Consider the following 57,080-nt stretch of genomic DNA (forward strand, 5'->3'; position numbering starts at 1 on the left):
CCCACTTCCCGCCCGCGATCGCGCCGCTCGACGACGCGCTGCGCAAGCGCCTGCAGCATGTAATCGACCACAAGACCAAGCCGCCCGGCAGCCTCGGCCAGCTCGAGGCGCTCGCGTTGCAGATCGGCCTGATCCAGCATTCCGAGCGTCCGACCGTGCAGCGCCCGGTGACGATCGTATTTGCCGGCGACCACGGGATCGCGGCCGAAGGCGTGAGCCCCTATCCGCAAGCGGTGACCGCGCAGATGGTAGCGAACTTCCTGGCCGGCGGCGCAGCGATCAACGCGTTCTCGGGTGTCGCGCAGAGCACGCTCGAGATCGTCGATGCGGGCGTCGCGTCGCCGCTGCCGCTGTCCGACCGGCTGGTGTCGCTGCCGGTCGCGCGCGGCACGCGCAACTTCGCGACGGAGCCGGCGATGACGCGCGACGAGGCGATGACGGCGCTCGCGGCCGGCGCGGCGCGCGTGCGCCTGCATGCTTCGCTCGGCACGAACGTGATCGGCTTCGGCGAGATGGGGATCGCGAACACGTCGTCGGCCGCGTGCCTGATGAGCCGCCTGCTCGACGTGCCGATCGACGCGTGCGTCGGCCGCGGCACGGGCCTCGACGACCAGGGTCTCGCGCACAAGCGCGCGGTGCTCGGCCGCGCGCTCGTCAAGCACTCGCACGCGATCGCGCCGCTCGACGTGCTCGCGACGTTCGGCGGCTTCGAGATCGCGATGATGACGGGCGCGTATCTCGCGGCAGCGAGCGAGCGGATGACGATCCTCGTCGACGGCTTCATCGCGACGGCCGCGCTGCTCGTCGCCGAGCGCATCGCGCCCGGCGTGCGCGACTACTGCGTGTTCTCGCATACGTCGCACGAGGCCGGGCACCGGCGCATGCTCGAGCATTTCGGCGCGAAGCCGCTGCTCGCGCTCGACCTGCGGCTCGGCGAAGGCACGGGCGCCGCGCTCGCGCTGCCGCTCGTGCGCGCGGCGGCCGCGTTCCTGAGCGAGATGGCGAGCTTCGAGTCCGCCGGCGTCGACAATCGTGACGCCTGATCGCGCGCCCGGCGTGCGTGCCGAACTGCGCTACTTCTTCGTCGCGCTCGGCTATTTCACGCGCGTGCCCGTGCCGCGCGCGATCGGCTATGCGGCCGGTGATCTCGACCAGGCCGCGCGCTATTTTCCGCTCGTCGGCGCATGCGTCGGCGCGTGGGGTGCGCTCGTCTACCTCGCCGCGCTGCGCGTGCTGCCCGCGTCGATCGCGGTCGGGCTGTCGATGGCCGCGACGCTGCTCGCGACCGGCGCTTTCCACGAGGACGGCCTCGCCGACAGTTGCGATGCATTCGGCGGCGGCTACGCGCGCGACGACGTGCTGCGCATCATGCACGACTCGCGGATCGGCACGTTCGGCGCGGTCGCGCTCGTGATCGCGCTCGGCCTGAAATGGCAGGCGCTCGCGGCCATGCCGCCGCTGCGCGCCGCTTGGACGATGATCGCCGCGCATGCGGCGAGCCGTGCGGCGGCCGTCAGCCTGCTGATGTCGCTCGACTATGTGCGGCCCGAAGGCAAGGCGAAGCCGGTCGCGCAACGGATGGGCGCACGCGCGGCGTGCGTCGCGGCGGTATTCGGGTTGCCGTGGCTGTTCTGGCCGGACTGGCGCATCGGCGTCGCCGCGGGCGGCGCGCTCGTGCTCGTGCGCGCGTGGGCGGCACGCTATTTTGTGAAACGGATCGGCGGTTATACGGGCGACTGCCTCGGCTTCGCGCAGCAATTGAGCGAACTGGCGATCTATCTCGTGGTGCTCGGATGGACATCGTCCTGATCCGTCATCCGGCCGTCGGCGTCGAGCCGGGCATGTGCTACGGACGCAGCGACGTGCCGCTCGCCGCGCCGGCCGACGTCGGCGCGCATGCCGTGCACGCGCATCTGTCGGTTCTCGGCGCGCCGCCGCCCGAACAGATATGGACGAGCCCGCTGGAACGATGCGCGTCGATCGCCGAACGGCTCGCGCAGACATTCGATGTGCCGCTGCTGCGCGATGCCGGCTGGCAGGAGATGGATTTCGGCGCGTGGGAAATGCAGCGCTGGGACGATATCGACCGTGCGGCGCTCGATGCGTGGGCGGCCGACCTGATGCATGCATGCGCGCATGGCGGCGAAAGCGTCGCGCGGTTCGCCGCACGGGTTGCAGGGCGGGCCGACGCGGTTGTGCAGGTCGATCGGCCGCAATGGGCGGTTACGCACGCGGGCGTGATCCGCGCGTTCGCATCGCATGTGTTGCGTGTGCCGCTCGACACGCTGCTGTCGCGGCCGGTGCCGACGGGCGGTGTCGTCTGGCTGCGTGCGGACGATGCGGCGCGAACATGGGAAGTCGTGCACTGGGATGAATAGGCTCGCACGCGTCTGCATGGGAACGACACGACGCGCGGTCAAACCATCTCAAGCACCGGACGCATCAGGGATCGGTGCGCGGCAAACGCGCAAGTCAGCGGAAATCAGCGCGCCGGCCGCCGCGCACGGGCGGCATCGAGATCCTCGCACAGCGCGGCCGCGCCTTGCGCGATCCGCGGCGACGGCCGCGTCAGCAGATCGCCGTCGATCGCGAACAGGTTGTTGCGCGCCACGGCCGTCAGTGCAGGCCACGCGCGCCAGCGTGCAAGGCTCGGCAGCGGTTCGTCCGAGCGCGTCGCACCGGCGCTCGTCGTCACGATCGCTTCCGGATTCGCGGCGAGCACGGCCTCGTCGGTGACGCTTGGCGCGAGCGGCTTGAGCGACGCGAACACGTTGCGGCCGCCGCACAGTGCGATCACGTCGTTGATCAGGTGCGCGCCGTTGAGCGTCGTCAGCGGGCGGTCCCAGACCTGGAAGAACATCGTGACGGGCGGCCGCGCGGCGTAGCGTGCGCGCAGCGCCGCGATGTCGCGCGCATAGGACGCCGCGGCCGCATCGGCCGCCGGCTGCGTGCCGAGCAGCGTGCCGAGCCGGCGCAGCGACGACGATACGTCGTCGAGATGTTTCGGTTCACTGAAGAACAGCGGGATATGCAGCGCGCGCAGCGCGTCGGTCTGCCGTTCGGCATTGCCATGCCGCCAGACGACGATCAGGTCCGGCTTCAGCGCTGCGATTCGTTCGAGGTCGAGCGCCTTGTTGTCGCCGACGCGCGGCACCGCTTGCGCGGCGGGCGGATAGTCGCTGTATGTGACGGTGCCGACGAGCTTCGCGCCGCCGCCGGCAGCGTAGACCAGCTCGGTCGCGTGCGGCGCGAGGCTGATCACGCGCTGCGCGGGCGCGGGCAGCGTAACCGTATTGCCGGCGTCGTCGCGCGTCGTGACATCGGCGTGGACGAACGGCGCATGAGCGAGCGCAGCCAGCGTCGCGGCCGGCGCCAGCCGGCGGAACATGCGCGGGTTCATGCGGATTCCTGTTGCAGCGTCGGCACGCAGTGCGCGAGTGCATCATCGAGGCGCTGCCACTCGGCTTTGCTAGCCGGCAGGCCGATGCGCACGCTCGACGGCTTCGCGAAGTGCCGCGTCCAGATCCCGCGTGCCGCGAGCGCCGCATGCAGCGCAGCGGCGCGCGGGTCGTCGGTCCAGCTGAAGAGCGGTGTCGCACGAACCGCGAAGCCGTGCATGCGCAACAGTGCGGCCAGTCGCTCGCCGTCTGCCGCGAGCCGTTCACGCGCGGCGGCCTGCCATGCGCGATCGGCAAATGCCGCGGCGACCGCGTGACGCGCGGGGCCGCCGACCGTCCATGCGCCGAGCATGTCGCGCAGTGCGGCGATCTGTTCGGGGCATGCGAGCACGAAGCCCGCGCGGATACCGGCCAGACCGAAGAACTTGCCGACCGAGCGCAGCACGACGAGCCCAGGGCGATTAACCTGCGGCGCGAGCGATTGCGTTGCGCCAGTGTCGGCGAACGCCTCGTCGACGATCAGCGTGCCGCCGCGCGCCGACAACTGCGCATGCCAGCGGAGCAGGCGCTCGGCCGGCACGAATTCGGCGGTCGGGTTGTTCGGATTCCCGACGATGACGTGACGCAGTGTCGCCGGCAGCGTTTCCGTGCCGATGTCGAGCGGAACGACGCGATGGCCGTGACGCACGAACGCGGGCGCGTATTCGCCGTACGCGAGCGACGCGACGCCGGCGTCGCCGGTCGGCAGCAACGCAGGCAATGCACGGATCGCGGCCTGGCTGCCGGCGACCGGCAGCACGTGCGCGGGATCGGGCGCGCGGTAGTACTGCGCGGCGCAGGCCGCGAGGCCGTCGCCGTCGTCGGGCAGCCGGCGCCACGCGTCGGCCGGGACGGGCGGCACCGGATAGCCGACCGGATTGATGCCGGTCGACAGGTCGAGCCACGCGTCGTACGGAATGCCGTGGCGGCGTGCGGCTTCATGCAGGTTGCCGCCGTGCGCGATGCGAGTGTCAGACATGATGAGTGGCCATGACGAGTGCGCCGCTCGCGACCAGCAGCGCGAGCCACAGCGCGAGCGTACGTGTGACGAGCGACAGCGCGGCGACGACGTGGACGGCCGTCGCCGGTGCGCCGGTGCCCAGCGCCGGACGATCCTCGATTTCGCCGTGATAGACGGCCGGGCCGCCGAGCTGCACGTTCAGGCTGCCGGCGCCCGCGGCCATCACCGGGCCAGCGTTCGGGCTGTCCCAGTGGCGTGCCTGCGTGCGCCAGCAGCGCCATGCGGCGGCCGTGTCGCCGAGCAGCGCGTAGCTCGCGGCCGTGAGGCGCGCGGGAATCCAGTTCAGTGTGTCGTCGAGGCGCGCGGCGGCCCAGCCGAAGGTCAGGAAGCGCGGCGTGCGGTAGCCCCACATCGCGTCGAGCGTGTTCGCGAGCCGGAACAGCAGCGCGCCGGGACCGCCCGCGACGACGAACCAGAAGAGTGCGCCGAAGATCGCGTCGTTGCCGTTCTCGAGCGCCGATTCGACGGCCGCGCGCGACAACGCGCCTTCGTCGGCGTCGCTCGTGTCGCGCGACACGATGCGCGCGGTCAGCTTACGCGCGGCGTCGAGGTCGCGCCGCAGCAGCGCCGCGGCGATCGGCGCGACATGGTCGGCGAGGCTCTTCGCGCCGAGCGCGAACCACAGCAGCGCGACGTGCAGCGTGGCCGCGAGCGGCCACGGCAGCACGGCCACGAGCCATGCGGCGACGGCCACCGGCGGCACGACGGCCGCGGCCCACGCGGCGACGCCGACCGCGCGGCCGCGCCGGCCCGTGTTCAGAGCGCCTTCGATGCGCGCGGCGAGCTGGCCGAACGCGACGAGCGGATGCCAGCCGGCGGGTTCGCCGATCGCACGGTCGACGATCGCGGCCGCGACCGCAAGCATCGCGACAACGGGCAGCGACAGCATCAGCATGACGGCGCTCCCGTCTTGAGGTCGAGCGGCAGCCCGGCGACGAGCAGCGTCACGCGCGTCGCGAGCGCGGCGACGCGTTGGTTCAGGCGCCCGAGTTCGTCGACGTAGCGGCGCGTGACCGACCCGAGCGGCACGACGCCGAGCCCGATCTCGTTGCTGACGACGATCACCTTCGCGCGTGCGCCGCGCAATGCGTGTTCGAGCCGCTCGACCTGCGCTGCGTACTGCGCGTCGTCGAGCGGTTCACCGTCGGCCGGACACAGCAGGTTCGTGAGCCACAGCGTCAGGCAGTCGACCAGCAGGCACGCGTGCGGATCGTCGAGCCGCGCGAGCGTGCCGGCGAGGTCGACGCTCGCATCGGCGAACCCCCATTCGGCCGGGCGGCGCGCGCGATGATGCGCGATGCGCTGCGCGAATTCGGCATCGGCGGCGGTTGCGGTCGCGATGTAGGTGACGGGGCGGCCGCTGTCGGCGGCGAGCCGCTCGGCATGCGCGCTCTTGCCCGAGCGCGCGCCGCCGAGGACGAAGGTGAGGTCGTGCGGAATCATCGCGTGATTGTAACGGCGCGAGCGTACCGGCGCGGGCGATAATGCGGCCTTTGCTTCGCGACGACCTTTACACGATGAATGCACCCGAGCCGCGGCCGCGCGGTACGCTGATGATCCAGGGCACGACGTCCGACGCGGGCAAGAGCACGCTCGTCGCGGGCCTGTGCCGCCTGGCGCGCCGTGCCGGCGCGCGCGTTGCGCCGTTCAAGCCGCAGAATATGGCGCTCAATAGCGCGGTGACGGCCGACGGCGGCGAGATCGGCCGCGCGCAGGCGCTGCAGGCGCTGGCTGCGGGCGTCGCGCCGCATACGGATTTCAACCCCGTGCTGCTGAAGCCGACGAGCGATCGCGGCGCGCAGGTGATCATTCATGGCAAGGCGCGCACGAACCTCGACGCGCGGGCGTATCACGACTACAAGCCGGTCGCGTTCGACGCGGTGCTCGAGTCGTACGCGCGCCTGCGCGCCGGTTACGACACGGTGATCGTCGAGGGCGCCGGCAGCCCGGCCGAGATCAACCTGCGCGACGGCGACATCGCGAACATGGGTTTTGCCGAACGCGTCGACTGCCCGGTCGTGCTCGTCGCCGACATCGACCGCGGCGGCGTGTTCGCGCACCTGGTCGGCACGCTCGCGTGCCTGTCGGACAGCGAGCGCGCACGCGTGCGAGGCTTCGTGATCAACCGCTTCCGCGGCGATTTCAAGCTGCTCGAACCGGGGCTCGACTGGCTGCGCGCGCAGACTGGCAAGCCGGTGTTCGGCGTGCTGCCGTACCTGCACGGGCTGCAGCTCGATGCGGAGGACATGCTGCCCGCGCAGGCGCGCAGCGCCGCCGCACGGGGCGACGCCGGCGTGCTGCGCGTCGTCGTGCCCGCGCTGCCGCGCATCAGCAACCACACCGATTTCGATCCGCTGCGCGCGCATCCGCAGGTCGAGTTCGCGTACTGGAAGAGCGGCCCGGTGCCGGATGCCGATCTGCTGATCCTGCCCGGTTCGAAGAGCGTGCAGCGCGATCTCGGATGGCTGCGCGACGCGGGCTGGGACGCGGTGATCCGTCGTCACCTGCGTTACGGCGGCAAGGTGATCGGCATCTGCGGCGGGATGCAGATGCTCGGCCGTACGCTGGACGATCCGCTCGGCCTCGAAGGCGCGCCCGGCAGCGTGCCGGGGCTCGGGCTGCTCGATTTCGACACGACGCTGCAGCCCGACAAGACGCTGAAGAACGTAACCGGACATCTCGCGCTGCCGGGCGGGGCCGCCGTGCGCGGCTACGAGATCCACATGGGCGACACGCGCGGGCCCGCGCTCGCGGCGCCCGCGCTGGCGCTGGCAGCCGACGCCGCGCAGGACGGCGCGCGCCCGGACGGCGCGGTTTCGGCCGACAACCAGATCCTCGCGACCTACGTGCACGGGCTGTTCGACGCGCCCGACGCGTGCGCGGCGCTGCTCGCGTGGGCCGGGCTCGACGGCGCGGAGCGCATCGACTATCCGGCGCTGCGCGAGGCATCGCTGGAGCGGCTGGCCGATACGTTCGCCGAACATCTCGACCTGGACGCGCTGTACGCCGAATTTCGGTGAAGCGGCGCCGGGCCGCCCTCGCTTTTTCCGCCGGATCGCGTACAACACAAGGAAGGCGGAGGTCCGCCTGGAGGAGTGCGACGATGAAGGTTCGATGGTGGTGGAGCGTGCTGCTCGCGGCGCTGCTGGGCGCATCGGCGGTTGCGCACGCGTGCGATTCGTACACACCGGGCGGCAGCCAGTCCGGTTCCGGCGACGCCACACAAGGCAAAAGCGGGTACTGAAGTGGGTATCGGGCACGATTCGGGGCATGATCGGTCATGCCCTTTTTTACGGCCTTATTCGTTCCTGTTGGGAATCAGTTAAAGCAAATTGGCGTGTTTATCGGCTGAATCGATTCGAATAGAGTGCGATCCATTCTCATCCACTCACGAAGGAATCCGCCATGAACCCCAATCGCCTGAACGATTTTGCCGCCACGCTGCTGCGCGTCGCGCTCGGCGTGCTGTACCTCGCGCACGTCGCGCAGAAGGTGTTCGTCTTCACGCTGCCCGGCACCGCGCAGTTCTTCGCGTCGATCGGCCTGCCGGGCTGGCTCGCATACCTGACGACGTTTGTCGAACTGGTCGGCGGCCTGGCGCTGCTCGCGGGTTTCCGCGTGCGTGTCGCCGCGCTCGCGCTGCTGCCGTTCATGCTCGGCGCGACGGCCGCGCATCTGCCGAACGGCTGGAGCTTCTCGTCGCCGAACGGCGGCTGGGAATATCCGGCGTTCTGGGCCGTCACGCTTGCCGTGCAGGCACTGCTGGGCGGCGGCGCGTTCGCGATCGGCGCCCGGGAGGCCGCGGTTCAGCGCGCGTAACGGAGTAACGGGGGCGCGGTTCGATGCAACCCGTTCCGGTGATCCCCCGTTTGCCGATATCATCGCTCCCTGTATCCGCAATCGAGCGGCGCCAGCCATGCGGCCGGCGCCGCGTGGCTTTTTCGGGGGAATTCATGACGGTGATCGTGGTGGCGAATCCGAAGGGCGGCGTGGGGAAGAGCACGTTGTCCACCAATCTTGCCGGCTATTTCGCGGCGCAGGGCGCGTGGGTCGCGCTCGCCGACCTGGACCGGCAGCAGTCCGCGCATGCGTGGCTCGACCTGCGGCCGGCCGGCTTGCCGGCGATCGAGTCGTGGGATCTCGATCCGGACGCGCCGTCGAAGCCGCCGCGCGGCCTCGAATATGCGGTGATCGATACGCCGGCCGGCCTGCACGGCAATCGGCTCAGCGTCGCGCTGCAACTGGCCGACAAGGTGATCGTGCCGCTGCAGCCGTCGATGTTCGATATTCTCGCGACCCAGCAGTTTCTGGAGCGCCTCGCCGGCGAGAAGGCCGTGCGCAAGGGGGGCGTCGAGGTCGGGATCGTCGGGATGCGGGTCGATGCGCGCACGCGCTCGTCGGACCAGCTGCACCGCTTCGTCGAAGGGCTCGGCCTGCCGGTGCTCGGCTACGTGCGCGACACGCAGAACTACGTGCAGATCGCCGCGCACGGCCTCACGCTGTGGGACGTCGCGAAGAGCCGGGTCGAAAAGGATCTCGAACAGTGGCGGCCGATCGTCGAATGGGCCGAGCGCGGTGCGCCGAAGGCGGAGAAGGCCGCCAAGGCGTCCTGATCCGATCGCGCGGCCACGAGGCCGGCTCGCGCCGAAATGGGAAAGGGCCGGATCCCATGTCGCACGGGATCCGGCCCTTCGACCGCAAGCGGTGCAGCCGCTCCCGCGCGCGACGGCACGCGGGGGCGGCCGGTCAGGTTAGGTCCAGTTCTGCGTCGGCACGTGATCGCGGTGGCCCTTGATCTTGTTGCCGTCGTCGATGAACACGAGCTTCGGCTTCCAGCCGGCCTGCAGTTCGGCTTCGTCGACCATCGCGAACGCCGCGATGATCACGAGGTCGCCGAGCTGCGCACGGCGCGCGGCTGAGCCGTTCAGCGAGATCATCCCGCTGCCGCGCTCGCCCTTGATCGCGTACGTCGAGAAGCGCTCGCCGTTGTTGATGTTCCAGATGTCGATCCGTTCGTTTTCGACGATGTTCGACGCTTCGAGCAGGTCTTCGTCGATCGCGCACGAGCCTTCGTAGTGCAGCTCGCAGTGCGTGACTGCCGCGCGGTGGATCTTCGATTTGAGCATGTGGCGCTGCATGGTGTCTCCGTGATGCGTCGTGAGAGGCGCGGGCGGGCGGCCCGTCAGATTTCCAGGTTGTCGATGAGGCGCGTCGCGCCGAGCTTCGCGGCCGCGAGCACGACGAGCGGCTCGCCGGCTTCGAGTTCGGCGGCGCTCGGCGCGATCAGGTTCGCGCGGCGGCGGATCGACAGGTAGTCGGGCGCCCAGCCGCGCTCGGCCAGGTGCGTGCGCGCCTGCTGCTCGACCTTGCCGAGGTCGCGCTCGCCGCCGAGCACGCTTTCACGCATGCGCTGCAGCGTCTTCGCGAGCTCGGGCGCTTCCCGGCGCTCGTCGGCCGACAGGTAGCGGTTGCGCGACGACAGTGCGAGGCCGTCCTCGTCGCGCACGGTTTCGGCCGCGATGATGTCGACCGGCAGTGCGAGCTGCTGGCACATGCGGCGCACGATCATCAACTGCTGGTAGTCCTTCTTGCCGAACACGGCGACGCGCGGCTGCACGCAGGCCATCAGCTTCGACACGACCGTGCACACGCCGGTGAAGAAGCCGGGCCGGAATTCCCCTTCGAGGATCCCGCCGAGATCGTCCGGCGGCAGCACGCGATATTCCTGCGGTTCCGGGTACATGTCGCGCTCGGTCGGCGCGAACAGCACGTAGACGTTTTCCTTCTGCAGCTTCTCGATATCGTCCTGCAGCGTGCGCGGGTATTTGTCGAAATCCTCGTTCGGGCCGAACTGCAGCCGGTTGACGAAGATGCTCGCCACGACCGGGTCGCCGTGCTGGCGCGCGAGGCGCATCAGCGACAGGTGCCCTTCGTGCAGGTTGCCCATCGTCGGCACGAACGCCGTGCGGTTCTGTCCGCGCAGCTGGTCGCGCAGTTCCTGGATCGAGCTGATGACTTTCATGATCGGGTAGCGGGTTCCTCGCGCATGCGCGCGTTGGCGCCGCGGCAGCGGCGTCGGGGTCGAAGCGGAGAACGCCGGCGCGCGGGCGGCGCATCGGGCGTCGGCGGATTGTAGAGGATTTGGCCGCCAAACGCATCGAAAAGAGAACGATCGTTCACTTTTTAATCGGACGTGCCGGAAACGAGCCGCGGCTTGGGCTGCGGTCCCCCGCCGCGGCGAAGCGGCGAGCGTCGGGGTGAATCGGGAGAACCGGGCGGGCGCGGGCCTTAAGCGGGCAGGTACGCGAGGCGCACGTAGATCGGCGCGAACGGCTCCGGCTGCGTGATTTCGACGAGCGATTCGCGCGCGAGTTCGAGCATCGCGATGAAGTTCACGACGACGACCGGCACGCCGCGCGACGTGTCGAACAGGTCGGCGAACTCCATGAAGCGCGCGTTCTGCAGCCGGCGCAGGATCAGGCTCATGTGTTCGCGCACCGACAGCTCCTCGCGGGAGATCTTGTGGTGCTGGACGAGCTTCGCGCGCTTGAGCACGTCGGCCCATGCGGCGCGCAGGTCGTCGGAGTTCACGTCGGGGAAGCGCGGCGTAATGCTTTGCTCGATGTAGACCTCGGCGCGCAGGAAGTCGCGGCCGAGCTGCGGCAACTGGTCGAGGCGCTGCGCGGCGAGCTTCATCTGCTCGTATTCGAGCAGGCGGCGCACGAGCTCGGCACGCGGATCTTCCGCTTCGTCGCCGGTGTCGGCCTTCTTGACCGGCAGCAGCATCCGAGACTTGATCTCGATCAGCATCGCGGCCATCAGCAGGTATTCGGCTGCCAGCTCGAGGTTCGACGTGCGGATCTGGTCGACATAGCCCAGGTATTGCGCGGTGACCTGCGCCATCGGGATGTCGAGCACGTTGAAGTTCTGCTTGCGGATCAGGTACAGCAGCAGGTCGAGCGGGCCTTCGAACGTCTCGAGGAAGATCTCGAGCGCGTCGGGCGGGATGTAGAGATCCTGCGGCAGCTTGAAGAGCGGCTCGCCGTACAGGCGAGCGAACGCCGCGACACCGTCGACCGTGTCGGGCGTCGAGTCGGCGCCCGCGGGCGCGGCGATCGCGTCGTCCTGGCGGGCGGCGCTGGCCTCGTCGGCGGCGCTCACGTCGTCAGAAGTTCTGGTAGTAGACGTACGACGTTTGCTTCACGCGCGATTCCTGCTGCTCGGCGCGCTCTTCGAGGTCGATCGGCTGCTTGTCCCACAGCAGCGAACGGCCCTTGCGCTGCTCTTCCTCGAGCGTCGGCTTCTGCTGCTTGAGCTGGTTCAGGAACTGCGTGACGTCGGACTGGTACGGCATGGCTGGATTTTCCGTTTCGGGCGGCGCACGATGCGCCGGATTCGCGTTGGCGGGATTTTACCGCATCGCGGGAACGGCCGGCGCCAATCGCGCGTCGAACCCGCGGGCCCGCACCTGCGGCGAAGCGGCCCGGGCCCGTGCGCGCGCCGTTGCGCGCAAGCGTCAAAGCCTCGCGCGTGCGGGCATGGCCGCTGCCCTGTGGTCAAATACAGGGTTTCCACGAAACCGTGACAACCGAGGGCGAGGTCATATTTGGCGGGGCAGTCGAACCAGCAAGCACACATGGCGCATGACCCGGGCCCGCGCGTGGCACGCAATCGCGCCGGCGCCGCGGCCCGCGCCGCACGGGCGGCCCTCGCGGGGTGCGTCGCCGCGTTGTTCGCGTTGCCGGCCCACGCGAAGTACGACGTCGACATCGACGCACCGCGCTCGGTCCGCAAGCTGCTCAAGTCGCATCTCGATATCGCGCGCTTCGCGAAGCGCGACGACATCAGCGACGACCAGTTCGACTACCTGGTGACCGCCACGCCGCAGCAGGTGCGCGACCTGACCGCGACGGCCGGTTATTTCTCGCCGGTCGTGCGCACCGACGTGCGGATGCGTGACGGCAAGCGCGACGTGCGCATCGCGGTCGATCCGGGGCCGCAGACCGTCGTGTCGACGGTCGACCTGACGTTCAAGGGCCCCGTCGACACCGAGGATCCGAAGCAGGAGGCCGCGACCCGCTTCGCGTTCTCGCTGAAGCCGGGCGACCCGTTCACGCAGTCCGACTGGGACGGCGCGAAGGGCGCGGCGCTCAAGCAGCTGCAGTCGCGCCGCTATCTCGGCGCGAAGATCGCGTCGTCCGAGGCACGCGTCGACCCGCGCACGCAGCGCGCGACGCTCGCGGTCACGTTCGACAGCGGCCCGACGTTTACGATCGGCAAGGTCGATGTCGACGGCGTGCGCCGCTATCCGGAGAAGATCGTCACGAACGTCAATCCGCTGTCGGAAGGCGAGATCTACGACGCGCAGCGGATCACCGAATTGCAGCGGCAGTTGCAGAACACGCCGTACTACGCGAGCGTCGCGATCGACGTGGGCGACGATACGACGAAGCCCGAGCGCACGCCCGTGCACGTGAAGGTCAGCGAGTTCCCGTACAACAACATCCGCGGCGGGGTCGGCTATGCCACCGACACGGGCCCGCATGTGCAGGGCTCCTATACGTATCTCGACACGTTCGGCGCCGCGTGGCCGCTGACCGTGTCGGGCCGGCTCGACCAGATCCAGCAGTACGGGCAGGTCCAGCTGTCGATGCCGCCGGGCGAGAAAGGGTGGACCAACAGCGTGCTCGCGTCGTATACGAACACCAACGTGTCGGACACGCGCATCTACAGCGCGCGGGTCGGCGTGCAGCGCACGCGCACCGGGCAGTTCATCGACTATGCGTATTCGCTGATGTTCTACCAGGACCGGCTCGACCAGAACGGCGCGGGGCCGACCACGAGCCGCGCGCTGGTGCCGCAATGGGCCTGGACGCGCCGCAACGTCGACGATCCGCTGTTTCCGCGCTCGGGCAACCTGATCCACGCGGAGGCCGGCTTCGCGATCAAGGGCGTGGCGACCGACCAGACCTTCATCCGCGGCTACGCGCGCGGCCAGCAGTACCTGCCGATCGGCAAGCGCGACCTGTTCGTGTTCCGCGCGGAGCTCGGCGGCGTGTTCACGAGCGGCAGTTCGACCGGCGTGCCGGCGTCGCTGCTGTTCCGCGCGGGCGGCTCGAACTCGGTGCGCGGTTACGGTTACCAGAGCATCGGCAACAGCGTCGACGGCTCCGTGTTGCCGACCAAGTACCTGATGACGGGCACCGCCGAATACCAGCACTGGTTCAATCGCGACTGGGGCGCCGCCACGTTCTTCGACATCGGCACCGCGACCGATGCGTGGGGCGAGAAGGTGTTTTATCCGGGCGTCGGCATCGGCGCGCGCTGGCGCAGCCCCGTCGGCCCGATCAACGTCGACGTCGCGTACGGGTTGCGCAACCACAGCGTGCGCCCGTACCTGACGCTCGGCATCGCTTTCTGAACGTACCGCTTCATCCACGACGAACCGCATGACGAAGGACCCGAACGACACGCCGCCGCCTCACGATCCGGACTCGCCCGACGGCACGCCCGACGCGCCACCGCGCGCGGCGCGCCGCGCACGCGCGGTGCGCGTCGTCGCGTGGACGCTCGCGACGGCCGTGCTGCTCGTCGTGCTGGCCGCCGGGCTCGTGCTGGCCGCGGCGACGACCGAGCGCGGCACGCGGCTCGCATGGCAGGTGGCCGGGCGCGTGCTCGGCGCACGGCTCGCGGGCACGCTCGAAGGCGGCTCGCTTGCGACCGGCGTGCGGTTGCGCGGTTTCGCGTGGACCAGCCCCGACGGCACCGGCACCGAGGTCCGCATCGACCGGCTCGACGGCCGCTGGGCATTGACCCGCGCGCCGTGGCGGCTGTCCGTCGCCTATCTTCGCGCGGGCACGATCGACGTGCGGATCGCGCCGGGGCCGTCGACGCCGAGCACGACGCCGCAGGACCTGAGCCTGCCGCTGCAGTTGCGGATCGACGAACTGCGCGTCGATCACCTCGCGATTCACGAAGGCGGTTCGACGACGCAGCTCGACCATCTCGCGCTGAACGGCCGCAGCGACGGCCGTCATCATGAACTCGTGCTCGGCGGCGTCGAGACGCCGTACGGCGCGCTGACCGCGCGCGCGAAGCTCGACGGCGTGAAGCCGTTCGCGCTGACGGGCGAAGCCACCTACGCGGGCAAGCTGTCCGACGAGCCGGTCGACGCGCGGGCCCGTGTGTCGGGCTCGCTCGAGGCGCTCGTCGCGGACGTCGATGCGAGCGGGATGAAGCTGAGCGGGCGCGCGCACGTCGAGGCCGCGCCGTTCGGCGCGGTGCCGCTCACGCGCGCGTCGCTCGCATTCGATCACGTGAACCCGCAGGCGCTCGCACCCGGGGCGCCGGCCGCCGATCTCGCGGTGCGCGCGGAACTCGCGCCCGTGACCGCGCCGGCCGGCGCCGCACCCGCGAAGGGGTTCGCGGTGACGGGCCCCGTGTCGATCGTCAACGCGAAGCCCGGCACGCTCGGCGATCACCTGCTGCCGGTGATCGACGCGCACGCGAACGTGCATCTCGACGCGCACGCGCAGCGGATCGACGATCTCGCGCTGAAGCTGATCCGCGACGGCAGCGTGACGGGCAACGGCACGCTGACGGGCGGCAAGGGCCGCTTCGACCTGAAGGTCGCGAACCTCGACCTGAACGCATTCGTCGCCGAGCTGCGGCCGATGCGCCTGGGCGGCCCGCTCGGCGTGACGCTCGCGGGCGACGTGACGACCGTCGATTTCGACCTGAACGACCCGAAGCTCGCACTCGGCGCGCGCGCGAAGGTTGCGCTGACGCCGCAGCAGACCGTGCTGACCGACGCGCGCGTGACGGCGGCCAAGGGCCGTATCGACCTGACGGGCGTGTTCCGCCACGACGCGCATTCGAGCTACGACGCGAAGGCGACGCTGACGGCGTTCGATCCGCTGCTGCTCGCCGCGATGAGGGCGCCGAAGGCCGGCGGCGGCAACGCGGCCGCCAAGGCAAAGGCGCCGGCCAGGCGCGGCGAGACGCGCGTGTCGGGCACGCTGAGCGCGTCGGGCGCGTTTGCGCCGCAGGTGTCGACGAAGGCGACCTTCAAGCTCGGCGAGAGCCTGTACGACGGCGTGCCGCTGACCGGTGCCGGCGTCGTGCAGCTCGCCGGCTCGCGGATCCTGCCGAGCAACGCGAACCTGTCGATCGCGGGCAACCACGTCGATTTGCGCGGCAGCTTCGGCGCGCCCGGCGACCGGCTGCGCTTCGTCGTCGACGCGCCGCAGCTCGAGCGGCTCGGCTTCGGCGTGGAAGGGCTCGTGCAGGCGCAGGGCGACCTGACCGGCAGCTTCGCGCACCCGAACGTGACGGCCACCTACAAGGCCGAGCGCGTCGTCGTCGGATCGAACCGGATCGGCGCCGCGCAGGGCCGCGCGGACATCCGCGACGGCGCGCACGGCGCACTCGTGTTCACGGCCGACGCGACCGACATCGCGCTCGGCTCGCTGAAGCTGAAATCGCTGCGCGCGAATCTGAACGGCACGCGCGCGAAGCATACGCTCGACGCATCGGCGGTCGGGACGACCGGCGGCCGCGTGATCGACGCGACGCTCGCGGCGAACGGCGGCGTGGTCGAGAACCGCGACGGGATGCGCTGGGACGGCACCGTCACGCGCCTCGCGAACCGCGGCACGCCGGCCGTCGCGCTGCAGGCGCCGCTCACCGTGTCGGCCGGCGCCGGCCGCGTGACGCTCGGCGCGACGCGGCTCACGCTCGAAGGCGCGGCGATCGACCTGAAGTCGTTCGTGTTCGATCACGGCCAGATGCGCTCGGCAGGCTCGGTGAGAGGCGCATCGGTCGCACGCTTCTTCGAGGTCCGCCAGGAGCTGACGGGCCAGCGGCCGCCGGTGCGCACCGACGTCGTGCTCGATGCCGACTGGGATTTCTCGCTCGGCGCGAACGCGACGGGCTACGTGCAGGTGAAGCGCCGCGGCGGAGACGTGACGATCGAGAGCGGGCGCGGCATCGCGTCGCTCGGGCTGACCGACCTGTCCGCGCGCGCGAGCTTCGCGCCTGGCAACCGGCTCAACGTGACGGCGCTCGCGAAGGCGAACCGGATCGGCACGCTCGATGCGAACGTCACGGTGCCGTTCGCGCTGCGCGACGGCATGTTCGGGGTCGTCGACGACGGCCCGCTGTCGGGCCGCATCGACGCCGACATCCCGTCGCTGAAAGCGACCGGCAACCTGTTCGGGCCGAGCTACCTGCTCGGCGGGCGCGCGGCGCTGAAGCTGACGGTCGCCGGCACGCCGGTGAAGCCGAACCTGTCGGGGATGCTGACGGGCGACGACCTGTCCGCGACGCTCGTCGACCAGGGCGTGCAGTTGAAGGACGGCATCGTGCGCGTGAAGCTCTCGGAAAACCTCGTCGAATTCCAGCAGGTCGAGTTCCACGGGGGCGACGGCACGCTGCGCGCGCTCGGCCGCGTGCGCCTCGACGGCGAGGCGCCCGACCTGACCGCGAGCATCGTCGCGGACAAGCTCGAACTGTTCGCGGCGCCGGACCGCAAGCTGTCGCTGTCGGGCAAGGCGACGGTCGCGAACGACGGTCCGCGCGGCGCGCTGTCGATCGACGGCAAGTTCGTCGTCGACCGCGCGCTGTTCGACCTGCCCGAGGAATCGGCGCCGCACCTGTCCGACGATGTCGTGATCGTGCAGCCGGACGGCACGGTGCGCGGCGAGACGCCGACCGGCACCGCGGTGGCGAAGCCGCCGCCGGCCGCGGACAAGCCGGCGCCGTCGCTCGCGCCGCGCGCGAACATCGACATCGGCCTCGGCAACAACTTCCGCTTCAAGGGCCACGGCGCGGATCTCGGGCTGCGCGGCACGATCACCGTGATGAGCGCGCAGGGCGTGCCGCTGCGTGCGGTCGGCAACGTGCGCGTGACCGAAGGGTCGACGTACACGTCGTTCGGCCGCAAGCTCGCGGTCGAGAACGGCTTCTTCACGTTCAACGGGCCCGTGTCGAACCCGGGGGTCAACATCCTGGCGATGCGGCGCAACCAGGAGGTCGAGGCCGGCGTGCAGGTGACGGGCACGATCCAGTCGCCGACGGTCAAGCTCGTGTCGGAGCCGAACGTTACCGACAACGAGAAGCTGTCGTGGCTGCTGTTCGGGCACGGCACCGACCAGGGCAACAACGTCGGCCAGCAGGGCGCGATGACGGCCGCGCTCGCGCTGCTCGGCAGCGCGACCGGCAAGCGCGTCGCGCAGACCATCGGCCTCGACGAGTTCTCGATCGGCCGCAGCGACGTCGGCCTGACCGATCCGCAGGTCGTGCAGGTGTCGAAGGCGATCAACGAGCGCTTCGTGCTCGGCTACGAGCAGGGGCTGCAGTCGGCCAGCAACGCGTTCAAGGCGACGATCAACCTGACGCGCTTCTGGTCGGTGTCCGCGTACGGCGGCACGTTCCAGGGCGTCGACCTGAACTACACGCGGCGCTTCGATCGCTGGTTCTGGCAGCGCTGACGGCGGGCGCGCGTCGCACCGCGCACATGTAAAAAAGGCCCCGCACGGATCGTGCGGGGCCTTTTTCGTGCAAGCGGCAGCGCGCTCGGTTCGGCTTACTTCACGCGCATGCCGGGCTTCGCGCCGCTGTGCGGCTCGAGGATGTAGAGGCCCGGCTCGGCCTTCTCGTCGGTTGCCGACGCCGCGAGCACCATCCCTTCGGACAGGCCGAACTTCATCTTGCGCGGCGCGAGGTTCGCGACCATCACCGTCAGCTTGCCGACGAGCTGCTCCGGCTGGTACGCGGACTTGATGCCCGAGAACACGTTGCGGGTCTTTTCCTCGCCGATGTCGAGCGTGAGCTGCAGCAGCTTGTCCGAGCCTTCGACGGCCTGGCACGCGACGATCTTCGCGATGCGCAGGTCGATCTTCGCGAAATCGTCGATCGAGATGGGGGCGTCGTCGGCGCCGTTCACGACGGCCGGCTTCGCGTTCGCTTTGGCGTTCTTCGCATCCTTCGAGTCCTTCGCCGCGTTCGCGGTCGCAGGGGCCGTGTCGGCCTGCAGCGAATCGCGGTTCGCGGCGAGCAGCGCGTCGATCTGCTTCGCGTCGACGCGCGTCATCAGGTGCTGGTAAGCCTTGACCGGCTGTTCCGACGACAGCGGCTTCGCGGCATCGGCCCACGTGAGCGGCGCGATCCCGAAGAACGACTCGACGGATTCGGCGACGCGCGGCATCACCGGCTTCAGCGCGAGCGACAGCAGGCGGAACGCCTCGAGGCTCACGCTGCAGGTTTCGTGCAGCGCGACCGCGTTGGCCGGATCCTTCGCGAGCTCCCACGGCTTCGCGCCGTCGACGTACGCGTTCACGTCGTCCGCGAGCTCCATCGTGTGACGCAGTGCGCGGCTGTATTCGCGTGCTTCGTAGTTCGCGGCGATCGCGGGAATCGCATCGCGCAGCTTCGCGACGAGCGGATGGTTCATCGCGCTGTCCTGCACGCGGCCGTCGAAGCGCTTGAGCAGGAAGCCGGCAGCACGGCTCGCGATGTTCACGTACTTGCCGACGAGGTCGCTGTTCACGCGTGCCTGGAAGTCGTCGAGGTTCAGGTCGATGTCTTCCATCGTCGCGTTCAGCTTCGCGGCGAAGTAGTAGCGCAGCCATTCCGGGTTCAGGCCCGTGTCGATGTAGCTCTGCGCGGTGATGAACGTGCCGCGCGACTTCGACATCTTCGCGCCGTCGACCGTCAGGAAGCCGTGCGCGAACACGTTGGTCGGCGTGCGGTGGCCCGAGAACTCGAGCATCGCGGGCCAGAACAGCGTGTGGAAGTACAGGATGTCCTTGCCGATGAAGTGGTACTGCTCGGCCTTCGAGCCCGCGCGGATCCACGCGTCGAAATCGATGCCGTTGCGGTCGCACAGGTTCTTGAAGCTCGCGTAGTAGCCGACCGGCGCGTCGAGCCACACGTAGAAATACTTGCCGGGCGCGCCCGGGATCTCGAAGCCGAAGTACGGCGCGTCACGCGAGATGTCCCAGTCGGCGAGCTTGGCCTCGCCGGCGTCGCCGAGCCATTCGCGCATCTTGTTGGTGGCTTCGGGCTGCGCGAGGCCGCTCACCCATTCGCGCAGGAACGTCTCGCAGCGCGGGTCGGACAGGCGGAAGAAGTAGTGCTTCGACGTCTTGCGCACCGGCGTTGCGCCCGACACGACCGAATACGGGTTCAGCAGTTCGGTCGGCAGGTAGGTCGAGCCGCACACCTCGCAGTTGTCGCCGTACTGGTCCTTCGCGTGGCACTTCGGGCACTCGCCCTTGATGAAGCGGTCCGGCAGGAACATTTCCTTCACGGGGTCGTACGCCTGCTCGATCTCGCGCTCGGCGATCAGGCCGGCTTCCCGCAGCGCGAGGTAGATCTGCTCGCTCAGCACGCGGTTCTCGTCCGAGTCGGTCGAGTAGAAGTTGTCGAACGACACGCCGAAGCTGTCGAAGTCGCGCTTGTGCTCGGTCCAGACGCGGTCGATCAACTGCTTCGGGCTCAGGCCTTCCTTCTCCGCGCGCAGCATGATCGGCGTGCCGTGCGTGTCGTCGGCGCCGATGTAGTAGACCTCGTGACCGTGCATTCGCAGCGTCCGCACCCAGATGTCGGTCTGGATGTACTCGACCAGGTGGCCGATGTGGATCTGCCCGTTGGCATAGGGCAGTGCGGACGTAACCAGGATCTGGCGCGCGCCTTGCGGCGCCGCAGCCTGCACGGAAGTGAGGTCGGTTGCGGACATAGGGTCTGTAGAGGAACGGCGGAAATACGACGGGAAACTGCGATTCTAGCAGGGGCGCGGGCCGGGGAGGCGGCCCGGCGCCGCGTGGCGGGCGCCGGAACGCGCAGAGTCGCGCAAACGGCGTGCCCGGCGGTGCTGTTGCGCTGCAGCACGAATTCTGCAGGCAAAAAAAACCGGGGCGGATACGGCCCCGGAGCAACAACGACAAGAGGAGAATGGTGACGCGCCGGCAACTACCAGCCGCGTACCGTAAATACTGACCACGGCCCGCGACGGAAGTTCGAAATTTTTTTCGATTTGTTACCGGCCCCGACGGACGCCTTGTCCGGCGGCGCTGCGCGGGCGGCGTGCCCGCGCCTTCTCCTCGTCGTGCGCTTACTGCGCCTGCGCTGCGCGCAGGTAGATTTCGACGCGGCGGTTCTGTGCGCGGCCGGCTTCGGTCGCGTTGTCCGCGATCGGGTTCGACGGGCCCATGCCCTGCGCCGACAGGCGGCCGGCGTTGACGCCGCGCTGCGCGAGCGCGTTCACGACGCTTTGCGCGCGGTTCTGCGACAGCGTCTGGTTCAGCTGCGCCGAGCCCGTGCTGTCCGTGTAGCCGACGACCGATGCCGTCACTTGCGGGTTCTGGTTCAGCGTCGTCGCCAGGTCGTTCAGCAGCGGCGTGAATGCCGGCGTGATCGCGTACTGGTTTGTCGCGAACGTCACCGAGCTCGGCACGTTCAGCTTCAGCGAGCCGTCCGGCTGCTCGGTCACCTGCGTGCCCGTCTTCGCTGCCGACGGCGCGAGCTTGTTCCTGATCGCCTGCCAGTTGTAACCCGTCACGCCGCCGACCAGCGCGCCGACGCCCGCGCCGATCGCCGCGCCCTTGCCGCCGCCAGCCAGAGCGCCGATGCCTGCGCCCAGCGCCGCACCCGTGCCGGTACCGACGGCCGTGTTGGTGCCTTGCGGCGATGCGCAGCCGGCCAGCACTGCACCGGCCAGGGCGAAGACGGACAGGCGAGTCGCGATTTTCATGTTCATCTTGGATTCCTCTCTTGGTTGAACGAGTCGACAACGACAACTACAGTTACGGCTCCCCGCACAGGCCGCCCGAAAAAAGGAGGGCGGGCCTGGCGCTCGCGGCAGCCGCCGAGGCGGTTGCATGCCCTGTCCGTCAACATGGCTGTTCGGACAGCGCGACGCGTCAGCCTCTACAATATAGGCGGTTAGTGGCCGATTTGGCCCCATAGCGTGCCGCACGCGAAGATTGCGCCGGGTCGCGCGTTCGCGCAATGGCATGCAACAGATTCTTTCACTTTTCCCGATTTTCGCAGCGTAATTTGATATTTTTTGACGTTTGCGCGCGCGAAAAACGTTTTCACGGAGTTTCGATGAGCATTGACCGGGCACAAGTCGACGCCGCACTGGCGGCTGTCGTCGACCCCAATACCGGCCGGCCGTATGCGGCGAACAAGGGCGTGCGCAACGTCGCGATCGACGGCGATGTCGTGGCGCTCGACGTGGTGCTCGGTTATCCCGCGCGCAGCCAGCACGACGACGTGCGCGCACGCGTCGCGGCGGCGCTCCAGGCCGTGCCGGGCGTGCGCGACGCGCGCGTCGCCGTGTCGCAGGAGATCGTCGCGCACACGGTGCAGCGCGGCGTGAAACTGCTGCCGAACGTGAAGAACATCGTCGCGGTGGCGTCGGGCAAGGGCGGCGTCGGCAAGAGCACGACGGCCGTGAACCTCGCGCTCGCGCTCGCCGCGGAAGGCGCATCGGTCGGCATTCTCGACGCCGACATCTATGGCCCGTCGCTGCCGACGATGCTCGGCATCCACGGCCAGCGCCCCGAGTCGCCCGACAACCAGTCGATGAACCCGCTCGTCGGCCACGGGCTGCAGGCGAACTCGATCGGCTTCCTGATCGAGGAAGACAATCCGATGGTGTGGCGCGGCCCGATGGCGACCTCCGCGCTCGAGCAGTTGCTGCGCCAGACCAACTGGCGCGAGCTCGACTACCTGATCGTCGACATGCCGCCCGGCACCGGCGACATCCAGCTGACGCTCGCGCAGCGCGTGCCCGTCACGGGCGCGGTGATCGTCACGACGCCGCAGGACATCGCGCTGCTCGACGCGAAGAAGGGCCTGAAGATGTTCGAGAAGGTCGGGATTCCGATCCTCGGCATCGTCGAGAACATGAGCATCCACATCTGCTCGAATTGCGGCCACGAGGAGCATATCTTCGGCGCCGGCGGGGCCGAGCGGATGGCGAAGGACTACGATGTGAACGTGCTCGGCAGCCTGCCGCTCGACATCGCGATCCGCGAGCGGGCCGACGGCGGCACGCCGACGGTCGCGGCCGATCCGGACGGCGCGCTGGCGCGCCGCTACCGCGACATCGCGCGCGGGGTCGCGCTGGCGATTGCCGAGCGCGCGCGCGACATGACGTCGAAGTTCCCGACCATCGTTGTTCAAAATACGTAAAACCCTTGCGGGGCGGGGCCTCACGCTGTTTACGGCGCCGCGAGGCGCGGTATCATGGCGACTTTTCCCGGGTCCCTTTACCCGCCCGGCACGGCTGCCGTGTCAAACGGCCGTCAGCCGGCATGAGGATCGAATGAAACAACGACATCACGGGGTGCGCGCCGGCCGCGCGCGGCACGCGCTGCTGGCCGCCGCCGCGCTGGGCCTGCTGGCCGGCTGCACCTCCTTTTCCTCGACGCACGAAAAGCGGGCCGACGCACAACTGCAGCCGACGGTCGGCTCGCAGGCGCGCGGCGCGGTGACGTTCGTCGAGCGTCCGGACGGCGTCCAGGTCACCTACAACCTGGTCGGCCTGCCGCCGAACAGCGATCATGCGCTGCAGGTGCACGAGCGCGGCGACTGCAACGCGGGCGACGGCTCGAGCGCCGGCCAGGTGTTCGCGCCTGCCGCCGACCGCCTGCGCGCGGGCGCCCGCGTCGCCGGCGACCTCGGCAACATCCATGCGGATGCGAACGGCGTCGCGGCCGGCTTCATCGTCGCCCCCGATCTGGCCCTCGATGGCGTGCGCTCGGCGATGAGCCGCGCGGCGCTGGTGCACCGCGACCCGAGCGATCCCGCGTTTCCGCAGCATGGCGCGGGCCCTGCGCTCGCCTGCGGCGTGATCCGCTGACGGCTGCCGCGTGCGCGGGCCGATGATCGCGTAAAATGTCCGCCTTTCCCCGCCGCCGCCTCGTATCGGCGGCTTTCGTTTTCCGTCACGCAGCGTTTCCTGGCGCCCCGATATGACACGACCCCCACGCTCACTTTGTTCGCTGCCCCCCGAGGGGGCGGTCAGCCTCCTTGGGACGGCCCGGCGGAGGCTGACATGAGCATCAAGTCCGACAAGTGGATTCGGCGCATGGCCGAAGAGCACAAGATGATCGAGCCGTTCGTGCCCGATCAGGTTCGCGCGTCCGAGGATGGCCGCCGGATCGTCAGCTACGGCACGTCGAGCTACGGCTACGACATCCGCTGCGCAGACGAATTCAAGATCTTCACGAACATCAACTCGACGATCGTCGATCCGAAGAACTTCGACGAGGGTTCGTTTGTCGATTTCAAGGGCGACGTGTGCATCATCCCGCCGAACTCGTTCGCGCTGGCCCGCACCGTCGAATATTTCCGCATCCCGCGCACCGTGCTGACGGTCTGCCTCGGCAAGTCGACCTATGCGCGCTGCGGGATCATCGTCAACGTGACGCCGTTCGAGCCCGAGTGGGAAGGCTACGTCACGCTGGAATTCTCGAACACCACGCCGCTGCCCGCGAAGATCTACGCGAACGAAGGCGTCGCGCAGGTGCTCTTCTTCGAGAGCGACGAAGTGTGCGACGTGTCGTACGCCGATCGCGGCGGCAAGTATCAGGGGCAGCGCGGTGTCACGCTGCCGAAAACCTGATCTGGTTGCATAACGTCTCACCAGTTTCCGGGTGACCGCTGCGCGTGACGCGCCGCGGTCGTTCTTTTTGGAGAATCGCCCATGAAGTTTCGTTTCCCCGTCGTCATCATCGACGAAGATTTCCGCTCCGAGAACATCTCGGGCTCCGGCATCCGGGCGTTGGCCGAAGCGATCGAGAAGGAGGGCGTCGAAGTCCTCGGCCTCACGAGCTACGGCGATCTGACGTCGTTCGCGCAGCAGTCGAGCCGCGCGTCGTGCTTCATCCTGTCGATCGACGACGACGAACTCATGCTCGGCGAAACCGGCCCGGACGGCGAGCTGCCCGAGCTCGCGACCGCGATCATCGAGCTGCGCGCGTTCGTCACCGAAGTGCGCCGCCGCAACGCGGACATCCCGATCTTCCTGTACGGCGAGACGCGCACGTCGCGGCATCTGCCGAACGACATCCTGCGCGAGCTGCACGGCTTCATCCACATGTTCGAGGACACGCCGGAGTTCGTCGCGCGCCACATCATCCGTGAGGCGAAGGTCTATCTCGACTCCCTCGCGCCGCCGTTCTTCAAGGAACTCGTCAAGTACGCGGACGAAGGCTCGTATTCGTGGCACTGCCCGGGCCATTCGGGCGGCGTCGCGTTCCTGAAGAACCCGCTCGGCCAGATGTTCCACCAGTTCTTCGGCGAGAACATGCTGCGCGCGGACGTCTGCAATGCGGTGGACGAACTCGGCCAGCTGCTCGATCACACGGGCCCGGTCGCGGCATCCGAGCGCAATGCGGCGCGCATCTTCAGCGCCGATCACCTGTTCTTCGTGACCAACGGCACGTCGACGTCGAACAAGATCGTCTGGCACGCGACGGTGGCGCCGGGCGACATCGTGCTGGTCGACCGCAACTGCCACAAGTCGATCCTGCACGCGATCACGATGACGGGCGCGATCCCGGTGTTCCTGACGCCGACGCGCAACCATTTCGGCATCATCGGGCCGATCCCGCGCGACGAATTCAAGCCGGAGAACATCCGCAAGAAGATCGAGGCGAACCCGTTCGCGCGCGAGGCGCTGCGCGAGAACCCGGACATGAAGCCGCGGATCCTGACGATCACGCAGAGCACGTACGACGGTGTCGTCTACAACGTCGAGATGATCAAGGACCTGCTCGGCGACCTGCTGGACACGCTGCACTTCGACGAAGCGTGGCTGCCGCATGCGACGTTCCACGATTTCTACCGCGACATGCACGCGATCGGCGACGGCCGCCCGCGCACGGGCGCGCTCGTGTTCGCGACGCACTCGACGCACAAGCTGCTCGCCGGCATCTCGCAGGCGTCGCAGATCGTCGTGCAGGATTCGGAGAACCGCACGTTCGACAAGCACCGCTTCAACGAGGCGTACCTGATGCACACGTCGACGAGCCCGCAGTACGCGATCATCGCGTCGTGCGACGTCGCGGCCGCGATGATGGAGCCGCCGGGCGGCACCGCGCTCGTCGAGGAATCGATCGCCGAGGCGATCGACTTCCGCCGCGCGATGCGCAAGGTCGACGCCGAATACGGCGACGACTGGTTCTTCAGCGTGTGGGGCCCGGACAACCTGTCGGAAGAAGGCATCGGTTCGCGCGACGACTGGATGCTGAAGCCGAACGACCACTGGCACGGCTTCGGCCCGCTCGCGGAAGGCTTCAACATGCTCGACCCGATCAAGGCGACGATCATCACGCCGGGGCTCGACGTGGACGGCGAGTTCGGCGAGACGGGCATTCCGGCCGCGATCGTCACGAAGTACCTGGCCGAGCACGGGATCATCGTCGAGAAGACCGGCCTGTATTCGTTCTTCATCATGTTCACGATCGGCATCACGAAGGGCCGCTGGAACTCGATGGTGACCGAGCTGCAGCAGTTCAAGGACGACTACGACAACAACCAGCCGCTGTGGCGCGTGCTGCCGGAATTCGTCGCGCAGCACCCGCGCTACGAGCGTGTCGGCCTGCGCGACCTGTGCACGCAGATTCACGACGTGTACCGCGCGAACGACATCGCCCGCCTGACGACCGAGATGTACCTGTCGGACATGGAGCCGGCGATGAAGCCGTCGGACGCGTTCGCGAAGCTCGCGCACCGCAAGATCGATCGCGTGCCGCTCGACGAGCTCGAAGGCCGCGTGACGAGCATCCTGCTGACGCCGTACCCGCCGGGCATTCCGCTGCTGATCCCGGGCGAGCGCTTCAACAAGACGATCGTAAACTACCTGCGGTTCGCGCGCGACTTCAACGAGCGCTTCCCGGGCTTCCACACCGACATCCACGGCCTCGTCGCGGAAGAGGTGAACGGCCGCGTCGAGTACTACGTCGACTGCGTGCGCGACTGATGGCGACGCACGGACGATTCCGGGCGATGCGCGCGGCGGTGGCCGCGCTCGTCGTCTGGGCGGCAGGGGCGGCGGGGCTGGCAGGGTTTGGCGTCGCACATGCGGAAGTCGCGGCGGCCGACCCGATCGACGTCGCGATGCGGCAATGCCTCGCGCGGCGCGACCGGTCGTCGACGGCCGGCCAGATCCAGTGCATGGGCGAAGCGCAGCAGCAGTGGCAGGCGGTGATGGACGGCGCGTACCAGCGCCTGTTGAAGGATGCGCCGGCCGACGCGAAGCGCGGCTGGCAGGACAGCCAGCGCCGCTGGGTCACGTGGCGCAAGGATGAAGTCATTCTGCTGAAGGCCGTGTACGACACGACGCGCGGCACCGCGTACACGATGTCGAGCGCCGACATGCAGTTGCAGCCCGTGCGTGATCGCGCGCTGGCGCTGCGCGGCGCTGCCGATCGTTATGCGCCGCCGCCCGCCGCCGTAGCGGTCGCGGCCACGAGCGGCACGAGCGCGGCCGAGGGCGCGGCCGCGTCGAACGGCAAGCCGGCGGCGAACGCACCGCGCGATCCGGCCGTGCGCCGCGTGCGGCCGTGCGAACAGGATGCCGCGTGCGAGCATGCGCTGTTCGACCTGAACCGCTATTACCAGAAGCTGCGCCGCAAGATGCCTGCGCATTCGGCCGCGACACTGGTGCGCGCGCAGCGCGCGTGGGTCGCGTTCCGCGATGCGACGGCGCCGCTCGTCGGCGAGGACGGTCGCGTCGACCTGATCGGCGCGCGCATCGCGACGATGAAGCGGCTGTCGGAGACGGCCGGCAACAAGTAGAAGCAGTCGCGACGTCAGTCGTTCGGCGGCAAGGCAAAACGGGCACCCTTGGGTGCCCGTTTGCATTCGGCGGTGCGCACCGCACCGTGTTTCGCGCTCGCGTGCGCTACGCGGGCTTCTGCGTATCGTACCGGCCGAACCACGACGGCACGAGCGCGACCGCATCGTCGAGCGACGCGAGCACGTGCAGGCTCAGCGCGACGATTTCAGGCGTCGGCACCTTCAGGTCGGGCACGGTGACCACCGACGCGCCCGCGCCGGCGGCGGACTGCGCGCCGAAGTCGCTGTCCTCGAACGCGACGCACGCGTGCGCCGGCACGCCGAGGCGTTCGGCCGCGAGCCGGTAGACGGCCGGGTCGGGCTTGCCGCGCGCGACTTCGTCGCCGCCCGCGATCGCGCGGAAGAACGGCAGCACGCCGACCGCGTCGAGCCGCGCGCGGATCACGTCGCACGCGGACGACGATGCGACCGCGCACGGAATGCCGGCCTGCGCGAGCGCGTCGAGCAGCGTGAACGCGCCGGGCTTCAGCGGAAACTTCGGATGAGGCTCGGGCGCCGCGAGCTGTTCGCGCACGCGGGTGCGCACGGCGTCGAACGTATCGGTATTGCCGATCAGCCGTGCCAGGATGACCTGGCCCTCGGCGAACGAGCGGCCGACGATCTGCAGGTAGTCGGTGGCGGTCAGCGCGACACCGTGCGCATTCGACACGTCGATCCACGTGTTCATGATGGTCCGCTCGGAATCGACGAGCAGGCCGTCCATGTCGAAGAGTGCGGCGGAAAAGGTCATCGGCGACATCCGGGAAGCGGGGCAGGCAACGGGCGGCGCGACGGCCGCCCGAATGAAAAACGGACGCCGAAGGCGTCCGTCCGGGACAACGGGCTTACTGGCCGAGCGCGGCGCGGGCAGCCTTGACCGCCGCGCGCACCTGATCGGGCGCGGTACCGCCCGGATGGTTGCGGCTGGCGACCGAACCTTCGAGCGTCAGGTATCCGAACACGTCGTCGCCGATCAGGTGCGCGACGTTCGGCAGTTCCTGCTTCATCTCGTCGAGCGTCAGGTCGGCGAGATCGATGCCGCGGTCGTCGCAGATTCGCACCGCGTGCGCGACGGCTTCGTGCGCATCGCGGAACGGCAGGCCGCGTTTCACGAGGTAGTCGGCGAGGTCGGTGGCGGTCGAGAAGCCCTGCAGCGCGGCCGCGCGCATCGCGTCGGGCTTCACGGTGATGCCGGCAACCATTTCGGCGAAGATCCGCAGCGTGTCGGCGACGGTGTCGACCGTATCGAACAGCGGTTCCTTGTCTTCCTGGTTGTCCTTGTTGTACGCGAGCGGCTGGCCCTTCATCAACGTCAGGAGCGCCATCAGGTGGCCGTTCACGCGGCCCGTCTTGCCGCGCGCGAGCTCGGGCACGTCCGGGTTCTTCTTTTGCGGCATGATCGAGCTGCCGGTGCAGAAGCGGTCGGCGATGTCGATGAAGCCGACGCGCGGGCTCATCCACAGCACGAGTTCTTCGGAGAAGCGCGACACGTGCGTCATCACGAGCGCGGAGGCGGCCGTGAATTCGATCGCGAAATCGCGATCCGACACGGCGTCGAGCGAGTTCGCGCAGATGCCGTCGAAGCCGAGCGTCTTCGCGACCGCGTGACGATCGATCGGGTAGCTCGTGCCCGCGAGGGCGGCCGCGCCGAGCGGCAGGCGGTTCACGCGCGTGCGGCAGTCGCGCATGCGCTCCGCGTCGCGCGAGAACATCTCGACGTACGCGAGCAGGTGGTGGCCGAACGTGACGGGCTGCGCGACCTGCAGGTGCGTGAAGCCCGGCATGATCGTGTCGGCGTTCTGTTCCGCGAGGTCGAGCAGCGCGCCGCGCAGGTCGTTCAGCAGGCCGCCGATGCGGTCGATCTCGCCGCGCAGCCACAGGCGAATGTCGGTCGCGACCTGGTCGTTGCGCGAGCGGCCCGTGTGCAGGCGCTTGCCGGCATCGCCGATCAGCGCGGTCAGGCGCGCCTCGATGTTCAGGTGGACGTCCTCGAGGTCGAGCTGCCATTCGAATTCGCCGCGCTCGATCTCGCCCTTGATCTGCGCCATCCCGCGTTCGATCGCGGCCAGGTCGTCAGCGCTGATGATCTTCTGCGCGGCGAGCATGTTCGCGTGCGCGAGCGAGCCGGCGATGTCGACGAGCGCGAGGCGCTTGTCGAAAAACACCGACGACGTGTAGCGCTTGACCAGCTCCGACATCGGTTCCGAGAAGCGGGCCGACCAGGCCTCGCCCTTTTTGTGCAGTTGGGACGTCATGGCGATTCTTCGAAGGGGAGTTGGGCGGCGTGCGCCGCCGAGGGAATCCCGCAATTCTAACATTCGCGGGCCTGGCGGCCGAGGCGCGCAGCCGTTCGCGGTGGCCTGCCGGCCATCGCAGGCGAGGTTCAGTCGCGCACCAGCACGACCAGCTTCAGGTCCTCGCGGTGGGCGGGCTTCAGCGTGATCTGCTGGTACACGAGGCGGCCGTCGGCCGGATGGTCGAATTCGCGCAGGCCGCCTTCGCGCTCGAAAACGTCCTGCGACGCCCAGTACTGCGCGAACGCATCGCTGCCGGCGGTCAGCGCGTCGATCAGCGCGCGGGTCGGCGCGTCGGCCAGGTGGCGGATCGAATCGGCGCGGAATTCGGCCGCAAGCCGCCGCGCGCGGGTTTCCCAGTCGACGATCAGCGTGCGCGCGGCCGGCGACATGAACGTGAAGCGCAGCAGGTTGCGGTCGTGCTCGCCGTCGAGCCAGCCGGAAAACAGTGCGGCGGCCGGCGCGTTCCACGCGAGTGCGTTCCACTGACGGTCGAGCACGTACGCGGGTGTCGCGATCGCCGCGACGGTCGCGGCGAGCGTCGGCGGCAGGTCGCCGCCCGTGACGTCGGGCTCGGCCGGGTCGCGCTGCGCGGCCAGTTCGAACAGGTACGCGCGCTCGGCCCTCGACAACTGCAGCGCGACGGCGATCCGCGCGAGCGCATCGGCCGACGCCGACACCGGGCGGCCCTGTTCGATCCACGTGTACCAGGTCGGGCTGACGCCGCACAGTTGCGCGACTTCCTCGCGCCGCAGCCCCGGCGTGCGGCGGCGCGGGCCGGGCGGCAGGCCGACGGCCTGCGGCGACAGCCGCTCGCGGTGGGCGCGGATGAATTCGCCGAGCGCGCGGGCGGGCGTGGCGTCGAGCGGCGGGACGGGGGCGGAGGACGGCTGGTTCATGCGGAAACGGCGAAATGGAAGCGAGGACGCGGCAACGATCAGACAGGTGTATCGAATACCAGAATAACTGCTTGACTTGTACTGGTACAAACGCAGGCCTATTGTAGCGGCTCGCGCGCTGGCAGGCAGCGGGCGTCCCACAAAACGCGTTGCAGGGGCCGGATGCGAAGCATGGGGCTGGAGTAAGTGGTGAAGCACTAACTCCAGCCGACACAAGCGCTGAAGCGCCCACCCCGGTCGACCGCACAAAGGAGCGAACGATGAAACACCATGAGCAGGTCGCCGACGCATTCGGCACGACGGCCGCCGCCTATCTGACGAGCACGGTCCACGCGACGGGCACCGATCTGCAGACGCTCGCCGACGCGGTGCGCGCGACGCCCGATGCCGCCGTGCTCGATCTCGGCTGCGGTGCCGGCCACGCGAGCTTCGCGGTCGCGCCGCACGTGCGCGACGTGATCGCATACGATCTCGCCGCGCCGATGCTCGCGACCGTCGACGTGGCCGCGCGCGAGCGCGGGCTCGCGAACATCCGCACGCAGCAGGGCCCGGCGGAACGGCTGCCGTTCGACACGGCGACGTTCGACTGGGTCGTGAGCCGGATGAGCGCGCACCACTGGCACGACATGCGCGCGGCGCTCGCCGAGGTGCGCCGCGTGCTGAAACCGGGCGGCCGCGTGCTGATGATCGACATTGCGGGCAACGACCATCCGCTGCTCGACACGTACCTGCAGGCGGCCGAAGTGCTGCGCGACGCGTCGCATGTGCGCGATTACCGCGCGGACGAATGGCTCGCGATGTTCCGCGATGCGGGTTTCGACGCGCACGTGCACAGCCGCTGGCGGCTGCCGATCGATTTCGACACGTGGGTCGCGCGCATCCGCACGCCGGCCGACAGCGTCGCCGGGATCCGCGCGCTGTGGGCGCACGCGCCCGACGAGGTGCGCGGCTATTACGCGGTGCGGCCCGACGGTTCGTTCGAACACGACGCGCTGCTGATCGACGCGCATTGATCGGCCAGCCGGCACGGCACGCCGGTGCCGTGCGGCCTCCCGATGAAAAAAGCCGCGCTACGCACCGTGGGAACGGTGGCGTAGCGCGGCTTCTGCGATGCCGGCTGGCGCGGAACGGGCCCGCGCCGCATGCGGATCAGCCCGTGTTGCGCAGGCCGGCAGCGATCCCGTTGATCGTCAGGTGAATCCCGCGGCGCAGCCGCGCGTTCGTGTCGCCCGCGCGGTGGCGCTTGATCAGCTCGACCTGCAGGTGATTCAGCGGATCGAGGTACGGGAAGCGGTTCTTGATCGAGCGCGCGAGCAGCGGGTTGGTTGCGAGGCGGCCTTCGTGCCCGGTGATTTCCGCCAGCGCCTGCGACGTGCGTTCCCATTCCGCGACGATCCGCTCGAACACGTGCTTGCGCAGCTTGCGGTCGGAGACGAGCTGCGCATAACGCGACGCGACCGCGAGGTCGGTCTTCGCCAGCACCATGTCCATGTTCGACATCAGGTTCGAGAAGAACGGCCAGGTCTTGTTCATCTTCTTCAGCAGCGCGACGCGCTTCGTGCGTTCGGCGTCGTCCCGCGCGCCGTCGAGATACGCGCTCACCGCGCTGCCGAAACCGTACCAGCCCGTCAGCAGCAGCCGGCACTGACCCCACGAGAAGCCCCACGGAATCGCGCGCAGATCCTCGATCTTGCGCTGCTTCGGATCCTGCAGCTTGCGCGAAGCCGGGCGGCTGCCGATGTTCAGCTCGGCGATCTCGGTGATCGGCGTCGACGAGAAGAAGTAGTCGGTGAAGCCCGGCGTTTCATAGACGAGCGCGCGGTACGCGGCCATCGCCGAGTCGGACAGCGTCTGCATCGCACCCTCGAACGCGGGCAGTTGTGCGGGCGCGTTCGACTGCGGCAGCAGCGATGCCTCGAGCGTCGCGGCGACGACCGTCTCGAGGTTGCGCCGGCCGATCTCGGGGTTCGCGAACTTGCTCGCGATCACCTCGCCCTGTTCGGTCAGGCGGATCTGGCCGTTCACGGTGCCCGGCGGCTGCGACAGGATCGCCTGGTAGGTCGGGCCGCCGCCGCGGCCGACCGTGCCTCCGCGGCCGTGGAACAGCCGCAGCGTGATCTTGCGGTCGCGGAACAGGTCGACGAGCGCGAGTTCCGCGCGATACAGTTCCCAGTTCGACGTGAGGAAGCCGCCGTCCTTGTTGCTGTCCGAGTAGCCGAGCATCACTTCCTGCTCGGCACCCTGGTGCGCGATCAGCGCATCGACGCCCGGCAGCGCGAAGTATTCGCGCATGATGCGCGACGCGTCGCGCAGGTCGGGGATCGTCTCGAACAGCGGAATCACCATCAGGCTGTTCCTCGCATGGCCGCCAGGCACGCCGAGCGAGCCTTCGAGCAGCCCCGTCTCCTTCTGCAGCAGCAGCACCTCGACGAGGTCGCTGACGGTTTCCGTATGCGAAATGATGTAGTTGCGCACCGCGCGCGCGCCGAATTGCGCGCGCACCTCGCGCGCCTTTTCGAACACGCCGAGCTCGCTCTGCGCGAGCGCCGAGTATTCGAAGTACGGCGAGCGCAGCGGGCGCGGATCGGCGAGCGCGGCGAGCAGCACGCGGAGCTTGTCTTCCTCGGCAAGTGCCGCGTAGTCGGCCTCGACGCCTGCGCGCGCGAACAGTTCGGCGACCACCGCTTCATGGATGTCGGAGCTCTGGCGCAGGTCGATGCTCGCGAGATGGAAGCCGAACACTTCGGCCGCGCGCACGAGCGGCGCGAGGCGCGGCGCGGCGAGCGACGTGCCGTGGTGTTCGTCGAGCGACGCGGTCAGCACCTTCAGGTCGGCGACGAACGCTTCGGAATCCTCATACGGGATCGCGCGCACGGGCGGCGCGCCGCGGCCCGCGCTGCGCACGGGCACCGTGCCTTCGCCCAGGCGCACGCGTGCGCTCGCGGCAAGCCGCGTATAGATGCCGATCAGCGCGCGGCGATACGGTTCGTCGACGCGGTGCGGCGACTGGTCGGGCGAGGCGGCCGCGAGCGCCTTCACGCCATCGCTCGCGCCGACCAGCAGGTTCGACACCGACAGCTCGGCGCCGAGCTTGTGCACCTGTTCCAGATAGTGCTCGAGGATCACCGCGGCCTGGCGGTTGATCGCCTCCTCGAGCGTCGGCGCCGTCACGTTCGGGTTGCCGTCGCGATCGCCGCCGATCCAGCTGCCCATCTGGAAGAACGCGGGCACGCGCGCGGACAGGCCGTGCTCGGCAAGCGCGGCCTCGATGTCGCCGTACAGCGCGGGCAGCTCGTCGAGGAAGGTCGCGCGGTAGTACGACAGCGCGTTCTCGATCTCGTCGCCGACCGTCAGGCGCGCGTCGCGCAGCATGCGCGTCTGCCACAGCGCGGTCACGCGCGCGCGCAGCATCGATTCGTTGTGCTGGCGCTCGCGCGCGGTCAGTTCCTGGTCGCGTTCGGCGAGCAGGCGCGCGATGTCGTGCTGCGCGTCGAGGATGCTCTTGCGCTGCACTTCGGTCGGGTGCGCGGTCAGCACCGGCACGATCAGCGCATCGTCGAAGAAGCGCTGCAGCAGGCGCTTCGACGCGTTGCCGGTCGTTTTCAGCTGATCGAGCGCGTACGCGACCGTGCCGGGCTGCGGCGCGGAGCCGGCCAGCGCGTGGATGCGGCGGCGGCGGTTGTGGTGGCGGTCCTCCGCGATGTTCGCGAGATGCGAGAAATAGCTGAACGCGCGCACGACGCTCATCGTCTGCTCCGGCGTCAGCTTGCGCAGCTTCTTCTCGAGCGTCTGCGCGGCTTCGCTGTCGTCCTCGCGGCGGAACTTGACCGCGATCTGGCGGATCGTCTCGACGACGTCGAACACGGTGTCGCCTTCCTGCTCGCGCACGACGTCGCCGAGCAGGCGGCCGAGGAAGCGGATGTCCTCGAACAGCGGGCCGTCCTTGTCCTCGCGCGTGCGCGTGCCGGACTTCGGCGCGCCGGCCTTGCGGGCAGCGGGGCCGGCGGCTTTCGTCGTGCGTTTTGTCTGACGTATCGGGTCTTTCGGTTTCGTTGCCGTTTTCGCACGGCCGTTCGCGGTGGTGGCGACGGTGTCCGTCGGGGCGTCGGAGGAGGACAGGGCAGCATTGCGGCGCGCCGTACGCGCCGATCCGGAAGACTTCACGATGGGTTTCCTTGGGAAAGCTCGAGTCAAAAGGAACTGCGAAACTGCGGGAACTGCGGTCAAGCAACCAGCTATGTGCGGCACATCCGCGCATCGGCGCCGCGACCCGCTCGGCGGCCGGCCGGGCGCAGGCTCCGGGCCCGGGCGGGCCGGGGCGTGCGTGCTACCATTGTTCGGTCTTCAATCCCGTCCTTCGATGTTCCAGCAATGAATTCCGAGACCCTTGCGGCCGGGCCGCAACAGGCACAGCCGCCCGCGACGTTGACGATTGCTTCGCGCGAGAGCCGCCTGGCGATGTGGCAAGCCGAACATGTGCGTGATGCGCTGCGCAAATTATATCCAGCTTGTGACGTGAAAATCCTCGGGATGACGACCCGCGGCGACCAGATTCTCGATCGCACGCTGTCGAAGGTCGGCGGCAAGGGCCTGTTCGTGAAGGAACTGGAGAGTGCGCTGGCCGACGGCCGCGCCGATCTCGCCGTGCATTCGCTGAAGGACGTGCCGATGGCGCTGCCCGACGGCTTCTCGCTCGCCGCGATCATGGAGCGCGAGGACCCGCGCGATGCGTTCGTGTCGAACGACTACGCGTCGCTCGACGCGCTGCCGGCCGGCGCGGTCGTCGGCACGTCGAGCCTGCGCCGCGAAGCGATGCTGCGCGCGCGCTATCCGCACCTCGACGTGCTGCCGCTGCGCGGCAATCTCGATACGCGCCTCGCGAAGCTCGACCGCGGCGACTACGCGGCGATCATTCTCGCCGCCGCCGGCCTGAAGCGCCTCGGCCTCGAAGCGAGGATCCGCACACTGCTCGACGTCGAGACCAGCCCGCCCGCGGCCGGCCAGGGTGCGCTCGGCATCGAGATCGCCGCGCATCGCACCGACGTCGCGGCATGGCTCGCGCCGCTGCACGACCCGCGGACCGCGCTCGCGGTCGAGGCCGAGCGGATGGTATCGCGCGCGCTCGGCGGCAGCTGCGAGGTGCCGCTTGCCGCGCACGCGGTGTGGCGCGCGGGCGAACTGTACCTGACGGGCCGCGTGTCGACGACCGACGGCAAGCGTGTGCTGACGGCCGAGGAGTGCGGAGCCGTCGTGACCGTCGCCGATGCGCTGGCGCTCGGCCGCGCGGTGTCCGACGAGCTCGAGGCGCAAGGCGCGCTCGACATCGTCAAGGCGCTGCTCGCCGGCTCGCAGGCCGGCAAGGGCGACGCCTGATGGCGGGCGGCGCGCGCGCGTTCACCGCTGTCCTGACGCGCCCGGACGGCCAGTCGGACGCGCTTGCGTCGCAACTGGCCGATGTCGGCTGCGACGTGCTCGAATTCCCGCTGATCGACATCGCGCCGGTCGACGATCCGGCGCCGCTCGACGCCGCGTTCGCGGCGCTTGCCGACTACGCGCTCGTGATTTTCGTGTCGCCGAACGCAATCGACCGCGCGCTCGCGCAGTACGGCGCGATCTGGCCGAACGCGCTGCCGGTCGGCGTGGTCGGGCCCGGCAGCGTCGCGGCGCTCGAACGGCATGGCATCGCGGCGCCCGCGCATCGCGTGATCGCGCCGCAGGCGCCGGCCGACGGCGGCGTGCCCCGTTACGATTCGGAAAGCTTGTTCGCGTGCATCGAGGCCGCGTTCGGCGGCGCGCAGGCGCTGGCGGGCAAGCGCGTGCTGATCGTGCGCGGCGACGGCGGGCGCGAATGGCTTGCCGACCGGCTGCGCGAAGCCGGCGCGGACGTCACGCTCGTCGCCGCGTACCGGCGCGTCGTGCCCGAGCCGCGCGTCGGCGCATGGGAGCGCGTGCATGCGCTGCTCGACGGCGCACCGCATGCGTGGCTCCTCACGAGTTCGGAAGGCGTGCGCAACCTGCACGAACTCGCGCGGGCGCACCTGAACGATGCCGAAATCGACGCGCTGAAGCATGCGCCGCTCGTGACGCCGCACCCGCGGATCGAGCAGACCGCGCGCGCATTGGGTTTTGATAGGATTACGCTGACCGGCGCGGGCGATGAGCGCATCGTCCGCGCGTTTCGAACGATGGCCGACGAGGCCGTCCAACCGGCGACAGCCGCACCGGTGACTAAACGCATGACAGATACCAACGATTCCAAAAGCGTCGCTTCCCAGCCGGCCGCTGCATCCGCACCGCCGTCCAGTCCTCCTTATCTCGCGCCCGAGCCGCGCGCGCGCCGCGGCGGCAGCGCGCTGCTGTGGTTCGTCGTCGCCGTGCTCGGCTGCGCGGCGGGCGCGGGCGGCTATGCACTGAACCGCAAGATCGACCGGCTCGACGGCACGTTCGTCGCGCGCCAGAAGGCGCTCGACGCCCAGACGGCCGAGACGCGCATGAAGACCGAGCAGGCGCTCGCGAGCACGCACCAGGTCGACACGCAGCTCGCGCAGCTCGACGGCAAGCTCGCCGACGCGCAGAGCGCGCAGCAGGCGCTGCAGCAGCAATACCAGGACCTGTCGCGCAATCGCGATGCGTGGATGCTCGAGGAAGTCGACCAGATGCTGTCGAGCGCGAGCCAGCAACTTCAGCTGACGGGCAACACGCAGCTTGCGCTGATCGCGCTGCAGAACGCCGACGCGCGTCTCGCGGCATCGCAGAGCGCGCAGGCCGTCACGGTGCGCAAGGCGCTCGCGCTGGACATCGAGAAGTTGAAGGCCGCGCCGGCGGCCGATCTCACGGGCCTCGCGATCAAGCTCGACGACGCGATCGCCAAGATCGACGCGCTGCCGCTGTCCGGCGAGGCGATCGTGCCGCATGCGGCGCCGAAGGCCGCGCCGGCCGACACCGCATCGACGGCCGTGGCCGGCGAGCCGCGCTGGAAGGTCTGGTGGCATGACTTCTCGGCCGGCCTCGGCCAGCAGTTGAAGGGCCTCGTGCAGGTGCGCCGGATCGACAACGCTGACGCGATGCTCGCGTCGCCCGACCAGGGCTACTTCGTGCGCGAGAACGTGAAGCTGCGCCTGCTCACCGCGCGGCTGTCGCTGCTCGCGCGCAACGACAGCGCGATGAAGGCCGACCTGCACGCGGCACAGGCGTCGCTCGGGAAGTATTTCGATCAGGCGTCGAAGGACACGCAGACCGTCGAGGATCTGCTCAGGCAGGTTGACGGCGCATCGCTGACGGTCGCGGTGCCGAACCTGAACACGAGCCTGAACGCCGTTCAGCAGTTCAAGAGCCGGGGGTAACGATGACGCTTCGAGGAATCGTCTGGCTCGCGATCCTGTTCGCGATCGCCGCGGCACTCGCCACCGTCGGCCGTTTCGACGCGGGGCAGGTGCTGCTCGTCTATCCGCCGTACCGGATCGACGTGTCGTTGAACCTGTTCGTGATCGCCATCGTCGTGTTGTTCATCGTCGTGTATGCGCTGCTGCGCATCGTGCGCAACATCTGGCGCATGCCGAAGCGGGTCGCCGCGTATCGTGCGCGTTCGCGCAACGAGAAGGCGCAGGCGTCGTTGCGCGATGCAATCTCGAACCTGTACGCGGGCCGCTTCTCGCGCGCGGAGAAGGCCGCGCGTGACGCGCTGTCGGTCGACGCGAACCTGGGTGCCGCGAGTCTCGTCGCGGCCACAGCCGCGCACCGGATGCACGAGTACACGCGCCGCGACGACTGGCTGTCGAAGGTCGATGCACCCGAATGGCAGGACGCACGGTTGCTTGCCGCTGCCGACATGCGCGCGGATGCGCGCGATGCCGACGGCGCGCTTGCCGCGCTGGCCGACATGCAGGCGGGCGGCAAGCGCATCCATGCGCAGCAGGTTGCGCTGCGCGCGCAGCAGCAGTTGAAGAACTGGGCCGAGGTGCTGAAGCTCGCGAAGGCGCTCGAGAAGCGCGAGGCGCTGCATCCGGCCGCGGCCGTGCGGCTGCGCCAGCAGGCCGCGGAAAACCTGCTGCGCGAACGCCGGCACGACCCGGACGCGCTGCTCGAGGTGTGGCAGTCGCTGTCGCCGGTCGAGCGCCAGTCGCCGCGTCTTGCCGATCTCGCCGCCGATCTGCTCGTGTCGCTCGAACGTCGCAACGAAGCGCGCCGCATCGTCGAGGAAGCGCTCGCGCACAACTGGGATGCGCGCCTGCTGCGCCGTTACCCGGACACGGCCGGCGCCGACGCGCTGCCGCTGATCCAGAAGGCGGAAGGGTGGAAGAAGGACCACCCGGAAGATGCCGACCTGCTGTTCGCGCTCGGCCGTCTCTGCCAGCAGCAGCAACTGTGGGGCAAGGCGCAGTCGTTCCTCGAGGCGGCGCTCAAGCTGGCCGACAACGAGGCGCTGAAGGTGCGTGCGCATCGCGCGCTCGCGCGTCTGTTCGAGCAACTCGGCGAAACCGACAAGGCCGCGAAGCACTACCGCGAAAGCGCGCTCGCGATTACCGTGGTCTGACGCAAGCCGCGGCCGCCTGCTGCCGGCGGCCCGCTGCGCCGCGCAAAATGCCCCGAACGCCGGATGGCCTTCGGGGCATTTTCTTGTCCGCTGCGAGCCGGCCCGGACGCGCTGCGCGCTACGCGCCGAGCCTGCGCAGCAGGTCGCCCTCGTTCGCGACGAACCACACCGATTTCCCGCGATTGGACTCGCGAACGAGCGCGCGTAGCGCTTCGCTGCGCGCGAGCCAGCGGTCGATGTCGCCGACCACGCCGAGCCGCACGCCGTAGTTGACGAGTTTCTGCAGCACCGCGCCGGCCAGGCCGCTGTCGAGCCGGTAGAAGTCGTCGTGCAGTGCGTCGGCGGGGACCGCGACCCAGTCGGCTTCATGCTCGTGTGCGAGCGCGACGAGGTCGAGCGCATCGTTTTCCCGCTGCACGAGGCCGGCGGAAGGATCGAGGACCAGTACGCGGCTGTCGGCCGCCTGAACGATTCGGTGGGGCATGCGGGTTGGCTCCGTCGACATGATCGTTACGCGCTGCGCATCACTTGTCGACCAGCCGCTTCGGCACCGACAGCGCGAGCAGCCCGCCGAGCACGAGGAACGCGGCAAGCATGTACATGCCCGCGTCGTTGGCGCCCGTGGCCTGCTTGAGCCAGCCCATCAGGTAGGGGCTCAGGAAACCTGCGAGGTTGCCGATCGAGTTGATCATCGCGATGCCGGCCGCTGCGGCGGCGCCACCGAGGAACGCGGTCGGCAGGCTCCAGAACAGCGGCAGCGTCGTCAGGATGCCGATCGTCGCGAGCGTGAGGCCGAGCATCGCGAGCGCGGTCTGGTGCGCCCAGATCACCGACAGCACGAGCCCCAGCGCGCCGATCGCGGCCGGAATCGCGAGGTGCCAGCGGCGTTCGCGGCGCTTGTCCGCGCTGCGCGCGATCAGGATCATCGCGACCACCGCAGCCGCATACGGAATCGCCGACAGCAGGCCGATCGCGAACGTGTCGGTGACGCCCGTCGCCTTGATGATCGTCGGCAGCCAGAAGCCGACGCCGTAGAGCCCCATCACGAACGAGAAGTAGATGAGCGCCATCAGCAACACGCGCGGGCTTGCCAGCACGGCGCCGAGCGGTGGATCTTCCTTGGTCGCTTCCTCCGCGTCGACGTTGCGCGTGAGCAGCGCCTTTTCGTCGTCGGTCAGCCAGTTCGCCTTCGCGATCCGGTCGTCGAGCTTGAAGAACACGAGCACCCCGACCAGCACCGACGGGATGCCTTCGAGCAGGAACAGCCATTGCCAGCCGTGCCACCCGCTGACACCGTCGAACGCCTTCAGGATGAAGCCCGAGAGCGGCCCGCCGATCACGCCGGACAAGGCGACTGCCGTCATGAAGAAGGTCGTCATCCGGCCGCGCCGGTGCGCGGGATACCAGTAGGTGAGGTAGAGGATCACGCCGGGGAAGAAGCCCGCTTCGGCGACGCCGAGCAGGAAGCGCATCACGTAGAACATCGCGGGCGTCGTGACGAACATCGTCAGGATCGAGATCACGCCCCAGGTCGCCATGATGCGTGCGATCCACACGCGCGCGCCGACCTTGTGCAGGATGATGTTGCTCGGCACCTCGAACAGGAAATAGCCGAAGAAGAAGATCCCGGCGCCGAGCCCGTAGACGGTATCGCTCAGGTTCAGGTCGCTCGCCATCTGCAGCTTCGCGAACCCGACGTTCACGCGGTCGAGATACGCGACCACGTAGCACAGCAGCAGGAGCGGCGTGAGCCGCCACGACACCTTGCGGTAGGTTGCTTCCTCGAATGCGCCGGACGAACCCGGCAGCGACTGCGTCGATGTTGCCATATTGTCTCCTGTCGACCCAAGTTGGCGCTTTAGCGCTTACTTGGGTCCCATGCTATGCGGTCGACCCAAGTTGGCGCTTTAGCGCTTACTTGGGTCCCATGCTTTGCGGTTTTTATGGTTGACCGGAGCCGATACATCGGCACCCGATCCGGTTTCGTGCGAAGCAATACATGAATGCCGTGCCGGCCGGTGAATCCCGACGCGGCACGCGAACAGCCAGGTGCGGCTAGATGCAGCGTCCGCCGTCGACTTCGAGGCAGACGCCCGTGATGAATTCGGCCTCGTCGGACGCGAGGTAAAGCGCCGCGTTCGCGATGTCCTGCGGTGTCGAGAAGCGGCCGAGCGGGATCGTCGCGAGGAAGCGGCTGCGGTTGTCGGGCGTATCCTCGCAGCCCATGAATTCGGTCATCAGGGCCGTCTCGCCGAGCACGGGGTTGATGCAGTTCACGCGGATGCGGTCGGCGCCGAGCTCGGCCGCGAGCGATTTGCTCGCGGTGATCATCGCGCCCTTCGTGCTGTTGTACCAGACGAGGCCCGGGCGCGGCCGCACGCCGGCCGTCGACGCGACGTTCACGAACACGCCGCCGCCCTGTTCGCGGAAGTACGGAACGAAGGTCTGCACGCACCAGAACAGGCTCTTCATGTTGACCGCGTACACGCGGTCGAACTCGGCTTCCGTCACGTCGAGCACCGGCTTGTTGCGGTGCGTGGTGCCCGCGTTGTTCACGACGATCTGCACCGCATGGAAATCGTCGAGCCCGGCCTGCAGCAGCGTGTGCCAGTCGTCCTGCTTCGACACGTCGCCCGCCACCGCGATCGCCTTGCCGCCCGCGAGCGCGATCTCGCTCGCGACGCGCTCGGCCGCCGCGCCGTTCAGGTCGTTGACGACGACGTTCGCGCCTTCGCGCGCATACGTCTTCGCGATGCCTTCGCCGAAACCCGAGCCGCCGCCCGTGACGATTGCCGTCTTGCCGCTCAACCGCATGGTGTGTCTCCTGTGCTGGTTATGAGAGTCGTCGTGTTGCGCGACGCGGCCGGCCGCGGCCGGCCGCGTTTCGCGGGCCGCGCGTTCAGCCGTGCCGGATCGCGATCGTCTTCAGCGCGGTAAAGCCGTACAGCGCCTCGAAGCCTTTTTCGCGGCCGTGACCCGAGTGGCCGACGCCGCCGAACGGCAGTTCGACGCCGCCGCCCGCGCCATAGTTGTTGATGAACACCTGGCCCGCGCGCAGGCGCCGCGCGACGCGCATCTGGCGCGCGCCGTCGCGCGTCCAGATACCCGCGACGAGGCCGTACGGCGTGCCGTTCGCGAGCGCGACGGCTTCGTCTTCGTCGACGAAACGCATCGCGGCGAGCACGGGGCCGAACACTTCTTCCTGCGCGAGCCGGTGCGACGGCGGCACGTCGCGCAACAGCGCGGGCGCCTGGTAGAAGCCGCTTTCTGGCGCGTCGGCGACGACCTGCCCGTGCGCGGCCATCGGAATGCCGTCGTGCTGCGCGTCGGACAGGAAATCCCACACGCGCTGCTGCTGCTTCGCGTTGATCAGCGGGCCGCAGTCGAGGTCGGCGCGGCTCGGGCCGACGCGCAGCCCGTTGAACGCGGTGGCGAGGCGCTCGAGGAGCGGCTCGTAGACCGCGCGCTCGATCAGCACGCGGCTGCCGGCCGAGCAGGTCTGGCCGCCGTTCTGCACGATCGCCGACACGAGCACGGGCAGCGCCGCTTCGAGATCGGCATCGGCGAACACGATCTGCGGCGACTTGCCGCCGAGTTCGAGCGTGACCGGCACGTGGTTCTCGGCGGCCATCTGCGTGACCAGCTTGCCGGTGGCCGGCGAACCCGTAAACGAGATGTGGTCGATGCCCGGATGGCGCGCGAGCGCGGCGCCGGCTTCATGGCCGTAGCCGGTGACGATGTTGAGCGCACCGGCCGGCAGCCCGGCCTCGGCGGCCAGCTCGGCGACGCGCAGCACCGACAGGCACGCATCCTCGGCCGGCTTGACGACGCATGCATTGCCGGCCGCGAGCGCCGCGCCGACGCTGCGCCCGAAGATCTGCATCGGGTAGTTCCACGGCACGATGTGGCCGGTGACGCCGTGCGGCTCGCGCACCGTCAGCACCGTATAGCCGGCCTGATAGGGGAGGGTTTCGCCGTGCAGCTTGTCGGCGGCGCCCGCGTAGAACTCGAAGTAGCGCACGAGCGCGGCCGCGTCGGCGCGCGCCTGCTTCAGCGGCTTGCCGGTGTCGCGCGCCTCGATCGCCGCGAGTTCCTCGATGGAATCGGCCACGCGCGCCGACAGCCGCATCAGCACGCGGCCGCGCTCGGCGGCGCTCGCGGCGCCCCATGCGCCCGCGAATGCATCGCGGGCCGCGGCGACCGCGCGCTCGATGTCGGGCGCGGTGCCGCGTGCGATCGTCGCGAACGGCTGGCCGTCGGACGGATCGACGACCGCGATCGTTTCCAGTTGCGCGGGCAACGTCCATTCGCCCGCGATGAAGTGCTTCGCCTCTTCCATGCCTGCTCCTGTCGACCCGAGTTAGCGCTTACTCGGGTCCCATGCTTCGCGGTCCCATGCTGCGCGGTGGACCGGCGCCGGCGTTTCAGCGCCAGCGCCGATCCCATCCAACGCCGCTTGTCGTTCGACGGCCGGACATCCGGAACGATTATCGCGCCGATCGTCATCCGGACGCCACCGATCGATTGGCTATAATGGCGCATTCCGTTGAGGGACGCCGGCGGCGGTGCATCGGCCGCGGCGCCCTGTCCCGAATTCCCATCGACCTACAGAGAGCGCTCATGAGCTTCAATCATGTTCCGGCCGGCAAGGACCTGCCGCAAGATTTCAACGTGATCATCGAGATTCCCGCGCAAAGCGATCCGGTGAAGTACGAGGCGGACAAGGAGCTGGGCCTCCTCGTCGTCGACCGCTTCATCGGCACGGGCATGCGCTATCCGGTGAACTACGGCTACATCCCGCAGACGCTGTCGGGTGACGGCGATCCGGTCGACGTGCTGGTGATCACGCCGTTCCCGCTGCTGGCCGGCTCGATCGTGCGTTCGCGCGTGCTCGGCATGCTGCAGATGACCGACGAGTCGGGCGTCGACGCGAAGCTGGTCGCGGTGCCGCACGACAAGATCTGCCCGATGACGGCGAACCTGAAGTCGATCGACGACGTGCCCGAGTACCTGAAGGACCAGATCAAGCACTTCTTCGAGCAATACAAGGCGCTCGAGAAGGGCAAGTGGGTGAAGGTCGAGGGCTGGGCCGGCATCGAAGCCGCGCACAAGGAAATCACCGACGGCGCCGCGAACTACAAGAAGTAAGCGGCGCGCCGGCCCGATGGCCGGTTCGTGCGAAACGCAGACCGCGCGTGTCTCCTCAGGAGGCCGCGCGGTTTTGTTTTGCGCGCGCGGTTTTCTTGCGTGCGGAAGGCGATGCGGGCGCGGGCGGGGTGGTGGTATTCGGTGTGTCCTTCGCGCGTTTGGCGCGGCGACGGACAACGGAGATTTCGGTGGCTTCGGCGGATTTCGTGGCCGACGGACGGCGGCGGGCCGGTGCGGGCGCGACGGTGTCGCGTCCGTTCGCGACCGGCTTGCTGCCGGCTGCCGACGCTTTTCTTTTCGACGACGGGGACGCGGCCTGTTGGTTCATTTTTGCCGGTGTGCCGCGCGACGAGGTCTTTTTTACGACCGCATCGCCGTCGCTCTTCGCGCGCTTCGCGACCGGCGCGGCTTTTGAGGTCTTGGGCACCTTGACCGCTTGTCGGGTCTTCGCGGGTTTCGCAGACTTGATGGCTTTCCCGGCTTTCCCGGCTTTCCCGGCAGGCTGCTCAATTTCAGCCGTCTTCGTCGCGCTATCGACGCTCTCCGCTTTTGCCTTCACCTTCTTCCGCCCGCGCGCACCCGCCTTCAACCCGGCAACCTCGCCACGCCCGTCGACCGCCACACCAACCGGCAGCACCGATTCCAGCGTCCGCAACCCGGCCGCCAGCTCACGCTTCTGCGTAGGCGTGAGCCGTTTCACCCAGTATTCGGCGCGCGACGCGCTCGACCGGTCGGGCAGCGGAAACGACGCGAGCACCGCGCGCGGCTTGCGCGAGCGCGTGTAGCGCGCGCCTTTGCCGGCGACATGCTCGTCGAAGCGAGCGGCGACGTCGGTCGTGATGCCCGTGTAGACGCTGTCGTCGGCGCATTCGATCAGATACAGAAACCAGGACATGGCAGGGCGGCGGGATGCGAAGCCGCCAGTGTCTCAGAAAAGGCGTGCGTCAACGCCATCGATCGCCGTGCCCGTCGCGAAAGCGGCTCGGCGCCGCGCCGAGTTCGCGCGTGAAGAAGCGCGTGAACGCGCTCGTCGAACGGAAGCCGACGCGCACGCCGATCTCGCCGATCGGCAATTGTGTATTCAGCAGCAGGTCGCGCGCTTCGCCGAGCCGCGCCTGCGCGACGAGCGCGTGAAAGCCGACAGCTTCGCGATGCAGCCGCCGGCGCAGTGTCCAGCGCGACATCGCGAAGCGCGTGCACACGTGCTGCATCAGCGTGTCGGCCGGCACGTCGGCGTCGTCGGAGGTACGCAGCCAGTCGCGCACGCATTGCTCGACGGACGAGCCGAACGTCGAGCGCACGCGAACGCGGTCGCGCGCGGCGTCGGCCGCATGACGCTGGATGCCGGCGAGCGGTGCGTTGTAGCGCTCGAACGGCGTGTCGAAGTGCGCGGAGCGCAGCACGATGCGGTTGTGCGCGGCGTCGAACGACACCGGCGCGCCGAGCATGTCGCGCAGCGCGGCCGCGGGCGCGAACGCCCGGCCCGCGAATTCCGCGTCGTCGACGCGCACGTGGGGATCGTACAGGCGCGCGAGCGCCGCGAGGATCGCGAGGTTCGCGAGCGCGCTGCCCGCGTGCCGGCCCTCCCCTTCGTTCACGTATTCGAGCGCGATCGCATCGCCGTTCTCGTGCGCGAAGAGCCAGTCGACGTTGCCGATCAGCTCGCGATAGTGCAGGTAACCGTGCAGCGCGTCGCGCAGCGTCGCCGCGTTGCACGTGACGCCCGCGAGCTCCGGGAACGGCACGAGCCACGGCACGGCCTGCGGCGGCGAGCGGTGCCAGGACAGCGGCCATCCGCTCGTCAGCCGCATCGCGGCGACGTGCCGGTCGCCCGCGATGCGGCGCGTGTCGTCGGCGAGTTCGGCCGGCCCGATGCCGAGCGTCTCGTAAAGCGGAGCAACGTCGATGCCGTTCGCGCGCGCGTCTTCGCACAGCCAGCGGTAGATCCGGATGGATACCGATTTCTGTCGCAACTCCATGTCTGTCTCCCTGTCGTCATGCCGTTCGGGTTTGTCCCCGCTGCGAGAGGTCAACGCATGCTCCTGCCGGTCAAGCGTGGTGACCGGTCGATTTTTAGACTCGGACGCTGGAGTGAGGCGACAAGTACAACAGATCGATTCAGGAGGATCAATGAAAACTTCGCTGTTCCGGTGTTCGACGATCGCGTCCGCGTGCGCGCTCACGGTGCTGCTCGCGTCGTGCGGCGGCGACGACATTCAGCCAGGCCCCGTCGCGCCGGCCGACCCCGATGCTGCTGCCGACCAGCGCGCGGCTTTGCTCGGCGAGCAACTGACGACCGACGAGAAGCTGCAGCTCGTGCACGGCACGGGCATGCCCGCGCTCGACCTGGGCGGACCGTTTCCGGCCGACGCGTTGAACGGCGCGAGCTACATCCCGGGCGTGCCGCGGCTGGGCATTCCGGGCGTCAGCAGCGCCGATTCGGCGGGCGGCGTGAACGTGAAGAACGCGCGCGTGACCGCGCTGCCCGCGCCGGTCGCGCTCGCGGCGACATGGGATCCGGCGCTCGCGGGCACCTACGGCAAGCGCATCGCGCTCGAACTGCGCGCGCTCGGTTTCGCGGAAGGGCTCGGCGGCGGCGTGAACCTCGCGCGCGAGCCGCGCAACGGCCGCACGTTCGAATACATGGGCGAGGATCCGGTGCTCGCTGGCACGCTGAGCGCCGCGCGCACGAACGCGACGCAGGCGCAGAAGGTGATCGCGACGATCAAGCATTTCGCGTTCAACGATCAGGAAACCAACCGGATGACGATCGATTCGGTCGTCGACGAGCGGACCATGCGCGAGGCCGAGCTGCTCGCGTTCGAAATCGGCGTGAAGGACGGCCAGCCGGGCAACGTGATGTGCTCGTACAACAAGCTGAACGGCGTCTATGCGTGCGAGAACCCGTATCTGCTGACGACGGTGCTGAAGAACGAGTGGGGCTTCAAGGGCGTCGTACAGTCGGACTGGGGCGCGACGCATTCGACGGTCGCGGCCGTACAGGCGGGGCTCGACGAGGAACAGCCGGGCGCGGCCGACGACAACAACGCGCCGCTCGGCTCGTTCTTCAACACGAAGCTGCGTGCGGCGCTGCAGGCCGGCAGCGTATCGGTCGCGCGCCTGAACGACATGGTGCAGCGCAAGCTGCGCACGCTGATCCGCATCGGCGTGATGGACGCGCCGCCGAAGCCGGGCGGTGCGATCGACGAAGCCGCCGGCAACGCCGATGCGCTCGCGATCGCGCGACAGTCCGCGGTGCTGCTGAAGAACGCGGCCGTGCCCGGCGACGCGCAGCCGGTGCTGCCGCTGGCGGCCGGCGTGCTCAAGTCGGTCGTCGTGATCGGCGGGCATGCGGACGCGGGCGTGCTGTCGGGCGGCGGCTCGGGCGCGGTGCCCGCGATCGACGGCAATGCGGTGACAACCTGCCAGCAGCCGGCCGACACGCTGTTCGGCGGCTGCGCGACCTGGTACAAGTCCGCGCCGCTCGCGGCGATCCGTGCGAAAGCGCCGAAAGCATCGGTCAGCTATCTCGACGGGACCGACGCGAATGCCGCCGCCAGCGCGGCCGCGCAGGCCGATGTCGCGATCGTGTTCGCGACGCAATGGCAGACGGAAGGGCTCGACCTGGCGAGCCTGTCGCTGCCCGATGCGAAGGCCGATCCGTACAACCAGCAGTACGACCAGAACGCGCTGATCGCGGCAGTCGCGGCGAAGGCGAAGCGCATGATCGTCGTGCTCGAGAACGGCAGCCCCGTGCTGATGCCGTGGCTCGCGAACGTGCACGGCGTGCTCGACGTATGGTATCCGGGCGCGCAGGGCGGCCAGGCGATCGCGGACCTGCTGTTCGGCGATGCGAACCCGTCGGGCCGGCTGCCGCTGACGTTCCCGAAGCAGGAGGCCGACCTGCCTCAGCCGACGATCGACCCGGCGGACCAGCAATCGGTCTATGCGGAAGGGCTCGCGTACGGCTACCGCTGGTTCGACGCGAAGGCGATCGAGCCGCTGTTCCCGTTCGGCCATGGGCTGTCGTACACGACGTATGCGCTTGCCGGGATGACCGCGCAGGCCGATGCATCGGGCAACGTGACGGTTGGCGTGACGGTGACGAACACGGGCGCGCGGGCCGGTACGCAAACGGTGCAGATCTACGCGGCGTTGCCCGCATCGCTCGGCGAACCGCCGAAGCGGCTCGTCGGCTGGACCAAGGTCGCGCTGCAGCCGGGTGAGTCGCGCGCGCTCAGCATTGCGATTCCGTCGCAGCGTTTCGCGACCTGGGACGTGAACACGCATGCATGGCGGGTAAGCGCGGGCAGCTATACGCTCACGGCCGCCGCGTCGTCGCGCGATCCGCAGGCGCTGTCGCAGGCGGTGTCGCTCGCGGCGCGCTGACCGGCGCGTCATGCACCAGGCCGGCTCGGAGCGGCGCCCCGGCCGGCCCGGCGCCGAATTCTCCCGATGCGGGCCGGCGCACGGGCCGTCTCGCGCTACTCGGTGCCGCGCCGGAACGGATCGTGTTCGCGCAGTTCGTCGACGTACGCGTGAATCTGTTCGGTCTCGCGTTCGAGAAAGCGCGCGACCGCATCCGAGAACGCCGGGTGCGCGAGCCAGTGCGCGGAGTGCGTGACGGTCGGCAGGAAACCGCGCGCGAGCTTGTGCTCGCCTTGCGCACCGCCTTCGAACGTATCGAGCCCGGCCTCGATGCAGAATTCGAGCAGCTGATAGTAGGCCGTTTCGAAATGCAGGCACGGCACGTGTTCGATCGCGCCCCAGTAGCGGCCGTACAGCGTGCCGCCGCCGTGCTCGCCGCGCCGGTAGATGGCGAGCGCGCTCGCGATCGGCCGGCCGTCGGCTTCCGCGATCACGAGCAGCAGGTTCTCGGGCATCGTCGCGCCGATCGTGCGGAAGAAGTCGAGGTTCAGGTACGGGCTCGAATAGTGTTCGCGGTAGGTCTGCCGGTAGCAGCGCGAGAAGAAGCGCCAGTCGGCGTCGGTGATCCGGTCGCCGGTGAGCCGCCGGAACGTCACGCCCGCATCGTGCACCTTGCGCCGTTCCGCGCGGATGTTCTTGCGCTTCTTCTGCTCGAGCGTGGCGAGGAAATCGTCGAAGTGGCGGTAGCCGTCGTTGATCCAGTGGAACTGCACGCCTTCGCGCAGCATCATCCCCATCGATTCGAGGAGCCGCGCTTCGTCGCCGGTCGGGAACAGCACGTGCAGCGACGACACGTCGCTCTGCTCGGCGAATGCGAGCAGCGTGGCTGCGAGCCGGCGGCGCGCATCGTCGTCGGCCGCGAGCAGTCGCGTGCCCTGCACGGGGGTGAACGGCACCGCGCACAGCAGTTTTGGGTAGTAGGGCAGGTCGTTGCGCTGGTACGCGTCGGCCCACGCCCAGTCGAACACGTATTCGCCGTACGAATGCTGCTTTGCGTAGACGGGCGCGGCGGCAGCAAGGCGGCCGGTGCGCGCATCGGTCAGCGTGACGAAGTGCGGCGACCAGCCGGTATCGTCGACCGCGCAGCGCGCGACGTGCAGCGCGTCGAGGAATTCGTGGCGCAGGAACGGCGTCGGCTGCGCGTCGCGCGCGAGCAGCGCGTTCCATTCTTCGGCCGGCACCTCCGCGGGGGACGACAGGATGCCCGTGCGATAATCGATGCGTTCGTGTTTCAAGCGTGAATCCGTACCGTTGGATGTTGCCGGATGCGTGCCGTCGTGGCCCGCGTCCGGGACGATTTCGTCAGCCGTTCAGGGCGCGCCGCCGGGCTGCGCCGATCCCGTCATGAAGACCCGACTCGCTCTCGCCCAGATCAACGTCACCGTCGGCGATTTCGCCGGCAACGTCGCGCGCATCGTCGCAGCCGCACGCGCCGCGCACAACGATGGTGCGCACCTGATGGTCGCGCCCGAACTCGCGCTGTCCGGCTATCCGCCGGAAGACCTGCTGCTGCGGCCCGCGTTCTACGCGGCGGCGGCGGCCGCGCTCGACTCGCTCGCCGACGCGCTGAAGGCGTTCGACGGGCTCGCGGTGCTGGTCGGCCATCCGTTGCGCGGCGCGGGCGGCCATCCGCTCGCGCCAGCCGTCGATGGTAATGCAAACCGCCCGATCGAGCGCGGCGTGCCGCCCACCGACACCTTCAACGCGGCGTCGCTGATCGTCGGCGGCGAGATCGTCGGCACCTACCGCAAGCAGGATCTGCCCAACGCCGAGGTGTTCGACGAAAAGCGCTATTTCGCGACGGACGCCGAGCCGCTCGTGTTCGAGCTGAACGGCGTGAAATACGGCGTGATCATCTGCGAGGACGCGTGGCACGCGTCGGCCGCGCAGATCGCGAAGGCGGCCGGCGCGCAGGTGCTGTTGATCCCGAACGGCTCGCCGTACCACATGAACAAGGAAGCGGTGCGCATCGACATCCTGCGCGCGCGGATCCGCGAGACCGGGCTGCCGATGGTGTACGTGAACCTCGTCGGCGGCCAGGACGAGCTCGTGTTCGACGGCGGCTCGTTCGTGCTCGACGCGCAGGGCGCGCTCGTCGCGAAGATGCCGCAGTTCGACGAAGGGCACGCGATCGTCGAATTCGACGGCGCGCGGCCGCTGCCCGGCACGATCGCGCCCGAGCTGTCGACTCACGCGCAGGTGTACCGTGCGCTCGTGACCGGCGTGCGCGACTACATCGGCAAGAACGGATTTCCCGGCGTGCTCGTCGGGCTGTCGGGCGGCGTCGATTCCGCGCTGGTGCTGGCCGTCGCGTGCGATGCGCTCGGGCCCGAGCGTGTGCGCGCGGTGATGATGCCGTCGCGCTTCACGGCCGACATCTCGACCACCGATGCGGCGGAGATGGCGCGGCGCGTCGGCGTGCGCTACGACGAGATCGCGATCGCTCCGATGTTCGACGCGTTCCGCGCGGCGCTCGCGGGCGAGTTCGCGGGCCGTGCGGAAGACGCGACCGAGGAGAACATCCAGGCGCGCATCCGCGGCACGCTGCTGATGGCGCTGTCGAACAAGTTCGGCTCGATCGTGCTGACGACCGGCAACAAGAGCGAGATGGCGGTCGGCTACTGCACGCTGTACGGCGACATGGCCGGCGGTTTCGCGGTGATCAAGGATATCGCGAAGACGCTCGTGTACCGGCTCTGCCGCTATCGCAACGAGACGGCCGACTACGTGCTGCGCGACGTGATTCCCGAGCGGATCCTGACGCGCGCGCCGTCGGCCGAGCTGCGCGAGAACCAGACCGACCAGGACAGCCTGCCGCCGTACGACGTACTCGACGCGATCATGCGGATGTATATGGAAGAAGACCGGCCGCTCGCCGAGATCGTCGCGGCAGGTTATGCGCAGGCCGACGTCGAACGCGTGACGCGGCTCATCAAGATCAACGAATACAAGCGCCGCCAGGCGCCGATCGGCATCCGCGTCACGCATCGCGCATTCGGGCGCGACTGGCGCTATCCGATCACGTCGCGCTTTACCGAGCGTCTCGACTGACCCGTGCGCGGCTTACCGCACGGCTTACAATCGGGATCGCGATTTTTCATCCAAACGAGCATTGAGGGACAACCATCATGAAACGCATCACAGCCATCATCAAGCCGTTCAAGCTGGACGAAGTCCGCGAAGCGCTCGCCGAAGTGGGTCTCACGGGCCTGACCGTGACGGAAGTGAAGGGCTTCGGTCGCCAGAAGGGGCATACCGAACTGTATCGCGGCGCCGAATATGTGGTCGACTTCCTGCCGAAGATGAAGATCGAGGTGGTCGTCGCGGAAGCGCAGGTCGACCAGGTGATCGACGCGGTGATCGGCGCGGCGCGCACCGGCAAGATCGGCGACGGCAAGATCTTCGTGTCGGACGTCGAACGCGTGATCCGCATCCGTACCGGCGAAGAGAACGAAGCGGCCGTCTGACCGGCACGCTTCATGCGGGCCCGCGGCTGCCGGCCCTCCAATAAAAAACGGTGCGATACCCGGTTGGGTACCGCACCGATACGCGCCTCTCGCAGCAGCGTGGAAAGTGTTGCCGAATCGTTCTTTGGACGGCGCCTGATCAGAACAGGTGCTGGATGCCGGCGTAGACGCCGGTCTGGCTGCCGCCCGGATGCGGGTTGCCGGTCGAAACGGCCGTGCCCGCGCCGTTGGCGTTCAGGCCGAAGTTGGCCGTCGAGCTGTTGCGCACCGTCGCGACCTGCACGTCGAACAGCGTGCGCTTCGAGATGTTGTACGAACCGCCGACCGTATAGATGTTCGCGTTGCCGCCGCCGTGGTTCGCGTTCACGTGATACACCGCTGCGATCAGTGCCGCCGCAGGCGTGGCCTGCCACGTCACGCCGCCCCAGACCTGCTGGGTGCCGGTGATACCGTTGTTGACGGCCGGGCCGCCGCTGCCGTCCGCGTGCGACGACTGGTACGCAGCCTGCAGCTTGAACTGGCCGAGGAACACGTTCGCACCCGCGAAGTATTCACGCGAGTAGTTGAACACGTCCGAGAAGCGGCCGTTGCTGTCGCGCGTTTCGTCGTAGATGCCGCGCAGCTGGAACAGCGAGTTCGTGTAGGTGATCTGCGCGCCGGCTGCACGGCCCGGCTGGCCGGCCGTCGTGTTGCCGTTGAAGCTGGTGGAGTTCGAGAACGCGAACTGGCCGTAGAAGTCGAAGCCGTAGAACTGCGGCGACTGGTACGACACGTTGTTGCTGGTCTTGTTCCAGTTGCGGCCGCGCACCAGCGATGCCGACGACCAGCTCGACTGGCCCAGCGGATCGAAGTCCCACACGCCGTTCGCGATCGCGAGTTCACGACCGAACAGCAGCGTACCGTAGCGGTCGTTCGAGATGCCGACCGTCGCGAAACGATCCCAGATCGAGCCGGACGTGCCGAGACCGCCGTTCATCGTGTTGAACGCGCCTTCGAGGTGGAACAGGACCTTGTTGCCGCCGCCGATGTCCTCGCTGCCCTTCAAGCCCCACAGGCTCGTGCCCCAGTCGCCGCTTTCCGCGCGCACTTGGTGGCCGTTTTGCAGGCCGTTCAGGTACTCGATGCCTGCATCCAGGCGGCCATACAGCGTGACGCTGCTCTGCGCGTGCGCCGTCACCACCCCAGCAGCCATCAGCGCGGCCGCGACCAAAGCTTTCTTCATCATCTCCTCCATACCCTGTCAAAAAGTCAACCCAGACTGCACGAGATGCCCGGAGCGCGAGCGCCGGGCAAAAGCGGGATAACCAGGGAGACCTCGTGCAGAGCCGGTAAGCGCGGCACGCGGGCAAGCAGACGGAAAACCGTTGAGCGGTCCCGCGCAGCCGGGTCGGCCTGCGGGGTCTCCTTGTATCGTCGTGAAGCTAAACTACATTTCACGAACTTCGTTTTGCTACTTTGGTTACTAATTTAGCAAAAATACAATTTTGTGGCGATGGAAATCGTTGTTTGACTAACACCTGTCGCCAATTTGCCATGCAACACAGTGCGCAACAGGTGGGATAGGGGTTCGCAACTACCGGAAAACCCTTGTCCCGCAAGGGAGACATGAATTCCGCGTACATGGGTCAAGGATTGCCACTATTGACGTTGCAGGGGCGCGGGCGTAAGCGCGAAAGACGTGAAATCGGTAAGTATTTCGTAATGAATCGGCGGCCGCCGGATGCCGCTGTCCAGTGCCTGCAACGCCCGCCGCATAAGGCATGCGGCCCGGCGTATGGAACTCAGCCGGGGCCCGGCCGTGCGTCGAGCAGTTGCGCGCGAATCCAGCGGTGAGCATCGGTGCGCGCATGCTTTGCGTGCGAATAGACCTTCACCGTGTAGCGAGGGATTTCGAACGGCGCGGGGAAGATGCGAATCGGCGCCGCGTGCCGCAGCGCTTGCGCGGCCCGGTTCGGCACGGTCATCAGGAGTGCGGATTCCGCGATCACGAACGGCGCGGCGAGCACGGTCGGCAGCTGCACGGCGACCTGTCGCGCGAGGCCGAGCCGGTCGAGCACGTAGTCGACGACGCCGCGCGATTCGTTCCACGGCGTGACGACCACATGGCGGGCCGCCAGGTACTGGTCGAGCGTCAGCCGCCGGCGAATGTCCGGATGCGCGGCGCTTGCGATCACGACGTAGTCGTCGGAGAACCAGTCGAAATCCTCGATGCCCGGGGCGTCGGCCGTCGATTCCTCGTGGTAGCCGAGCGCGAAATCGATGCGGCCGGCCGCCAGCTCGTCGACGGAAATCTTCCGGTCGGAATGCACGACGCGGATCCGCAGCCGCGGCGCGACGTGCTGGAGGCGCGCGAGGAACGCCGGCAGCACCGCGAATGCCGTGTAGTCGGTCGCGGCGAACACGAACGTGCGATCGCTTTGCGCGGGATCGAAGCGGCGCGCGCGGGCGAGCCCCTTCGACATCGCGTCGAGCGCGTCGCCGGCCCACGTGGCGATGTCGTCGGCGCGCACGGTCGGCTGCATCTCGTTGCCGAGGCGCACGAACAGCGCGTCGCCGATCGCGTCGCGCAGCCGCGCGAGCGCGTGGCTCAGCGCGGATGGGCTCATCGCAAGCTCATGCGCGGCCGCGGCGACCGACCGGTGGCGGTACAGCGCGTCGAACGCGAGCAGCAGGTTCAGGTCGAGACGACGCAGGTCAGGATGCATCATGTTCAGGTCCGGATGAAGAAACTGCACTTCCTGCAGGCACGACGTGAACGTAGCATGACGGTCTGATCGGCGCCAGCGCGGTTGCGCGGCGCCGTTTTCCGTTTCAAGTCCGGGCCGGAGGAGGGCTCAACCCGTGCAAATCGACATCCGTACCGCCACCGTCGCCGACGTGCCGCTGATCCTGCGTTTCATTACCGAGCTGGCCGTCTACGAGAAGGCGGAGCACGAAGTGATCGCGACGCCCGCGTCGCTCGAGCGCAGCCTGTTCGGCGAAGGGTCGCCGGCGCGCGCGCTGGTGTGCGAGGTCGACGGCGAGCCGGCCGGCTTCGCCGTGTATTTCTTCTCGTATTCGACCTGGCTTGCCCGGCAGGGGCTGTATCTCGAGGATCTGTACGTGTCGCCGCGCTTTCGCGGCGCGGGCGCCGGGTTGCGGCTGCTGAAGGCGCTCGCGCGGATCGCGGTCGAGTCGGGCTGCGGGCGATTCGAATGGAGCGTGCTCGACTGGAACGAGCCGGCGATCCGTTTCTACGAGAGCGTCGGCGCCGCGCCGCAGAGCGAATGGGTGCGTTACCGGCTCGCGGGCGACGAACTGCGCGCTTTCGCCGACGGCGCGCCGGTGAGCGCCGCGTAAACGCAAAACGGGCGCCCCGCGGGGCGCCCGTTCGCACGCCGTGCGTGCCGTGCGCTACGTGCGTTACTTGAGGCTGCCCGACAGGAACCCGCGCAGGCGTTCGCTCTTCGGGTTGGCAAACACCTCGGCCGGCACGCCTTCTTCCTCGACGCGGCCCTGGTGCAGGAACATCACGTGGTTCGACACGTTGCGCGCAAAGCCCATCTCGTGCGTGACGACGATCATCGTGCGGCCTTCCTCGGCAAGCTTCTGCATCACCTTCAGCACTTCGCCGACGAGTTCCGGGTCGAGCGCCGACGTCGGCTCGTCGAACAGCATCACGTCCGGGTGCATCGCCAGCGCGCGCGCGATCGCGACGCGCTGCTGCTGGCCGCCCGACAGGTGCGACGGATACTGCTTCTCGACGCGCGGCGCGAGGCCGACCTTCTCGAGATACTCGCGCGCGCGGTCCTCGGCTTCCTTCTTCGGGATGCCGAGCACGTTCACCGGTGCTTCCATCACGTTCTCGATCACGTTCATGTGCGACCAGAGATTGAAGTGCTGGAACACCATCGACAGCTTGGTACGCACGCGCTGCAACTGCTTCGGATCGGCCGCGCGCAGCGCGCCGGCCTTGTCGAGGGCGGTGCGCACTTCCTCGCCGTCGACGAAGATGCGGCCGGCGTTCGGCTGTTCGAGGAAGTTGATGCAGCGGAGCATCGTGCTCTTGCCGGAGCCGGACGAGCCGATCACGCTGATCACGTCGCCGGCGTTCGCCTTCAGCGACACGCCCTTGAGCACCTCGTTGCTGCCGTAGCGTTTGTGGAGATCGTCGACGAAAAGCTTCTGGGTCTGGGAATTCATCAATAGTCCTGCGGAAACTTACTTGCCTTGCGGGCGCAGATACGCGAGCCAGCGGCGCTCGGCCTGGCGGAACAGCCACACGAGCGCGAACGAGATCACGAGGTAGAGCAGGGCGGCGATGCCGAACGCGTGGAACGACATGTAGGTGGCCGAGTTCACGTCGCGGGCGATCTTCAGGATGTCCGGCACGGTCGCGGTGAACGCCACCGTCGTCGCGTGCAGCATCAGGATCACTTCGTTGCTGTACAGCGGCAGCGCGCGGCGCAGCGCCGACGGCAGGATCACGCGGCGATACATCGTGAACGGCGTCATCCCGTACGCGCGCGCGGCTTCGATCTCGCCGTACGACGTCGCCTTGATCGCGCCCGCGAAGATCTCGGTGGTGTACGCGCAGGTGTTCAGCGTGAACGCGAGCAGCGTGCAGTGCATCCCGTCGCGGAAGAACGCATCGAGCATCGGCGTGCCGCGCACGGCCTGCAGGCTGTAGAGGCCCGTGTAGCAGAGCAGCAGCTGCACGTAGAGCGGCGTGCCGCGGAACACGTACGTGTAGAGCCACACCGCGCCCGCCAGCCACTTCCTCTTCGACACGCGCGCGACCGCGAGCGGCACCGACAGGCAGAAGCCGAGGCCGATCGACACGACGAGCAGCCACAGCGTGATCGCGACGCCGGTGATGCGATAGCCGTCGGTGTAGAGATAGTTGCGCCAGTATTCTTGGATGAGTTCGATCATAGGTCAGCCTTGCGGACACCGGTCGAGTAGCGCTTTTCGAGCCACATCAGCACGAAGTTCGAGATCGTCGTGATGGCGAGGTAGA

At 68.7% G+C, this 57,080-nt stretch carries 49 protein-coding genes (2 of these 49 running past the window's edge); 23 read left to right on the forward strand and 26 right to left on the reverse strand.

Features of this window, described 5'->3' with window-relative positions:
* The 3 genes in view from cobT to cobC are tightly spaced (each overlapping or abutting the next) and all read left to right on the forward strand, a layout consistent with a single transcriptional unit that may run on beyond the window.
* Window positions 1–1,043, forward strand: the 3' portion of a protein-coding gene (cobT, locus tag DM992_RS07850; RefSeq protein ID WP_111017855.1) for a nicotinate-nucleotide--dimethylbenzimidazole phosphoribosyltransferase. The gene continues 13 nt to the left of window position 1, outside the view; only the last 1,043 of its 1,056 coding nucleotides appear in the window; the start codon falls outside the window, past its left edge; it ends in the stop codon at window positions 1,041–1,043.
* Window positions 1,033–1,809, forward strand: a complete 777-nt coding sequence (locus tag DM992_RS07855) for an adenosylcobinamide-GDP ribazoletransferase (protein WP_111016331.1) — start codon at window positions 1,033–1,035, stop codon at window positions 1,807–1,809. Before cobT ends, DM992_RS07855 begins: the two co-directional genes overlap by 11 nt.
* The gene (gene cobC / locus DM992_RS07860) at window positions 1,794–2,378 is read left to right on the forward strand and encodes an alpha-ribazole phosphatase (protein WP_111016332.1); all 585 of its coding nucleotides are present in this window, start codon (window positions 1,794–1,796) and stop codon (window positions 2,376–2,378) included. The genes DM992_RS07855 and cobC overlap by 16 nt, the downstream gene beginning before the upstream one ends.
* Window positions 2,379–2,482: 104 nt before the next feature.
* Here cobC and DM992_RS07865 read toward each other — a convergent pair whose 3' ends face one another.
* The 4 genes from DM992_RS07865 to cobU are packed head-to-tail and all read right to left on the reverse strand — an operon-like array spanning window position 2,483 to window position 5,901.
* Complete coding sequence (locus DM992_RS07865; protein ID WP_111016333.1) at window positions 2,483–3,400, reverse strand: cobalamin-binding protein; 918 nt, start codon at window positions 3,398–3,400, stop codon at window positions 2,483–2,485.
* A complete protein-coding gene (gene cobD, locus DM992_RS07870; protein ID WP_111016334.1) occupies window positions 3,397–4,416 on the reverse strand; it encodes a threonine-phosphate decarboxylase CobD in 1,020 nt (339 codons plus the stop codon). The genes DM992_RS07865 and cobD overlap by 4 nt, the downstream gene beginning before the upstream one ends.
* Window positions 4,409–5,353, reverse strand: a complete 945-nt coding sequence (gene cbiB / locus DM992_RS07875) for an adenosylcobinamide-phosphate synthase CbiB (RefSeq protein WP_111016335.1) — start codon at window positions 5,351–5,353, stop codon at window positions 4,409–4,411. The genes cobD and cbiB overlap by 8 nt, the downstream gene beginning before the upstream one ends.
* Window positions 5,347–5,901, reverse strand: a complete 555-nt coding sequence (cobU, locus tag DM992_RS07880; RefSeq protein ID WP_111016336.1) for a bifunctional adenosylcobinamide kinase/adenosylcobinamide-phosphate guanylyltransferase — start codon at window positions 5,899–5,901, stop codon at window positions 5,347–5,349. The genes cbiB and cobU overlap by 7 nt, the downstream gene beginning before the upstream one ends.
* A 74-nt stretch (window positions 5,902–5,975) precedes the next feature.
* On the opposite strand from cobU, the gene DM992_RS07885 reads away from it, so the two are divergent.
* The 4 genes from DM992_RS07885 (at window position 5,976) to DM992_RS07895 (ending at window position 9,071) form a co-directional block, all read left to right on the forward strand.
* Window positions 5,976–7,478 carry a cobyric acid synthase gene (locus DM992_RS07885; RefSeq protein ID WP_111017856.1) on the forward strand — a complete coding sequence of 501 codons (1,503 nt, stop codon included), beginning with the start codon at window positions 5,976–5,978 and terminating at the stop codon, window positions 7,476–7,478.
* Window positions 7,479–7,561: 83 nt separating this feature from the next.
* Window positions 7,562–7,702, forward strand: a complete 141-nt coding sequence (locus tag DM992_RS42250) for a hypothetical protein (protein WP_165948134.1) — start codon at window positions 7,562–7,564, stop codon at window positions 7,700–7,702.
* A gap of 161 nt (window positions 7,703–7,863) precedes the next feature.
* Window positions 7,864–8,277, forward strand: coding sequence for a DoxX family protein (locus tag DM992_RS07890; RefSeq protein ID WP_111016337.1), 414 nt, complete (start codon window positions 7,864–7,866; stop codon window positions 8,275–8,277).
* Between the two features lie 134 nt (window positions 8,278–8,411).
* Window positions 8,412–9,071 carry a ParA family protein gene (locus DM992_RS07895; protein WP_111016338.1) on the forward strand — a complete coding sequence of 220 codons (660 nt, stop codon included), beginning with the start codon at window positions 8,412–8,414 and terminating at the stop codon, window positions 9,069–9,071.
* A 138-nt stretch (window positions 9,072–9,209) separates the two neighbouring features.
* Here DM992_RS07895 and panD read toward each other — a convergent pair whose 3' ends face one another.
* The 4 genes from panD to DM992_RS07915 form a co-directional block, all read right to left on the reverse strand.
* Window positions 9,210–9,596, reverse strand: coding sequence for an aspartate 1-decarboxylase (panD, locus tag DM992_RS07900; protein WP_031398432.1), 387 nt, complete (start codon window positions 9,594–9,596; stop codon window positions 9,210–9,212).
* A 44-nt stretch (window positions 9,597–9,640) separates the two neighbouring features.
* Window positions 9,641–10,480, reverse strand: coding sequence for a pantoate--beta-alanine ligase (gene panC, locus DM992_RS07905; RefSeq protein ID WP_111016339.1), 840 nt, complete (start codon window positions 10,478–10,480; stop codon window positions 9,641–9,643).
* A 266-nt stretch (window positions 10,481–10,746) separates the two neighbouring features.
* Complete coding sequence (locus DM992_RS07910; protein WP_034178758.1) at window positions 10,747–11,619, reverse strand: ScpA family protein; 873 nt, start codon at window positions 11,617–11,619, stop codon at window positions 10,747–10,749.
* Between the two features lie 4 nt (window positions 11,620–11,623).
* A complete protein-coding gene (locus DM992_RS07915) occupies window positions 11,624–11,812 on the reverse strand; it encodes a DUF3460 family protein (protein WP_006478107.1) in 189 nt (62 codons plus the stop codon).
* Between the two features lie 252 nt (window positions 11,813–12,064).
* Here DM992_RS07915 and DM992_RS07920 point away from each other — a divergent pair, with 252 nt between their 5' ends.
* The gene (locus DM992_RS07920) at window positions 12,065–13,879 is read left to right on the forward strand and encodes an autotransporter assembly complex family protein (RefSeq protein ID WP_111016340.1); all 1,815 of its coding nucleotides are present in this window, start codon (window positions 12,065–12,067) and stop codon (window positions 13,877–13,879) included.
* Window positions 13,880–13,907: 28 nt separating this feature from the next.
* Window positions 13,908–17,948, forward strand: coding sequence for a translocation/assembly module TamB domain-containing protein (locus DM992_RS07925; RefSeq protein WP_111016341.1), 4,041 nt, complete (start codon window positions 13,908–13,910; stop codon window positions 17,946–17,948).
* A 95-nt stretch (window positions 17,949–18,043) separates the two neighbouring features.
* On the opposite strand, the gene metG is transcribed toward DM992_RS07925, so the two are convergent.
* Both metG and DM992_RS07940 read right to left on the reverse strand, forming a co-directional pair.
* Window positions 18,044–20,197 (reverse strand): methionine--tRNA ligase, encoded by a 2,154-nt coding sequence (gene metG / locus DM992_RS07930; RefSeq protein ID WP_111016342.1) that lies wholly within the window; start codon window positions 20,195–20,197, stop codon window positions 18,044–18,046.
* 375 nt (window positions 20,198–20,572) lie between these two features.
* Window positions 20,573–21,217, reverse strand: coding sequence for an OmpA family protein (locus DM992_RS07940; protein ID WP_034178753.1), 645 nt, complete (start codon window positions 21,215–21,217; stop codon window positions 20,573–20,575).
* A 350-nt stretch (window positions 21,218–21,567) separates the two neighbouring features.
* Between DM992_RS07940 and apbC the strand changes: the two genes are divergently transcribed.
* The 5 genes from apbC to DM992_RS07965 all read left to right on the forward strand — a co-directional run bounded on the left by apbC (window position 21,568) and on the right by DM992_RS07965 (window position 27,273).
* Entirely contained in the window at window positions 21,568–22,659 is a 1,092-nt protein-coding gene (gene apbC, locus DM992_RS07945) for an iron-sulfur cluster carrier protein ApbC (RefSeq protein WP_111016343.1), read from the forward strand.
* Between the two features lie 133 nt (window positions 22,660–22,792).
* A complete protein-coding gene (gene sodC, locus DM992_RS07950; protein ID WP_111016344.1) occupies window positions 22,793–23,329 on the forward strand; it encodes a superoxide dismutase [Cu-Zn] in 537 nt (178 codons plus the stop codon).
* Window positions 23,330–23,524: 195 nt separating this feature from the next.
* Window positions 23,525–24,094, forward strand: coding sequence for a dCTP deaminase (dcd, locus tag DM992_RS07955; RefSeq protein ID WP_006398615.1), 570 nt, complete (start codon window positions 23,525–23,527; stop codon window positions 24,092–24,094).
* 81 nt (window positions 24,095–24,175) lie between these two features.
* On the forward strand, window positions 24,176–26,455 hold the full coding sequence (locus DM992_RS07960; protein ID WP_034178750.1) for an arginine/lysine/ornithine decarboxylase: 2,280 nt from the start codon (window positions 24,176–24,178) through the stop codon (window positions 26,453–26,455).
* Window positions 26,455–27,273 carry a lysozyme inhibitor LprI family protein gene (locus DM992_RS07965; RefSeq protein WP_111016345.1) on the forward strand — a complete coding sequence of 273 codons (819 nt, stop codon included), beginning with the start codon at window positions 26,455–26,457 and terminating at the stop codon, window positions 27,271–27,273. The genes DM992_RS07960 and DM992_RS07965 overlap by 1 nt, the downstream gene beginning before the upstream one ends.
* 106 nt (window positions 27,274–27,379) lie before the next feature.
* Here DM992_RS07965 and DM992_RS07970 read toward each other — a convergent pair whose 3' ends face one another.
* From DM992_RS07970 to DM992_RS07980, 3 genes are all read right to left on the reverse strand, one after another.
* Window positions 27,380–28,063 (reverse strand): HAD family phosphatase, encoded by a 684-nt coding sequence (locus tag DM992_RS07970; RefSeq protein ID WP_111017857.1) that lies wholly within the window; start codon window positions 28,061–28,063, stop codon window positions 27,380–27,382.
* Between the two features lie 94 nt (window positions 28,064–28,157).
* A complete protein-coding gene (gene argH / locus DM992_RS07975; protein ID WP_096471510.1) occupies window positions 28,158–29,567 on the reverse strand; it encodes an argininosuccinate lyase in 1,410 nt (469 codons plus the stop codon).
* A 128-nt stretch (window positions 29,568–29,695) separates the two neighbouring features.
* On the reverse strand, window positions 29,696–30,505 hold the full coding sequence (locus DM992_RS07980; RefSeq protein WP_111016346.1) for a helix-turn-helix transcriptional regulator: 810 nt from the start codon (window positions 30,503–30,505) through the stop codon (window positions 29,696–29,698).
* Between the two features lie 260 nt (window positions 30,506–30,765).
* Between DM992_RS07980 and DM992_RS07985 the strand changes: the two genes are divergently transcribed.
* Window positions 30,766–31,518, forward strand: a complete 753-nt coding sequence (locus DM992_RS07985) for a class I SAM-dependent methyltransferase (protein WP_111016347.1) — start codon at window positions 30,766–30,768, stop codon at window positions 31,516–31,518.
* A 136-nt stretch (window positions 31,519–31,654) separates the two neighbouring features.
* Here DM992_RS07985 and ppc read toward each other — a convergent pair whose 3' ends face one another.
* A complete protein-coding gene (ppc, locus tag DM992_RS07990; protein WP_111016348.1) occupies window positions 31,655–34,669 on the reverse strand; it encodes a phosphoenolpyruvate carboxylase in 3,015 nt (1,004 codons plus the stop codon).
* Between the two features lie 207 nt (window positions 34,670–34,876).
* Here ppc and hemC point away from each other — a divergent pair, with 207 nt between their 5' ends.
* The 3 genes from hemC to DM992_RS08010 are packed head-to-tail and all read left to right on the forward strand — an operon-like array spanning window position 34,877 to window position 39,038.
* Window positions 34,877–35,878, forward strand: a complete 1,002-nt coding sequence (gene hemC, locus DM992_RS08000; protein WP_111016349.1) for a hydroxymethylbilane synthase — start codon at window positions 34,877–34,879, stop codon at window positions 35,876–35,878.
* On the forward strand, window positions 35,878–37,848 hold the full coding sequence (gene hemDX / locus DM992_RS08005; RefSeq protein WP_111016350.1) for a fused uroporphyrinogen-III synthase HemD/membrane protein HemX: 1,971 nt from the start codon (window positions 35,878–35,880) through the stop codon (window positions 37,846–37,848). The genes hemC and hemDX overlap by 1 nt, the downstream gene beginning before the upstream one ends.
* 2 nt (window positions 37,849–37,850) lie before the next feature.
* A complete protein-coding gene (locus DM992_RS08010) occupies window positions 37,851–39,038 on the forward strand; it encodes a heme biosynthesis protein HemY (protein ID WP_111016351.1) in 1,188 nt (395 codons plus the stop codon).
* 118 nt (window positions 39,039–39,156) lie between these two features.
* On the opposite strand, the gene DM992_RS08015 is transcribed toward DM992_RS08010, so the two are convergent.
* The 4 genes from DM992_RS08015 to DM992_RS08030 form a co-directional block, all read right to left on the reverse strand.
* On the reverse strand, window positions 39,157–39,522 hold the full coding sequence (locus DM992_RS08015; RefSeq protein ID WP_111016352.1) for a DUF4180 domain-containing protein: 366 nt from the start codon (window positions 39,520–39,522) through the stop codon (window positions 39,157–39,159).
* A gap of 40 nt (window positions 39,523–39,562) precedes the next feature.
* Window positions 39,563–40,867, reverse strand: coding sequence for an MFS transporter (locus DM992_RS08020; RefSeq protein WP_111016353.1), 1,305 nt, complete (start codon window positions 40,865–40,867; stop codon window positions 39,563–39,565).
* Window positions 40,868–41,093: 226 nt separating this feature from the next.
* Window positions 41,094–41,852, reverse strand: a complete 759-nt coding sequence (locus DM992_RS08025) for an SDR family oxidoreductase (RefSeq protein ID WP_111016354.1) — start codon at window positions 41,850–41,852, stop codon at window positions 41,094–41,096.
* 85 nt (window positions 41,853–41,937) lie between these two features.
* Window positions 41,938–43,377: an aldehyde dehydrogenase family protein gene (locus tag DM992_RS08030; RefSeq protein WP_111016355.1), complete on the reverse strand. Its 1,440-nt coding sequence runs from the start codon at window positions 43,375–43,377 to the stop codon at window positions 41,938–41,940.
* Window positions 43,378–43,658: 281 nt separating this feature from the next.
* Here DM992_RS08030 and ppa point away from each other — a divergent pair, with 281 nt between their 5' ends.
* Window positions 43,659–44,186, forward strand: a complete 528-nt coding sequence (ppa, locus tag DM992_RS08035; protein WP_034178734.1) for an inorganic diphosphatase — start codon at window positions 43,659–43,661, stop codon at window positions 44,184–44,186.
* Between the two features lie 55 nt (window positions 44,187–44,241).
* Here ppa and DM992_RS08040 read toward each other — a convergent pair whose 3' ends face one another.
* On the reverse strand, window positions 44,242–45,081 hold the full coding sequence (locus DM992_RS08040) for a GIY-YIG nuclease family protein (RefSeq protein WP_111016356.1): 840 nt from the start codon (window positions 45,079–45,081) through the stop codon (window positions 44,242–44,244).
* 49 nt (window positions 45,082–45,130) lie between these two features.
* Window positions 45,131–46,165, reverse strand: a complete 1,035-nt coding sequence (locus DM992_RS08045) for an AraC family transcriptional regulator (protein ID WP_111016357.1) — start codon at window positions 46,163–46,165, stop codon at window positions 45,131–45,133.
* A 151-nt stretch (window positions 46,166–46,316) separates the two neighbouring features.
* Here DM992_RS08045 and DM992_RS08050 point away from each other — a divergent pair, with 151 nt between their 5' ends.
* Complete coding sequence (locus tag DM992_RS08050) at window positions 46,317–48,575, forward strand: glycoside hydrolase family 3 C-terminal domain-containing protein (protein WP_111016358.1); 2,259 nt, start codon at window positions 46,317–46,319, stop codon at window positions 48,573–48,575.
* A 95-nt stretch (window positions 48,576–48,670) separates the two neighbouring features.
* Here the strand turns inward: DM992_RS08050 and DM992_RS08055 are convergent, their stop codons facing one another.
* Window positions 48,671–49,849 (reverse strand): GNAT family N-acetyltransferase, encoded by a 1,179-nt coding sequence (locus tag DM992_RS08055; RefSeq protein ID WP_111016359.1) that lies wholly within the window; start codon window positions 49,847–49,849, stop codon window positions 48,671–48,673.
* Window positions 49,850–49,958: 109 nt separating this feature from the next.
* Here DM992_RS08055 and DM992_RS08060 point away from each other — a divergent pair, with 109 nt between their 5' ends.
* Window positions 49,959–51,665 carry an NAD+ synthase gene (locus tag DM992_RS08060; RefSeq protein WP_111017858.1) on the forward strand — a complete coding sequence of 569 codons (1,707 nt, stop codon included), beginning with the start codon at window positions 49,959–49,961 and terminating at the stop codon, window positions 51,663–51,665.
* A 77-nt stretch (window positions 51,666–51,742) separates the two neighbouring features.
* A complete protein-coding gene (locus tag DM992_RS08065; RefSeq protein WP_006398637.1) occupies window positions 51,743–52,081 on the forward strand; it encodes a P-II family nitrogen regulator in 339 nt (112 codons plus the stop codon).
* 139 nt (window positions 52,082–52,220) lie between these two features.
* Here the strand turns inward: DM992_RS08065 and DM992_RS08070 are convergent, their stop codons facing one another.
* Complete coding sequence (locus DM992_RS08070; RefSeq protein ID WP_034184914.1) at window positions 52,221–53,306, reverse strand: porin; 1,086 nt, start codon at window positions 53,304–53,306, stop codon at window positions 52,221–52,223.
* A 556-nt stretch (window positions 53,307–53,862) separates the two neighbouring features.
* Window positions 53,863–54,789, reverse strand: coding sequence for a LysR family transcriptional regulator (locus tag DM992_RS08075; protein ID WP_111017859.1), 927 nt, complete (start codon window positions 54,787–54,789; stop codon window positions 53,863–53,865).
* A 133-nt stretch (window positions 54,790–54,922) separates the two neighbouring features.
* Here DM992_RS08075 and DM992_RS08080 point away from each other — a divergent pair, with 133 nt between their 5' ends.
* On the forward strand, window positions 54,923–55,420 hold the full coding sequence (locus DM992_RS08080; RefSeq protein WP_072440889.1) for a GNAT family N-acetyltransferase: 498 nt from the start codon (window positions 54,923–54,925) through the stop codon (window positions 55,418–55,420).
* A gap of 63 nt (window positions 55,421–55,483) precedes the next feature.
* Here the strand turns inward: DM992_RS08080 and DM992_RS08085 are convergent, their stop codons facing one another.
* The 3 genes in view from DM992_RS08085 to hisQ are tightly spaced (at most 18 nt apart) and all read right to left on the reverse strand, a layout consistent with a single transcriptional unit that may run on beyond the window.
* The gene (locus tag DM992_RS08085) at window positions 55,484–56,263 is read right to left on the reverse strand and encodes an ABC transporter ATP-binding protein (RefSeq protein ID WP_111016360.1); all 780 of its coding nucleotides are present in this window, start codon (window positions 56,261–56,263) and stop codon (window positions 55,484–55,486) included.
* An 18-nt stretch (window positions 56,264–56,281) separates the two neighbouring features.
* Entirely contained in the window at window positions 56,282–56,995 is a 714-nt protein-coding gene (locus DM992_RS08090) for an ABC transporter permease (RefSeq protein WP_111016361.1), read from the reverse strand.
* On the reverse strand, window positions 56,992–57,080 hold the 3' portion of the coding sequence (gene hisQ / locus DM992_RS08095; protein WP_111016362.1) for a histidine ABC transporter permease HisQ. Its footprint extends 601 nt past the window's final position; only the last 89 of its 690 coding nucleotides appear in the window; its start codon lies beyond the right edge, outside the window — the gene reads right to left on this strand; the stop codon is at window positions 56,992–56,994. Before hisQ ends, DM992_RS08090 begins: the two co-directional genes overlap by 4 nt.

It is taken from the genome of Burkholderia sp. JP2-270 (assembly GCF_003233675.1).
In the GTDB taxonomy this organism is placed as follows: domain Bacteria; phylum Pseudomonadota; class Gammaproteobacteria; order Burkholderiales; family Burkholderiaceae; genus Burkholderia; species Burkholderia pyrrocinia_C.

Bases quoted from the DNA above. Each gene is read 5' to 3' on its own strand.
- cobC (WP_111016332.1), top strand. From the start codon at position 1,794: ATGGACATCGTCCTGATCCGTCATCCGGCCGTCGGCGTCGAGCCGGGC.
- DM992_RS07865 (WP_111016333.1), bottom strand. From the start codon at position 3,400: ATGAACCCGCGCATGTTCCGCCGGCTGGCGCCGGCCGCGACGCTGGCT.
- cobD (WP_111016334.1), bottom strand. From the start codon at position 4,416: ATGTCTGACACTCGCATCGCGCACGGCGGCAACCTGCATGAAGCCGCA.
- cbiB (WP_111016335.1), bottom strand. From the start codon at position 5,353: ATGCTGATGCTGTCGCTGCCCGTTGTCGCGATGCTTGCGGTCGCGGCC.
- cobU (WP_111016336.1), bottom strand. From the start codon at position 5,901: ATGATTCCGCACGACCTCACCTTCGTCCTCGGCGGCGCGCGCTCGGGC.
- DM992_RS07885 (WP_111017856.1), top strand. From the start codon at position 5,976: ATGAATGCACCCGAGCCGCGGCCGCGCGGTACGCTGATGATCCAGGGC.
- DM992_RS42250 (WP_165948134.1), top strand. From the start codon at position 7,562: ATGAAGGTTCGATGGTGGTGGAGCGTGCTGCTCGCGGCGCTGCTGGGC.
- DM992_RS07890 (WP_111016337.1), top strand. From the start codon at position 7,864: ATGAACCCCAATCGCCTGAACGATTTTGCCGCCACGCTGCTGCGCGTC.
- DM992_RS07895 (WP_111016338.1), top strand. From the start codon at position 8,412: ATGACGGTGATCGTGGTGGCGAATCCGAAGGGCGGCGTGGGGAAGAGC.
- panD (WP_031398432.1), bottom strand. From the start codon at position 9,596: ATGCAGCGCCACATGCTCAAATCGAAGATCCACCGCGCGGCAGTCACG.
- panC (WP_111016339.1), bottom strand. From the start codon at position 10,480: ATGAAAGTCATCAGCTCGATCCAGGAACTGCGCGACCAGCTGCGCGGA.
- DM992_RS07915 (WP_006478107.1), bottom strand. From the start codon at position 11,812: ATGCCGTACCAGTCCGACGTCACGCAGTTCCTGAACCAGCTCAAGCAG.
- DM992_RS07925 (WP_111016341.1), top strand. From the start codon at position 13,908: ATGACGAAGGACCCGAACGACACGCCGCCGCCTCACGATCCGGACTCG.
- metG (WP_111016342.1), bottom strand. From the start codon at position 20,197: ATGTCCGCAACCGACCTCACTTCCGTGCAGGCTGCGGCGCCGCAAGGC.
- DM992_RS07940 (WP_034178753.1), bottom strand. From the start codon at position 21,217: ATGAACATGAAAATCGCGACTCGCCTGTCCGTCTTCGCCCTGGCCGGT.
- apbC (WP_111016343.1), top strand. From the start codon at position 21,568: ATGAGCATTGACCGGGCACAAGTCGACGCCGCACTGGCGGCTGTCGTC.
- sodC (WP_111016344.1), top strand. From the start codon at position 22,793: ATGAAACAACGACATCACGGGGTGCGCGCCGGCCGCGCGCGGCACGCG.
- dcd (WP_006398615.1), top strand. From the start codon at position 23,525: ATGAGCATCAAGTCCGACAAGTGGATTCGGCGCATGGCCGAAGAGCAC.
- DM992_RS07960 (WP_034178750.1), top strand. From the start codon at position 24,176: ATGAAGTTTCGTTTCCCCGTCGTCATCATCGACGAAGATTTCCGCTCC.
- DM992_RS07965 (WP_111016345.1), top strand. From the start codon at position 26,455: ATGGCGACGCACGGACGATTCCGGGCGATGCGCGCGGCGGTGGCCGCG.
- DM992_RS07970 (WP_111017857.1), bottom strand. From the start codon at position 28,063: ATGACCTTTTCCGCCGCACTCTTCGACATGGACGGCCTGCTCGTCGAT.
- argH (WP_096471510.1), bottom strand. From the start codon at position 29,567: ATGACGTCCCAACTGCACAAAAAGGGCGAGGCCTGGTCGGCCCGCTTC.
- DM992_RS07980 (WP_111016346.1), bottom strand. From the start codon at position 30,505: ATGAACCAGCCGTCCTCCGCCCCCGTCCCGCCGCTCGACGCCACGCCC.
- DM992_RS07985 (WP_111016347.1), top strand. From the start codon at position 30,766: ATGAAACACCATGAGCAGGTCGCCGACGCATTCGGCACGACGGCCGCC.
- hemC (WP_111016349.1), top strand. From the start codon at position 34,877: ATGAATTCCGAGACCCTTGCGGCCGGGCCGCAACAGGCACAGCCGCCC.
- hemDX (WP_111016350.1), top strand. From the start codon at position 35,878: ATGGCGGGCGGCGCGCGCGCGTTCACCGCTGTCCTGACGCGCCCGGAC.
- DM992_RS08010 (WP_111016351.1), top strand. From the start codon at position 37,851: ATGACGCTTCGAGGAATCGTCTGGCTCGCGATCCTGTTCGCGATCGCC.
- DM992_RS08015 (WP_111016352.1), bottom strand. From the start codon at position 39,522: ATGCCCCACCGAATCGTTCAGGCGGCCGACAGCCGCGTACTGGTCCTC.
- DM992_RS08020 (WP_111016353.1), bottom strand. From the start codon at position 40,867: ATGGCAACATCGACGCAGTCGCTGCCGGGTTCGTCCGGCGCATTCGAG.
- DM992_RS08025 (WP_111016354.1), bottom strand. From the start codon at position 41,852: ATGCGGTTGAGCGGCAAGACGGCAATCGTCACGGGCGGCGGCTCGGGT.
- DM992_RS08030 (WP_111016355.1), bottom strand. From the start codon at position 43,377: ATGGAAGAGGCGAAGCACTTCATCGCGGGCGAATGGACGTTGCCCGCG.
- ppa (WP_034178734.1), top strand. From the start codon at position 43,659: ATGAGCTTCAATCATGTTCCGGCCGGCAAGGACCTGCCGCAAGATTTC.
- DM992_RS08040 (WP_111016356.1), bottom strand. From the start codon at position 45,081: ATGTCCTGGTTTCTGTATCTGATCGAATGCGCCGACGACAGCGTCTAC.
- DM992_RS08045 (WP_111016357.1), bottom strand. From the start codon at position 46,165: ATGGAGTTGCGACAGAAATCGGTATCCATCCGGATCTACCGCTGGCTG.
- DM992_RS08050 (WP_111016358.1), top strand. From the start codon at position 46,317: ATGAAAACTTCGCTGTTCCGGTGTTCGACGATCGCGTCCGCGTGCGCG.
- DM992_RS08060 (WP_111017858.1), top strand. From the start codon at position 49,959: ATGAAGACCCGACTCGCTCTCGCCCAGATCAACGTCACCGTCGGCGAT.
- DM992_RS08065 (WP_006398637.1), top strand. From the start codon at position 51,743: ATGAAACGCATCACAGCCATCATCAAGCCGTTCAAGCTGGACGAAGTC.
- DM992_RS08070 (WP_034184914.1), bottom strand. From the start codon at position 53,306: ATGATGAAGAAAGCTTTGGTCGCGGCCGCGCTGATGGCTGCTGGGGTG.
- DM992_RS08075 (WP_111017859.1), bottom strand. From the start codon at position 54,789: ATGATGCATCCTGACCTGCGTCGTCTCGACCTGAACCTGCTGCTCGCG.
- DM992_RS08085 (WP_111016360.1), bottom strand. From the start codon at position 56,263: ATGAATTCCCAGACCCAGAAGCTTTTCGTCGACGATCTCCACAAACGC.
- DM992_RS08090 (WP_111016361.1), bottom strand. From the start codon at position 56,995: ATGATCGAACTCATCCAAGAATACTGGCGCAACTATCTCTACACCGAC.